The sequence below is a fragment of the Olivibacter sp. 47 genome (genome assembly GCF_030372825.1).
GTDB lineage: Bacteria > Bacteroidota > Bacteroidia > Sphingobacteriales > Sphingobacteriaceae > Olivibacter > Olivibacter oleidegradans.
In genome coordinates, this window is sequence record NZ_JAUCNR010000001.1 from 3031195 (window position 1) to 3088865 (window position 57671).

The 57671-nt window shown below is 40.5% G+C and carries 48 protein-coding genes, 1 tRNA gene and 2 pseudogenes (2 of these 51 only partly in view); 31 read left to right on the plus strand and 20 right to left on the minus strand.

Annotation, left to right across the window (positions count from 1 at the left end):
• Window positions 1-282, plus strand: the 3' portion of a protein-coding gene (gene dinB / locus QT327_RS13140) for a DNA polymerase IV (protein ID WP_130857741.1). It extends 876 nt beyond the left edge of the window; the window shows 282 of its 1158 coding nt (coding positions 877-1158); its start codon lies beyond the left edge, outside the window; its stop codon occupies window positions 280-282.
• 1 nt (window position 283) lies between these two features.
• A complete protein-coding gene (gene dnaE / locus QT327_RS13145; protein WP_289553051.1) occupies window positions 284-3226 on the plus strand; it encodes a DNA polymerase III subunit alpha in 2943 nt (980 codons plus the stop codon).
• Window positions 3227-3456: 230 nt separating this feature from the next.
• Here the strand turns inward: dnaE and QT327_RS13150 are convergent, their stop codons facing one another.
• Window positions 3457-4845 (minus strand): exonuclease domain-containing protein, encoded by a 1389-nt coding sequence (locus tag QT327_RS13150; protein ID WP_130857739.1) that lies wholly within the window; start codon window positions 4843-4845, stop codon window positions 3457-3459.
• A 260-nt stretch (window positions 4846-5105) separates the two neighbouring features.
• Here QT327_RS13150 and QT327_RS13155 point away from each other — a divergent pair, with 260 nt between their 5' ends.
• The 3 genes from QT327_RS13155 (at window position 5106) to QT327_RS13165 (ending at window position 10158) form a co-directional block, all read left to right on the plus strand.
• Window positions 5106-8282: a SusC/RagA family TonB-linked outer membrane protein gene (locus QT327_RS13155; protein WP_130857738.1), complete on the plus strand. Its 3177-nt coding sequence runs from the start codon at window positions 5106-5108 to the stop codon at window positions 8280-8282.
• Between the two features lie 12 nt (window positions 8283-8294).
• Window positions 8295-9842, plus strand: a complete 1548-nt coding sequence (locus tag QT327_RS13160; protein WP_289553052.1) for a SusD/RagB family nutrient-binding outer membrane lipoprotein — start codon at window positions 8295-8297, stop codon at window positions 9840-9842.
• 181 nt (window positions 9843-10023) lie between these two features.
• On the plus strand, window positions 10024-10158 hold the full coding sequence (locus tag QT327_RS13165) for a hypothetical protein (protein WP_256377680.1): 135 nt from the start codon (window positions 10024-10026) through the stop codon (window positions 10156-10158).
• A 9-nt stretch (window positions 10159-10167) separates the two neighbouring features.
• Here QT327_RS13165 and QT327_RS28235 read toward each other — a convergent pair.
• Window positions 10168-10290, minus strand: a pseudogene (locus QT327_RS28235) (helix-turn-helix domain-containing protein); the annotation flags it as partial.
• A gap of 330 nt (window positions 10291-10620) precedes the next feature.
• Between QT327_RS28235 and QT327_RS13175 the strand changes: the two are divergent.
• Window positions 10621-10995, plus strand: a complete 375-nt coding sequence (locus tag QT327_RS13175) for a hypothetical protein (RefSeq protein ID WP_130857736.1) — start codon at window positions 10621-10623, stop codon at window positions 10993-10995.
• A gap of 89 nt (window positions 10996-11084) precedes the next feature.
• On the opposite strand, the pseudogene QT327_RS13180 reads toward QT327_RS13175, so the two are convergent.
• Window positions 11085-12346 (minus strand): annotated as a pseudogene (locus QT327_RS13180) (alkaline phosphatase family protein).
• Between the two features lie 89 nt (window positions 12347-12435).
• Window positions 12436-12879 carry a hypothetical protein gene (locus tag QT327_RS13185; protein ID WP_130857734.1) on the minus strand — a complete coding sequence of 148 codons (444 nt, stop codon included), beginning with the start codon at window positions 12877-12879 and terminating at the stop codon, window positions 12436-12438.
• Between the two features lie 778 nt (window positions 12880-13657).
• Between QT327_RS13185 and QT327_RS13190 the strand changes: the two genes are divergently transcribed.
• Window positions 13658-14275 (plus strand): hypothetical protein, encoded by a 618-nt coding sequence (locus QT327_RS13190; RefSeq protein ID WP_130857733.1) that lies wholly within the window; start codon window positions 13658-13660, stop codon window positions 14273-14275.
• Window positions 14276-14595: 320 nt separating this feature from the next.
• Here QT327_RS13190 and QT327_RS13195 read toward each other — a convergent pair whose 3' ends face one another.
• Window positions 14596-17226, minus strand: coding sequence for a TonB-dependent receptor (locus QT327_RS13195; RefSeq protein ID WP_130857732.1), 2631 nt, complete (start codon window positions 17224-17226; stop codon window positions 14596-14598).
• A 621-nt stretch (window positions 17227-17847) separates the two neighbouring features.
• Here QT327_RS13195 and lpdA point away from each other — a divergent pair.
• The 5 genes from lpdA (at window position 17848) to coaA (ending at window position 23217) form a co-directional block, all read left to right on the plus strand.
• Window positions 17848-19236 carry a dihydrolipoyl dehydrogenase gene (gene lpdA, locus QT327_RS13200; RefSeq protein ID WP_149105704.1) on the plus strand — a complete coding sequence of 463 codons (1389 nt, stop codon included), beginning with the start codon at window positions 17848-17850 and terminating at the stop codon, window positions 19234-19236.
• Window positions 19237-19332: 96 nt separating this feature from the next.
• Entirely contained in the window at window positions 19333-20397 is a 1065-nt protein-coding gene (locus tag QT327_RS13205; RefSeq protein WP_013666697.1) for a patatin-like phospholipase family protein, read from the plus strand.
• 92 nt (window positions 20398-20489) lie between these two features.
• Window positions 20490-21722 (plus strand): spore maturation protein, encoded by a 1233-nt coding sequence (locus QT327_RS13210; protein WP_130857730.1) that lies wholly within the window; start codon window positions 20490-20492, stop codon window positions 21720-21722.
• Window positions 21723-21849: 127 nt separating this feature from the next.
• Entirely contained in the window at window positions 21850-22257 is a 408-nt protein-coding gene (locus tag QT327_RS13215; RefSeq protein WP_013666699.1) for an OsmC family protein, read from the plus strand.
• 129 nt (window positions 22258-22386) lie between these two features.
• Window positions 22387-23217, plus strand: coding sequence for a type I pantothenate kinase (gene coaA / locus QT327_RS13220; protein ID WP_289553053.1), 831 nt, complete (start codon window positions 22387-22389; stop codon window positions 23215-23217).
• Window positions 23218-23526: 309 nt separating this feature from the next.
• On the opposite strand, the gene QT327_RS13225 is transcribed toward coaA, so the two are convergent.
• Together QT327_RS13225 and QT327_RS13230 are read right to left on the minus strand one after the other, a co-directional pair.
• Window positions 23527-24408 carry a mechanosensitive ion channel family protein gene (locus QT327_RS13225; protein ID WP_013666701.1) on the minus strand — a complete coding sequence of 294 codons (882 nt, stop codon included), beginning with the start codon at window positions 24406-24408 and terminating at the stop codon, window positions 23527-23529.
• A gap of 4 nt (window positions 24409-24412) precedes the next feature.
• The gene (locus QT327_RS13230) at window positions 24413-25276 is read right to left on the minus strand and encodes a helix-turn-helix domain-containing protein (RefSeq protein ID WP_013666702.1); all 864 of its coding nucleotides are present in this window, start codon (window positions 25274-25276) and stop codon (window positions 24413-24415) included.
• A gap of 270 nt (window positions 25277-25546) precedes the next feature.
• On the opposite strand from QT327_RS13230, the gene QT327_RS13235 reads away from it, so the two are divergent.
• Entirely contained in the window at window positions 25547-27649 is a 2103-nt protein-coding gene (locus QT327_RS13235) for a heavy metal translocating P-type ATPase (RefSeq protein WP_130857728.1), read from the plus strand.
• Window positions 27650-27697: 48 nt separating this feature from the next.
• Here the strand turns inward: QT327_RS13235 and QT327_RS13240 are convergent, their stop codons facing one another.
• The 3 genes from QT327_RS13240 to QT327_RS13250 all read right to left on the minus strand — a co-directional run bounded on the left by QT327_RS13240 (window position 27698) and on the right by QT327_RS13250 (window position 28890).
• Window positions 27698-27925 (minus strand): hypothetical protein, encoded by a 228-nt coding sequence (locus QT327_RS13240; protein ID WP_013666704.1) that lies wholly within the window; start codon window positions 27923-27925, stop codon window positions 27698-27700.
• Between the two features lie 79 nt (window positions 27926-28004).
• Window positions 28005-28403 (minus strand): fructosamine kinase family protein, encoded by a 399-nt coding sequence (locus QT327_RS13245; RefSeq protein WP_354004818.1) that lies wholly within the window; start codon window positions 28401-28403, stop codon window positions 28005-28007.
• Window positions 28390-28890, minus strand: coding sequence for a fructosamine kinase family protein (locus tag QT327_RS13250; RefSeq protein WP_289553056.1), 501 nt, complete (start codon window positions 28888-28890; stop codon window positions 28390-28392). Before QT327_RS13250 ends, QT327_RS13245 begins: the two co-directional genes overlap by 14 nt.
• 276 nt (window positions 28891-29166) lie before the next feature.
• On the opposite strand from QT327_RS13250, the gene QT327_RS13255 reads away from it, so the two are divergent.
• The 4 genes from QT327_RS13255 (at window position 29167) to QT327_RS13270 (ending at window position 32938) form a co-directional block, all read left to right on the plus strand.
• The gene (locus tag QT327_RS13255) at window positions 29167-29337 is read left to right on the plus strand and encodes a hypothetical protein (RefSeq protein ID WP_289553057.1); all 171 of its coding nucleotides are present in this window, start codon (window positions 29167-29169) and stop codon (window positions 29335-29337) included.
• A gap of 211 nt (window positions 29338-29548) precedes the next feature.
• Entirely contained in the window at window positions 29549-31336 is a 1788-nt protein-coding gene (gene lepA, locus QT327_RS13260; protein WP_013666706.1) for a translation elongation factor 4, read from the plus strand.
• Window positions 31337-31432: 96 nt separating this feature from the next.
• A complete protein-coding gene (locus tag QT327_RS13265) occupies window positions 31433-32317 on the plus strand; it encodes a bifunctional 5,10-methylenetetrahydrofolate dehydrogenase/5,10-methenyltetrahydrofolate cyclohydrolase (protein WP_130857726.1) in 885 nt (294 codons plus the stop codon).
• Window positions 32318-32545: 228 nt separating this feature from the next.
• Entirely contained in the window at window positions 32546-32938 is a 393-nt protein-coding gene (locus QT327_RS13270; RefSeq protein WP_130857725.1) for a hypothetical protein, read from the plus strand.
• Window positions 32939-32998: 60 nt separating this feature from the next.
• On the opposite strand, the gene QT327_RS13275 is transcribed toward QT327_RS13270, so the two are convergent.
• The 4 genes from QT327_RS13275 to QT327_RS13290 all read right to left on the minus strand — a co-directional run bounded on the left by QT327_RS13275 (window position 32999) and on the right by QT327_RS13290 (window position 37408).
• Window positions 32999-33919, minus strand: a complete 921-nt coding sequence (locus tag QT327_RS13275) for a hydroxypyruvate isomerase family protein (protein WP_013666709.1) — start codon at window positions 33917-33919, stop codon at window positions 32999-33001.
• 111 nt (window positions 33920-34030) lie between these two features.
• Window positions 34031-35080 (minus strand): FAD:protein FMN transferase, encoded by a 1050-nt coding sequence (locus tag QT327_RS13280; protein WP_130857724.1) that lies wholly within the window; start codon window positions 35078-35080, stop codon window positions 34031-34033.
• A 12-nt stretch (window positions 35081-35092) separates the two neighbouring features.
• A complete protein-coding gene (locus QT327_RS13285; protein WP_013666711.1) occupies window positions 35093-36415 on the minus strand; it encodes a Gfo/Idh/MocA family protein in 1323 nt (440 codons plus the stop codon).
• Between the two features lie 36 nt (window positions 36416-36451).
• Window positions 36452-37408 carry a formylglycine-generating enzyme family protein gene (locus tag QT327_RS13290; protein WP_013666712.1) on the minus strand — a complete coding sequence of 319 codons (957 nt, stop codon included), beginning with the start codon at window positions 37406-37408 and terminating at the stop codon, window positions 36452-36454.
• A 203-nt stretch (window positions 37409-37611) separates the two neighbouring features.
• Here QT327_RS13290 and QT327_RS13295 point away from each other — a divergent pair, with 203 nt between their 5' ends.
• Both QT327_RS13295 and QT327_RS13300 read left to right on the plus strand, forming a co-directional pair.
• Window positions 37612-37965: a DUF488 domain-containing protein gene (locus QT327_RS13295; protein WP_130857723.1), complete on the plus strand. Its 354-nt coding sequence runs from the start codon at window positions 37612-37614 to the stop codon at window positions 37963-37965.
• A gap of 69 nt (window positions 37966-38034) precedes the next feature.
• Window positions 38035-38107 (plus strand) — tRNA-Arg (locus tag QT327_RS13300).
• Between the two features lie 299 nt (window positions 38108-38406).
• Here the strand turns inward: QT327_RS13300 and QT327_RS13305 are convergent.
• Both QT327_RS13305 and QT327_RS13310 read right to left on the minus strand, forming a co-directional pair.
• Window positions 38407-39495, minus strand: a complete 1089-nt coding sequence (locus QT327_RS13305) for an alginate lyase family protein (RefSeq protein ID WP_289553060.1) — start codon at window positions 39493-39495, stop codon at window positions 38407-38409.
• 311 nt (window positions 39496-39806) lie between these two features.
• Window positions 39807-40022 carry a DUF6965 family protein gene (locus QT327_RS13310; RefSeq protein ID WP_013666768.1) on the minus strand — a complete coding sequence of 72 codons (216 nt, stop codon included), beginning with the start codon at window positions 40020-40022 and terminating at the stop codon, window positions 39807-39809.
• A gap of 229 nt (window positions 40023-40251) precedes the next feature.
• On the opposite strand from QT327_RS13310, the gene trpS reads away from it, so the two are divergent.
• From trpS to kdsB, 3 genes are all read left to right on the plus strand, one after another.
• On the plus strand, window positions 40252-41247 hold the full coding sequence (trpS, locus tag QT327_RS13315) for a tryptophan--tRNA ligase (protein WP_013666769.1): 996 nt from the start codon (window positions 40252-40254) through the stop codon (window positions 41245-41247).
• Between the two features lie 71 nt (window positions 41248-41318).
• Window positions 41319-41933 (plus strand): deoxynucleoside kinase, encoded by a 615-nt coding sequence (locus tag QT327_RS13320; protein WP_013666770.1) that lies wholly within the window; start codon window positions 41319-41321, stop codon window positions 41931-41933.
• A gap of 93 nt (window positions 41934-42026) precedes the next feature.
• The gene (gene kdsB, locus QT327_RS13325; protein WP_013666771.1) at window positions 42027-42761 is read left to right on the plus strand and encodes a 3-deoxy-manno-octulosonate cytidylyltransferase; all 735 of its coding nucleotides are present in this window, start codon (window positions 42027-42029) and stop codon (window positions 42759-42761) included.
• Between the two features lie 104 nt (window positions 42762-42865).
• Here the strand turns inward: kdsB and QT327_RS13330 are convergent, their stop codons facing one another.
• From QT327_RS13330 to QT327_RS13345, 4 genes are all read right to left on the minus strand, one after another.
• Window positions 42866-43411 carry a cob(I)yrinic acid a,c-diamide adenosyltransferase gene (locus QT327_RS13330; protein ID WP_041388404.1) on the minus strand — a complete coding sequence of 182 codons (546 nt, stop codon included), beginning with the start codon at window positions 43409-43411 and terminating at the stop codon, window positions 42866-42868.
• Between the two features lie 111 nt (window positions 43412-43522).
• The gene (locus tag QT327_RS13335) at window positions 43523-44278 is read right to left on the minus strand and encodes an ABC transporter ATP-binding protein (RefSeq protein WP_013666773.1); all 756 of its coding nucleotides are present in this window, start codon (window positions 44276-44278) and stop codon (window positions 43523-43525) included.
• Between the two features lie 50 nt (window positions 44279-44328).
• On the minus strand, window positions 44329-45066 hold the full coding sequence (locus QT327_RS13340) for a lysophospholipid acyltransferase family protein (RefSeq protein ID WP_013666774.1): 738 nt from the start codon (window positions 45064-45066) through the stop codon (window positions 44329-44331).
• Between the two features lie 21 nt (window positions 45067-45087).
• On the minus strand, window positions 45088-46350 hold the full coding sequence (locus QT327_RS13345; protein ID WP_013666775.1) for a DEAD/DEAH box helicase: 1263 nt from the start codon (window positions 46348-46350) through the stop codon (window positions 45088-45090).
• 432 nt (window positions 46351-46782) lie between these two features.
• On the opposite strand from QT327_RS13345, the gene pyrG reads away from it, so the two are divergent.
• The 9 genes from pyrG to ccoN all read left to right on the plus strand — a co-directional run.
• Window positions 46783-48393 carry a CTP synthase gene (gene pyrG, locus QT327_RS13350; protein WP_013666776.1) on the plus strand — a complete coding sequence of 537 codons (1611 nt, stop codon included), beginning with the start codon at window positions 46783-46785 and terminating at the stop codon, window positions 48391-48393.
• A 65-nt stretch (window positions 48394-48458) separates the two neighbouring features.
• Entirely contained in the window at window positions 48459-50288 is a 1830-nt protein-coding gene (gene yidC / locus QT327_RS13355) for a membrane protein insertase YidC (RefSeq protein ID WP_130857721.1), read from the plus strand.
• 92 nt (window positions 50289-50380) lie between these two features.
• The gene (locus QT327_RS13360) at window positions 50381-51568 is read left to right on the plus strand and encodes a PAS domain-containing sensor histidine kinase (protein ID WP_130857720.1); all 1188 of its coding nucleotides are present in this window, start codon (window positions 50381-50383) and stop codon (window positions 51566-51568) included.
• Between the two features lie 48 nt (window positions 51569-51616).
• On the plus strand, window positions 51617-52660 hold the full coding sequence (locus tag QT327_RS13365; RefSeq protein WP_149105705.1) for a response regulator: 1044 nt from the start codon (window positions 51617-51619) through the stop codon (window positions 52658-52660).
• A gap of 137 nt (window positions 52661-52797) precedes the next feature.
• Window positions 52798-53229: a Rossmann-fold NAD(P)-binding domain-containing protein gene (locus QT327_RS13370; RefSeq protein ID WP_130857718.1), complete on the plus strand. Its 432-nt coding sequence runs from the start codon at window positions 52798-52800 to the stop codon at window positions 53227-53229.
• 9 nt (window positions 53230-53238) lie between these two features.
• A complete protein-coding gene (gene hemN, locus QT327_RS13375) occupies window positions 53239-54588 on the plus strand; it encodes an oxygen-independent coproporphyrinogen III oxidase (protein ID WP_130857717.1) in 1350 nt (449 codons plus the stop codon).
• Between the two features lie 3 nt (window positions 54589-54591).
• Window positions 54592-56988 (plus strand): heavy metal translocating P-type ATPase, encoded by a 2397-nt coding sequence (locus QT327_RS13380; protein ID WP_289553061.1) that lies wholly within the window; start codon window positions 54592-54594, stop codon window positions 56986-56988.
• Window positions 56988-57185 (plus strand): cbb3-type cytochrome oxidase assembly protein CcoS, encoded by a 198-nt coding sequence (ccoS, locus tag QT327_RS13385; RefSeq protein WP_013666783.1) that lies wholly within the window; start codon window positions 56988-56990, stop codon window positions 57183-57185. Before QT327_RS13380 ends, ccoS begins: the two co-directional genes overlap by 1 nt.
• Before the next feature lie 83 nt (window positions 57186-57268).
• A protein-coding gene (gene ccoN, locus QT327_RS13390) for a cytochrome-c oxidase, cbb3-type subunit I (RefSeq protein ID WP_130857715.1) crosses the window boundary here: on the plus strand, window positions 57269-57671 show its 5' end (the start). It continues 1709 nt past the right edge of the window; only the first 403 of its 2112 coding nucleotides appear in the window; the start codon lies at window positions 57269-57271; its stop codon lies off the right edge, out of view.

Consider the following 57671-nt stretch of genomic DNA (forward strand, 5'->3'; position numbering starts at 1 on the left):
AATTTCGAAACGGTTACAAAGCAGGCAAAAATTGCGTATACCTCGTTGGATCATATATTGATATCGAAAGCCAAAGAACTTTTTGAAGCCGTATACAATCGCCGTATGTTACTTCGATTGATCGGCGTCAAATTATCCCATTTGGTAGGTGGGCACGAGCAGATTCAGCTTTATTCAGCCTCCGAAAAGCATTATAGTTTGTATCAGGTGATGGACAAGGTACGCAATCGGTACGGTGAAGAGGCTATCGGCTTAGCTTCTTCTTTACAGTTGGATTGGTAGTATGTATTTGAATGTTCATAGCTCTTACAGTTTGCGTTACGGTACAATTGATTTAGATGTACTTATTGAAGAGGCGCGTAAGCTCGGCATTTCTGAGATAGTCTTAACCGATATCAATAACTCTTCAGCGAGTATGGACTTTATCCTGAAGGCACGAGTTGCAGGAATACGTGCCTTGGTGGGAATAGAATTCAGAAAGGAGGATCGGTTACTGTACATAGGCATCGCCCGGAACAGGAAGGGTATGAAAGAGCTGAACGATTTTTTAACCTATCACCAGCTCTGCGATTTGGTATTGCCGGAGCGAGCGCCTGTATTCGAACAGGCCTATGTGATTTATCCCTTCAAGGCAGTGTCCTTTATGCTGGCGGAACACGAATATGTGGGTGTACGACCGCAAGATATTAACCAGCTTTTCCGATTGGATATGGCCCTTATTCAACGGAAACTAGTGGCGCTTTATTCGGTTACATTTCAGGATAAAAAACATTACCGGCTCCATCAGTATTTAAGAGCGATTGATCAGAATACATTATTGACTAAGGTGAACGAAATCGCCATTTGTCAAGAGACGGAGTCTTTACGCCCCTTAGAAGAGTTACAGCGATTATACAGCGGTTATGAATATCTTTTGGACAATGCCCATCAACTTTTAGCAAACTGCTCTACCGATGACTACCACTTTGGTCGATTAAACAAACAAACATTTACCGATAGCAAAGCCAATGATGCTATTTTGCTGGAGAAACTGACCTTAGCAGGTATGCATGATCGTTATGGCTCCGGAAATATGCAGGCAAAGCAAAAAATTGAAGCCGAGCTTGCAGTGGTTAAACAGATGGATTTCTGTGCCTACTTTCTCATCACCTGGGACGTTATCAATTATTCCAGAAGTCGTGGTTTTTATCACGTAGGACGCGGATCCGGGGCAAATAGCACGGTGGCTTATTGTTTAGGTATCACCGATGTTGATCCCATTGCCCTGGATCTATATTTTGAGCGCTTCTTAAATTCAAAACGAAGCAGTCCGCCCGATTTCGATATCGATTATAGCTGGCATCAACGGGAAGAAATACAAGCATATCTGTTAAAGCGTTACGGTATTGCTTATACCGGGCTGCTGGGCACCATCAGCACCTTCAAAGGACGCTCCGTCATACGGGAAATTGGTAAAGTACTTGGGTTGCCAAAGAGCGAAATCGATAGCTTTACCGATCCTACACAAGATGCAGTCAATCAAGACAACCCGACCTTCCGGAAAATCATGGCGGTTTACGAGCTAATGGATGGGATGCCAAATCAACGATCCATCCATGCCGGAGGGGTATTGGTAAGTGAAGAGCCGATCACCTTTTATACGGCTTTGGACTTGCCGCCTAAGGCCATGCCGACAGTACAATGGGACATGTATGCAGCCGAAGCCATCGGTTTAGATAAATTCGATATCTTGAGTCAACGCGGCATTGGCCATATCAAGGAAGCTGTTGAACTGATCCGACAAAACAAGGGGAAATCCGTTGATATTCACGCTGTCAAGTCTTTTCTGATCGATGAGCAGATCAATCGGCGTTTAGGCGCGAGCGATAGTATTGGCTGTTTTTATATTGAATCACCAGCGATGCGCCAGCTTTTACAAAAGCTCCAATGTCGGGATTACCTGACTTTAGTCGCTGCCAGCTCGATCATCAGGCCCGGCGTGGCCTCGTCCGGTATGATGCGAAACTATATTTATTATTTTCATCATCCGGATGAAGTAATCTATTTACACCCTGTTATGAAAGAACAGCTAAAAGAAACCTATGGCGTGATGGTGTACCAGGAAGACGTTATTAAGGTATGCTATCATTACGCCGGATTGGATTTAGCCGACGCCGATGTGCTCAGACGGGCGATGAGTGGTAAATATAGGAGTCGAGATGCCTTTCAAAAATTAATAGATAAATTTTTTCTCAGTGCCAAGACTATCGGTCGAGACGAAGCAACCACTGAAGAAGTGTGGCGCCAAATTTCCAGCTTTGCCGGCTACAGTTTTTCCAAGGCCCATTCCGCTAGCTTCGCCATAGAGAGCTATCAAAGTTTATACCTTAAGACCTACTTTCCTCAGGAGTTCATGGTTGCGGTATTGAATAATTATGGGGGGTTCTATGCGCGCTGGTTATATGTGCACGAGCTAAAAAAAACCGGTGCAACCGTTCATTTGCCCTGTGTTAATAACAGCGAAGAAAAAGTGACCATTAACGGACGCGACGTTTATTTGGGTTTAATAGGTATACAGGGACTTAATGAAGATTTCATAAAATTGATTCCCTGCGAACGGGTAACAAACGGGCCTTTTCAAGATTTAACCGACTTTATTAGGCGAACCGATATTGGTTTAGAGCAACTTGCTATACTGATTAAAGTTGGCGCGTTACGTTTTACCGGGCGCACGAAAAAAGAGTTGCTATGGGATAGTCATTTATACATGGGCGGATCAGTCAAACCAAAAAGGGATAAGGAGTTGTTTGCCATCGTTAATAAGCAATACACAATGCCGGTACTTCCGGATGAACGTTTGGAAGATGCCTACCAAGAGCTTGATTTACTAGGCTATCCCTTGACGCTTACGATGTTTGATATGCTTAAAACCAGCTATCGAGGCGACGTAATGGCAAAGGATTTGCTGACACATGTCGGCCAAACGGTCAAAATGGTCGGTTTATATGTGTGTGAAAAAACGGTACGCATGAAGAACCAAAAGAAAATGTGGTTTGGTACATTTTTAGATGTCCATGGAAACTTTTTCGATACCACCCATTTTCCAGGTCGTACGCCCATTTATCCTTTTAGAGGGCATGGTTGTTATCTCCTATTAGGTAAAGTGGTGGAAGACTTTGGCGTGCCAAGCATTGAGGTGGAGAAATTTGCCAAACTGCCCATTCAGGATAATCCTATTTTGGGGTGAAGTTGAGGGGGTAGTTAAGTTGTTGAGTAGTTAAGTTGTTGAGTGGTTAAGTTGTTGAGTAGTTGATTTGTTGAGTGGTTAAGCCGTTAAGTTGTTGAGTAGTTAAGTCGTCGAGTAGTTGATTTGTTGAGTGGTTAAGTTGTTGAGTGGTTAAGCCGTTGAATTTCTACCGACTATTTCAACTATTTCCCTACTCAACTATTTCCCTACCCGACTACTCAACTAATTCTCTACTCAACTACTTCCCCTTCCATTAATCGATGGATTAGCTTGGGATGTTGATTGGCATAGCTCATGATGAGGTGCATCATATAATCGTTGGATGGATAGCGGGTTAAGGTGTCTTTTATCTCTTCAGGATGGTTGATATCACTTTCATAAGCAATGTATCCGATGCCAAAGAGCTTGCCTTTTTCTACCCAAATACAACTTTGTTCGTCTTCTGTGCGACCTTTATCAAGAATTATGAAGGAGGGTAGCATTTTCGCTAAATTATCTAAAGCGGTATACATGCGCTCGTTATAATTATCCTTATTCTCCTCTCCTATGCAGGCTCCCAAACAGCCACCATTTCTGTGGTTCAAACAAGCACCTTGCACCTTTTGTATTCCATTCAATTTGGGGCAGAGCCGATGCTCCTGGATCAGTCTGTTAACGAGGTTGTAAGCTTCAATCACATTTCCAAAACTGCAAATAGCCTGTTGAAAGCGTTGATGCTTATCAATAGCCACACGTATGTAGCCTTTTTGATCCTCATAGCTATATAGCCCATACTTGGGTTCAAAGCGTTTAAGGGCCCGGTTGTTTTCAGGCCATAATCTTTTGATTTCGACTGCCTCGAGCAAAAAAGCTATCAATTCTGTTCCGCAGCTAACAAAGTCAATATCATAAATGCTTCGCATGAAATTCTGACGCTGCGGGTTAGGATTTTGGCCTGAAAAATGAGCAGATACTCGTTTTTTGATGTTTTTTGCTTTTCCAACATATACCACTTTTCCCTTTTGGTTTTTAAAGTAATAGACGCCGGGTGTTTGAGGTAAGCGTTCAAAATTTTCCTTGGGTAAGTTAGGTGGCAAGGCCTGTTCCTTCGACGCTTTTTTAAGCATAGCCTGTATAGCGTCCGGGCCTTTCTCGAGCAATAGGGAGAACAAAATCCCGGTGGCAGTAGCGTCTCCACCTGCGCGGTGACGATTGGTTATGGAGATATTCAATTGCTGACAAAGTTTGCCAAGACTATAAGACGCGAATCCCGGTAATACTTTGCGACTTAACCGGACCGTGCACAATTTTGGGGCATTCCAACTATAGCCACAAAAGGCCAGGTGATGCTTTATAAAGGAGTAATCAAAGTTTACATTGTGTGCAACAAATATCCGGCCTTCCAGTAGTTGGTAGACAGTGGCGGCTATTTCTGCGAAGGTGGGTGCATCTGCAACCATTTCATTACTGATGCCTGTTAATGCCGTAATATGAAGTGGAATATGCGCTTGCGGATTGACCAGTGTTTCATATCTATGGCATATACCGGCACCATCATGGATGCAAATGGCGATTTCGGTAATCCCATGACCGGCCGCATGTCCCCCGGTAGTTTCAATGTCAACAATAGCATATTCCATGAAAAGCAAATATACTAAAAAAATTAGTACACAAAAAAAGAAAAAATTTGTGTATCAAAACATTTTTGTCTAGGTTTGTCTATTAGATTACTATACTTTATTATTTTGAATAATATGGATCAACACTTACAAAAATCGAAATTAATTGCATCGTTTATTTCTTCCTTATTAAAAAACAGCATGCGAATGCATGTGCAAGTCATCTGCTGCTAATTAGGCGGTACTCACCCTATATTAATCAAATTAACTGACAATTTCTTATGAATTTACAATTACTGCGGTACGTAGGCATACTGCTCATACTGTTGCCTACATTAAATTTTGCCCGGCAACGTACGCTTACAGGAACGGTGCTGGACGAAAACACACAGCCCATTGCAGGTGCATCCGTGCTGGTTAAGAATACCACGCAAGGAACCCAAACAAAGAGTGATGGAACATTCTCTCTTGAAGTAGCTGACAACAGCGTTTTGGTGATCTCTTACGTCGGTTATCAACCAAAAGAAGTGGTGGTTGGTGACGAGCAAAAGATCCAAGTGAGTTTAGTGCCTGATAACCAGCTTTCTGAGGTGGTGGTTACTGCCCTAGGTATTAAACGGGAGAAGAAAGCATTGGGATATGTCGTGCAAGATGTGAGCGGCGATGTGCTCAACACCCGACCCACCAATGCACTGAGCGCCATTTCCGGTAAAGTGGCAGGTTTACAGATTATACCCTCCGGCGGCAATATGGGAGGATCAACGCGTGTTTTGCTTCGTGGTATAAAATCCATTACCGGTAATAATCAACCGCTTTACGTTATTGATGGAACCCCTATTGACAATGCCGATTTAAATACCGCTTCCACCATTGGGGGAAGTGCCGGTAAGGACGTAGGGAATATGATACAAGATTTAAATCCGGATGATATTGAAAATATTTCGGTATTGAAAGGTCCTTCCGCAGCGCTTTACGGAAGTCGTGCAGCCAATGGCGTTATTTTGATTACAACGAAAAAGGGAAATAATAAGGAAAAGACTGAGATTAGCCTGAATACAGGAATTGAATTGGAACAAATAGTACGTTTGCCAAAAAGACAAAAACTATACGGACAAGGTTATAGTACCGAGTTTCCGCAGGCTACGATTAATGGCACAACGTATAATATTGTTGATTATGCTGCCGACGAAAGCTGGGGCCCTCGTTTGGATGGCACACCCGTTTTGCATTGGTATAATTTAGACCCCGGATACCCCGAATATTTGAATCCTGAGCCTTGGCTGTATCCCGAGCACGATGTCAATTACTTTTTTCGCACGGGTATTGCCAATACCAATAATCTGGCGATCGCAGGAAGCAGTGGGAAAACAAGCTATCGGCTATCGTATACCAATAAGAATGTCCGCGGAACTGTTCCAAATGCCAGCTTAGGACGTAATACATTGAGTTTTTCAGGGTCTACAGGACTGGGAAAGGTAACGATTTCCAGTAATCTTAACTACGTTAAAAATAACTCAACGGGTAGACCTTGGACCGGTGCTTCCAATCGGAATATTATGTTAGAGGCTTTTCAATGGGGAGGTGTGCAAGTCGACTATAAGAAGCTGAGCGATTATAAACGACCCGATGGAACCCCTAGACCGTGGAATCGAACCGGCTATCGCGATACACCGGGCGATCGTGCTACGCGTTTTATTGATAATCCCTATTGGTCGGCTTATGAGAGTTACCTGGAAGAGAGCCGCGACAGGTTATATGGTAATGTCGGGGTGTCGGCTCCTATCAATTCGTGGCTTAATTTGAGTGGTAAAGTTTACGCAGATATTTATCAATATCAATATCAAGATCGTATCGCAGTGTATTCCCGCTCACAGTCTATGTATCAGGAATATAGTAATAATTTCCATGAATTCAACTATGAATTTCTGGCAACCGCCAATAAACAATGGACCGACTTCTCGCTATCCGGTTTGGTTGGTGGTAACATTCGGGATGCGAATCGTCGCGTCAGTGATCTCCAAACGGGTGGACCCTTAGTAGTTCCGAATTACTATGACTTGCGGAATTCAAGTGGTATCTTAGCCAATAATGGACATGGTTTATTTAGAGAACAAGTGTATTCGATCTTTGGCAGTTTTTCTGCCGGTTGGAAAAATATGCTCTATTTAGACGGTACCTTACGGAATGATTGGTGGTCTACCCTACCTACTAACAATAATTCTTTTTACTATCCATCGCTCACAAGCAGTTTTGTTTTCAGTGAATTGGAAGGAATAAGAAACATTCCTTGGATTGACTACGCCAAATTCAGATTGGGCTGGGCGGAAGTCGGTAACGGTGCAGCACCCTATAGCTTAGCACAATTATATAGTTCGTTACCTGCATTTAATGGCCAACCGTCTTATACGCAGCCTGATATCATGAACAATCCCAATTTGAAACCCGAACTGACTAGTACTTGGGAAACGGGATTCGAGTTTCAATTGTTTAAAAATAGATTAGGCTTAGACGTTACCTATTACAATAACCGTAGTAGAAACCAGACAATTGCAGTTCCGACTTCCGATGCTTTTGGATATCAACAGAAATTCTTAAATGCAGGTCTAATAACCAATAAAGGATTTGAAGTAATCCTAACCGGAGCACCGATAAAAAATGATCGTTTCGAATGGAATAGTTCAGTCAACTGGTCGTTAAACCGTAATAAAATCGCCCGTTTATATGAGGGCATCAGTACGCTCGAGCTAAACAATACACTGGTGTCATTAGTAGCACAAGAAGGAGAATCCTATGGACAAATCAGAGGTTATGACTTTGTTTATGCTCCTGACGGGCAACGCGTGGTGCAGGAGGACGGTACTTACTTACGTACTTCGCAAATGACAGATTTAGGAACTGTGCTACCTGACTATTTAGTAGGCTTTCAAAACAGCTTTAAGTATAAAAACTTTACACTTGGATTTTTAATCGACGCACGTGTTGGAGGGCATTTCTTCTCGCAAACCTATAAAGTAGGTATGTACGCAGGAATCCTGGACCGTACTGCTGCCAATAATATCCGAGAAACGGGTATCGTAGTAGATGGTGTAAAAGCGGATGTACAGTTTAATCCGGACGGAAGTTATAACGTAACGAATACAAGGCCAAATGATACGCGGATTAGTGCACAAACCTGGGCACGTAATGAATATAACGGGCCCACCACCTTTAGTGTTTTTGACGCCACATTCGTGAAGTTACGGGAGATTACACTCGGGTATAATTTTCAGCTGAAACCGGACGGAGTAATCAAAACGTTGGGTATCAACGCTTATGGCCGTAACCTTTGGAATATTTATACTAAAAGTAAATACATTGATCCTGAATTTACCAATAGCGGAGGTAATATACAGGGGATTGAAGGAGGAAATCTACCAATACCTGCCACCTACGGTTTAAATGTGAACGTTAAATTTTAATTTGAGAAGACAATGAATCTTTATAAAAATATCTTATTTCTCCTTCCCCTAGCGTTTTCAGGCGCTTTGATCTCCTGCTCTGACGAGAAGCTGGCGGAGATCAACGAAGATCCCAATCGCCCGGGAAATGTTCCTACACCAACGATTCTGTTGACGGCGGAGAAACAAATAATGGACAATATCAGAAACGAAAATTTTTCGTTACGTGGAACGATGCTTTTCGCCCAATATTATAGTCAGAATATCTACACCGATCAGTCGCGTTATGATATTCCACGTTCTTATTCCGACGTCTTTTGGGCTAACTCTTATAAGGCACTGAATAACTTGAACCAAATTATCAAGATAAATACCGATGAGCTGACAAAATCGGTGGCAAGTGCCGGAACAGCTGGTAGTAATGCGAATCAAATTGCGATTGCACGTATATTGAAAGCTTTCACCTTCCATTCCCTGACGGATGTTTTTGGCGATGTGCCCTATGAATCCTATGGAAATAAAGACCCTGAATTTGAAGCGCTGCAACAAAATCCCGACAATTATACGCCGGTGTACGCGTCACAGGAAAAAATATATGTTGATATCCTAAATGAATTAAAGGCGGCAGGCGATACCCTGTTGAAGTATAAAGGGCAAAATACTTTCGGCAGCTCGGATATTATATACGCAGGCAGTAATGAAAAATGGGCTAAATTTGCGCAATCACTTCGGTTACGCTTGTCTACGCGTATCCGTGTGAAACTTCCGGCTGTTTCAGAAGAACATTTTTCGGATGCCTTGGCAAAAGGTGTATTTACGTCCAATGCAGATAATGCCGCTTTTAAATATTCCAGTGGTGCACCAAATGAAGCCCCCCTCTATCGAGCGACCGTTACCGCGAATAGAAAAGATTTTGCGGTTTCGCATGTTTTGGTAAATGTATTAAAAGGAGAATTAGGACCTTTTAAGACGGCCGACCCGCGTCTACCGCGTTACGCTTTACCTAATGAGCGCCAAATTTACATAGGTCAGCCTTACGGATTACCTTTGGAAGCAGGAGGTATTAATGGGCCTACTGCCATTAGCTTACCAGGAGCCATTGTGAATGCGCCCGACTTTGCGGAAGTCTTACAGGAGTATGCCGAGGTGGCTTTTTTAATTGCCGAATACAATAACTGGGATGATGCAAGCTACCGAAAAGGTGTAGAAGCTTCTTTAACTAAATGGGGTATTGATGGTGCGACTGCGAAATCATATGCTGATGCCTTGCCGGCGGCGAACAAAGAAAATGTCTTAACGCAAAAATACCTGGCTTTGTACACTCAAGGCTTGGAGGCTTGGTCAGAAATCCGTCGTACCGGTTATCCTATATTTTTAGTGAAACCTGGAGATGTTGTTTGGAGTAGGCAAACGGAGAACGGAATCGTCAACTATACGTTCCAGCCTATTTTCGGAAACGGCATTCCGAAACGCTTATATTATCCGAATAAAGAGCAAAACGTTAATCGTGAACATTATCAACAAGCCTTGGCACGTCAAGGCGATGACGTGATTACAACAGCGCTTTGGTGGAATAAGTAATCAATCTTAGTGCATGAACCGTATAGTAGTGTTACTAACTACTATACGGTTTCTTTTATCTTCCTTCCTCTCCCACCCACTTGGTCTTTGGTCGCTACTTATTCGCTACTTTACCGCTAAAAGTCCACTAAATGGTGGATAAATGCGGATATAACGTGAAGATACCGTGAATATACAGTGTATGGACCCCGAAGGAGGGTCGAGCGAAGTGCCTCTTTTTATGGGATCAGGACTGGTGTTTGAGTTTAAGATTCCCACACAGCTCTTCAAACATTTCACCCGGTTTAACGCCTATGGCCAAGGCGATAAGATATAATTCCTCGATTCGAACATGCGATTTTGGATTAATGGAAAGCTGGCTCAACCGATAAGTACTCAAACCCGTCTTTCTGGAAACTTCCGCTTTGTTAATTGATCGCTTTGCCAAATATAAACCCAGTGCTGTCAAGTTCTATGTTCTCCTTTATTTTCCATAAAATTAGTTTAAGAACGTTTAGCTAGTTAAAGTATTTGTAAATGGATGTATTTTACCTATTTTTGTAGAGAAAAAACAAATATTTTGAGCTGGTTAAATGGTTGAGTAGGGTCTTAAGTGATGAGTGTTGCCTGCCTGCCGGTAGGCAGGAATGATGAACGATGAATTTTTGCGTAGCGAGAAAGTTTAAAGTGTAGAATAAAGCCTACAGCTTACAGCCTATAGCCTAACATGGACATAAGACAGGAAGAAAGCCCGCAACTCACAACTCGCAGCTCACAACTAAAAATAAAACCTAAACATATGGAATTACATGAAAAACTAAGATTTCTACGTTACGCCAATGATTACAGTATGGCCTATGTGGCTTACAAGTTGAAGCTTACTAAAGAAGAGTATGAGCAGCTGGAGTCGGGTGAAAAAAAACTAACAATAGAACAAGCTAAATTGGTTGGTATACTTTATTCGATGACCAGTGATGAGCTAATGGGGCCGCACCTCGATCTGGATGAAGAAGTAAGCTGGCAGAATTTGGTGACTGATGATAACGTGAGGCAAGGACATTCACCCACTTTAGAGGAACTTAAAAATGAGTTGATTAATATTAAGGAGCTACTTCAGGTTTTAGTAGAGAAATTGACAGAAAATGATAGTAGTACCTACTATAAAGATCGATGATATTACTAATAAAATAAAGTTCACCGCTTCCTGCCTACCGCAGGCAGGCAAAATTTACAGGAATGGTAATGCGTCCGGTGCTGGCTGTATCACTTCAAGACTTCTTTAGCTACTTTATCATTTCCATCGATACGATGTTTGTATTTCAAACCTAATATCTTCGCCAATAGTGGATAGATATGAATATTCTCAAAGGCACCGATCGTTAAACCTTCTTTAAAGGCGGGTCCCCAAGCGATGAAAGTAGCTCGCATTTCCGGTGTTTCATAGGGGTCAAATCCATGTGCTCCGGGATGTGGTTTCTTATTGGAAAAATAATAAGGTGCTTTCGCAACCAATACGATATCGCCTATTCGGTGATATTTGTCCTCTTTTTTTCCGTAATGATAATTGCTTGGTACTTGATCACTTAGATAGGCATCAAACTTATCAGACTTTTGAATGGATTGGTAAATCGACTGAAGGTTCTTTTTGTCTTTCACATGTATATTTACAAGTGTGCCATTTGAAGCAATGATCACTTGCGTTGTATCGACTTTAAAAGGTAATGGCAAGGGTTCGTCTCGATTGATGGCCTTCATACCATGATCAGAAACGAAAATAAAACTGACAGGAAGTCCCGTTTGTTGTACGGCGATGTTGAGGGCATTAACGGCAGAATCAATGAAGTGCACCGCTTTTTTCGTCTCGGTTGCATCGGGGCCATAGAGGTGTCCTGCATGATCGACTTCGGGGAAGTAAAAATTAATGAGGTGCGGACGTTTTTCCATGGTAATGATAGCCAGTTCACAACAGTCTGTATGCGTTTTGCTATTGGAATCTTTTCATTGTAAGCATAATAATAAGACGGCAACATTCCACCAATAGCTGCTTCCGATCCCGGCCAATAAAAGCTAGCACTCAGTAAACCCTGTTGCTCGGCAAGTGTCCAAATGGGGATACCGCCATACCAAGCCGGATTCTTGACGGCCTTCGCATTTGACATGCTATATCTTGCTTGCATTTTCGGGTCGTAGATATTATTTCCAACCAAGCCATGATGCGATGGGTACATGCCCGTTACGATTGTATAGTGGTTGGGAAAGGTAATGGAAGGAAATGACGGAATCAGTGCTTTGGCACTTACGCCACTTGACGATAGTTGTTGTAAATGAGTTGCCTGGAATTTTTCTGCGTAATCATACCGAAAACCATCGGCAGAGATCAGGATTACATAGGGTTTGTCTTGTTGCTTGGCTACATTTTGACGATTTGGAACTGATTTTTGCGTGGTGTCTTGGGCATGCGTAGGTGACACCAAAAAAACAGCTAATGCGACACCTAGCAAATAAGAAAAAACTCTTGTTACCATGACGCGATTATAGGTATTTTACTTGACTTAAATGTTAGCTGAAGGTTATTTTTAGCTCTAAGGTGTTAGGTGTAGGTATTAGCTATCAGCTATCGGTCGTCGGCTGTCAGCTTAGGTGTGTTTGTTGAGTAGAAAGCGGGTTTCTGACGGTCATATAAAGAAATTCGTTCGCCGACAAGGGAAAAGTCAGAAACTTGACTATCAATATAGCGTAGCCTGTTACCGACGTAGATTATTGTGTTATCAAAATGTTTTATTGACCTGTCGAAATGATTGATTGTGCTATCGAAGTTGAGTATAATGGTATCGAAATACGGCATTTCGGTAGCGGAATACGTAATCGTGCTATCGAAATGATTGATTCCGCTACCAAAGTTGAGCATCAAGGTATCGGAGTACGGCGTTTCGGTAGCAGAATACGTCATCGTGTTATCAAAATAATTGATTCTGCTATCAGTGTTGAGCATTACGATATTGAAATACAGTGTTTTGCTAATGAAATAACCCATTGTAATACCGAAAATAGCAATCATTTTTAGATGCCTTCAGGGAAATTGCTTTTAAAAGATAACGTTTATTTTAACTAATTTTTTCATTTAATATAATGTTCTTTATCCTTGATGATAAAGAACCAAACAACCGAGAAGCTAGCTTCGAGCTCATGAATACCTTTTAAAACAAACACAAATGAATAATCAAGGCTCTGTAGGCTACCTTGCACCTGATTGCAAAGCATTCATGGCGCGTATTGGAGCCGTTTCACTTCCTCAATCCGCTTAGATATTGCGACATGAACGATAATGCACATACTTTGCTGCTCGTTGCATCGGTATCCTCCAAGGCCGTTTTTCCCAACACACTGGCTATATACAAAGCTAAAGCTAGTACGTCCGGTTAAAAGCAAAAGCCTATCGTTCTACTAAAATGCCTCCTCCAAAATTTACAGTCAGCACTGGGAGGCACTACCGCTCCTGTAAATTTTGCCTGCCTGCGGTAGGCAGGAAGCGGCGATTTTATTCACTACTTCATTATTTTCAAAGGTGTTCATGGACTTCCTACGGTCGGCTCTTGGCTTCTTTTCTTTCGCGGACCTTCCCGTTAGGGAAAGCTTGAATGCCTTAAAAAACGAAAACTTAATGAAAAGAAAGAAGTCAAAATAAACGTTCTTATAATATATACATCTTCATCTATTAGGTTAAAGGTGAATTCCTTGCAGATTCCTTTGTTAAGTTAAGAGCTGATTTCTGAAAGTTGTTGTAGCTCTTTTTTTAGCTAAACACGTTACGATATAATAGATATAAACACCTTATTATGGAAAGAAAAATGTACCTTTTTGTTTTTTTTCTGTCTCTCTTTTGCATCGCTTGTGATAAGAGTGATATGGACTATGAAAATGACTATGAGCAGAGTTATAAAGCTTGGTTGGATTTTAAAGAATCGAGTAATAATTCTTATAGATATGTGGTAAGTGGAGCTACATGGGCAGGTGCGGCATGGGAAACAACTATTACCGTAAACAATGGAGAAGTAACGGGGCGAGATTTTCGTTATACTGTTTTTAATGATATCCGAATGCCAGCAGACGGTTGGAATTTAGAAACTGCTCAGCTAATGCTTGATAGTTTATCAAAGAGGTATCAGGGAAACACCGAACATTTACCCAGTGCAGACAGTATGCTGAAAATGCTAACATGGTCCGAGAATCAGGCTAACTTAAACAATCACGCAAATACGGGCGGTGCACTAACTTGCACCTTGGACCAAATATATGAAAAGGCAAAGAGTGATTGGTTGAAGAAACGGAATAATGCTCAAACCTTCTTTGAAGCAAAGAATAATGGTATCATTTCCTCTTGTGGATTTGTGGAGGACAATTGCGCGGACGATTGTTTTAGGGGGATTACGATAACTTTGGTTGAAGGGATTTAATTCTGCCCCAAAATAATTTTCGGTATCAATGAGGTAACGAGAACCAACATCTATTCTAGAAAAGTGGACCTTTATAAATAGATTGATTATCTCTTTCTTGGATTTTGTGTACTCGTCTTATGAGATCGGCCTAAGGGTATACTATCTTTTCACAGTTTGAATCACAATCATTGATATCGTAATCCTAAATTCCAGTCATTCTCGTATGATTTTGCGAAGCTAGTTTACGTGGCTCAATAACAACTAGATATTTGTCTATAAAACGAAAAGCCGTCTCAAGATTCTGAGACGGCTTTATGTGAAGAAAAAGTATGTTCAATTTAGAAACTAAATTTCATACCAAAGTTCCAAGTAGTACCGTTTCCAAAGAAAACGTTATTGCTTGTATTGATTCCTTTATACGTCTCGGTTCCTTCTTCGACTGGTCTTGCTGAAGTCATTTCTGAAAGATAAACTCTGTCAAATATGTTATTTACGTTTAGACGTAAGTTTAAAGCAGTTTTGTTAAAGCTTATACGATAATTTAAGCCTGCATCTACAAGGTCATAATTTGGAAGTTTGATGTTATCTTTAGTAACCACATCGGCATATAAATTTGAATAGTTCCTATAGTCGGCATCAACTGATAAACTGCTTGTTATACGATACGCGACGCCTAATCCGAAGGTTGTCTGTGCAGCATCGCCAACTTTTCCACCCTTTACATCAGTTACTTCTTCAGATAAAAGATTTAAACTTTCATCGTATGTCCTTTGTAATGCATTGTCATCATATTTCCAGTCACCAATGGACGCAAACCCTCTTAGGTCAAGTTTTGGCAACGGTTTTGCAACGAAGTCCAATTCAAGGCCTTGATGCAATTGGCTTAATCCAGAGTTGTTTGTGTAGATCAACTGCCCATCATCATTTGTATCTGAAGTAGTTGTAACTCTATCTTTCCATGATGTTCTGTAGGCGTTCAAATTTGCACTAAAGAATGTGCTGATGAATTTGTAACCGAACTCAACGCCGAATATCTTCTCGTTGCTAGTCAGTGGATTTACATCATTACCGAAGTTCAAATAAATGTTATCGTGGTACGGTTGTCTTGAATAATACCCTGTGTTTCCAAATATGACATGATTTTCCGTAATATTATAACTAAGCCCCCCTTTAATATTGTAACCGATATTGTTTACTTTTTCTGACTTTTCATTTTCTTTCGTGTATTGAAATCTATCCCATCTCACGTGAGACTGATTAGACAATGCGCCTTGTAGGAAAGCTGAAAAGTCTTCGTTTGAATACTCGATCTGACCGAATAAGCCACCGTAAGTTATTCGCTCATCATAATCGTAATCAACCTTTTGATTATTGTCTACACTGTTTGTTAGTGCTTTCCAGGGATTAATACTGAATGTTTCAGTTACGTTATAACCGTTAGGGTATTGCATATTGTCATTGATATGCCAACCAGTCAAACCCATCAGGTTGGTTAGCATTCGATAATGAGTACCTTTATAGGTTCTTACATCAAGACCAAGATTATAAGTTAGATTTTCGTTTATCTGCCTGTTGAAATTAGAAACCAAACCATACCAAGCGTGATTATTTACGGAAGCCCGAATAGCATAGGCGCCATTATTGAAATCACCGATCCCTCCTTCAATAGCTTCGTTATTTGTTTTTATAGCATTGAAATCGATATGGCCACTTGGTGTATATTTTTTAGCACTGCTGCTTCCCCAGTTACCTGTGCCGCCACCGCGTCCCCAGGATGCATAAGCCACAGTTGATAAAGTCGATTTTTCGTCGATATTGAAATCCCAGTTCAAGTTAACTACGGGTTTATGATAATAATTAGTTCTTTCACTAAGATAATCTCCACCTAGGAAGCCATAGTTTGTATTGTATCTTTTTCCATTTTGAAGATAACTCGATATACTTTTGGTGAAATTTTGATCGTGTTTCTGAGGGGCTCCGAAAATCAAGAAGTTAAAGGCATGTTTTTCGTTAGGTTTGTAGCCCAGCGAGAAAAAATAATTCTGTCCATTTCCTCTCGTTCCTTTGTTATAACCGTCTCCTGCCCAGTTTGTCAACATAATACTTGCTGCCCACCCATTTTCTGATAAACCGGTGTTATAGGCAAGAGTTGTCTTTTGGTAATTGTTATTGCCAATCAGTGCTTGAGCAAAACCACCTCGGGTTAGGTCTGTAGACTTTGTAACGATGTTAACTGTTCCTCCGACGGATGAAATGGCTAATTTGGAGGAACCTAATCCTCGCTGTATCTGTAATGCATTTGCCACATCAGCAAGGCCTGACCAGTTAGACCAATACATGTTACCGTCTTCCATTCCGTTTATGGGCTGACCATTTAAAAGAAACGCGGTATTCGTTTGATCAAATCCACGAACAATGATTCTAGAATCGCCATAACCTCCTGCTTGACCTGCCACGTAAACTGAAGGAGTATTTTTCAGGAGTTCTGGGAATTCTTGATTTCCTGCTTTCTGCTGGATTTCTGTAGTGCTTATAGTAGATACTGCAATTGGTGTTTTTCTATCCTTTGCCAAATCTATTAAACCACTTCCTATCTGTACAATCACTTCGTCAAGAGATTGTGCGCTTTGTTTTAGTGATATAGTACCAATGTCAGTAGTCCCAGATGAAAAGTTGACTTTTTCCACGTCGTAACCTACATAGCTAATTACAATCTCACCCGATTCCCTAGTTGTACTTAACGAGAACTTTCCATCAACGTCCGTAGAAGTTGATCGTGACGTTCCGGTAATTGATATCGTTGCCCCGGCTATTGGGTTTGTTCCGTCGGTTACAATCCCTTGGATAGCTTGCTGCGCAAAAGAAAATTTGGTATTAATTAGCAAGAACAATGCTAATAATAGCGTAGCCTTACTGAAAAGGTATTGGCTACGTCTTAATGATTTGAAAGAAAGTAAAAACTTCTTCATGTGCGTTGAATTGATTGAATAATTTGTTTTTCGGTACAAAATTAAATAGCTCGCGAGGAATAATTAGCAGGTTTTGTGTTAATTTAATATTAAGTTAATGTTACTTGATGCTTGGGTGTGAATAATTTACAGATCGATCTTGCGGTATCCAATTGTTTTTGTAACTGTTTAGAAATCTATAAAGTCTTTTCTGATTTTTAATTGTTTATTGGTTAAAATTGTTTCGAATTTTCGAATGTGGATTGTGGATAACTTTTTTCAAAATCACAATCATGCCCCCTGTGGTACATGCTTTAGGTAATGGTAAATGTAACAAGAGCTGTTGTCTGCTGTCGGAAATAAGCTATCAGCCTGATTAGACTGCCTGCCGGTAAGTATATACTGTTGCTGTTGTTACTAGTAAATCCCCTACCCAACCACTTAACTATTTGCCCACTCAACTACTCTACTACTTCAACTATTTCCCTAAGGTAAAAAAATGCCGACACAGCCCGGAAATCTTCTAATTCTAAGAATTTTTATTAGGTTTGCGGAAGTAATACTTGTTTGACAAACACGTTCTTGGCTTGTTCAATGGGTATAAGCTAATTGTACTATCGAAACGAATTAATTTTTATAAGAATGAATTACGACATCATTGTAATTGGAAGTGGCCCGGGAGGCTATGTTGCAGCCATCAGAGCTTCACAATTAGGTTTCAAAACGGCTATTGTTGAACGCGAATCTCTTGGCGGTATCTGCCTTAACTGGGGTTGTATCCCAACGAAAGCTTTACTTAAAAGTGCGCAAGTTTTTGAGTATCTGAATCACGCGGCTGACTACGGTATCAAAGTAGAGGGCGGTGAGGCTGATTTTGGCGCGATTATTAAAAGAAGTCGCGGCGTGGCCGATGGTATGAGTAAGGGTATCCAATTCTTGATGAAAAAGAATAAAATTGATGTAATCATGGGTACCGCTAAGATAAAAAAAGGCGGTAAGATTGAGGTAAAGGGTGGTGATGGTTCTACTAAAGAGTACACGGCCAAACATACAATACTGGCAACGGGCGCCCGTTCGCGTGAGCTTCCGAATCTTAAGCAGGATGGAAAAAAAATCATCGGCTATCGTCAAGCCATGAACTTGGATAAACAGCCTAATTCATTAGTGGTCGTAGGATCTGGTGCTATCGGTGTAGAGTTTGCTTATTTTTACAATGCGATCGGAACGAAAGTAACGATTGTTGAATATTTAGATCGTATTGTACCAGTTGAGGATGAAGAAATCTCTAAACAGTTGGAACGTAGCTTGAAAAAAAGTGGCATCAATATCTTAACCGGTGCTGAAGTAACGGCGGTGGATACCAGCGCTTCGCCTAGCAAGGTGAAAATCAAAACGGCAAAAGGTGAAGAAGTGATCGAAGCGGAGGTTGTGTTGTCTGCCGTAGGTATTACTCCGAACATCGAAAACCTTGGTTTAGAAGAAGTCGGTGTAAAAACTGATAAAGGCCGGGTTGTTGTAGATGATTTCTACAAAACTAATGTAGAAGGTGTATATGCTATTGGTGATATTGTTAAAGGACAAGCCTTAGCACACGTTGCTTCTGCCGAAGGGATTACCTGCGTAGAAAAGATCAAAGGTTTACATGTTGAACCAATTGATTATAATAATATTCCTGGATGTACTTATTGCTCGCCTGAAATTGCCTCTGTTGGTTATACAGAAAAAGCCGCTAAGGAAGCCGGATACGAAATTAAAGTGGGCAAGTTTCCTTTTTCAGCTTCAGGTAAGGCAAGTGCCGCGGGTGCTAAGGATGGCTTTGTAAAGGTTATTTTTGATGCGAAGTACGGCGAGTTCTTAGGAGCACATATGATCGGATCCAATGTGACGGAAATGATTGCCGAGGTAGTGGCCGCCCGCAAACTGGAAACTACCGGACATGAAATTATTAAAACCATACACCCACACCCTACGATGAGTGAAGCTGTTATGGAGGCTACAGCGGATGCTTATGGTGAGGTAATCCATTTGTAGGAGGTTGAGTAGTGAAATAGATAAATAGTTGAGTAGGATAAATTCCTACTTAACTACTTAACGACTCAACTACTTGACTAACTGATATCAACCTTTATGAAGAAAATCTTATCTATTGATGGTGGTGGGATTCGAGGGATCATTCCGGGAATGATCTTGGTTGCTTTGGAAGAAAAACTGAAGCAAAAGACGAACAATCCCTCAGCAGCTATCGTAGATTTTTTTGATTTTTTTGCCGGTACGAGTACCGGAGGTATTTTGGTTTGCCTACTGCTCTGCCCTGATCAATCAGACCCCAAACGACCTCGTTTTTCTGCCAAAGAAGCTTTGGAAATGTATCTAAAATATGGTCACGATATTTTTAGAATGAGTTTTTTCAAGCGCATTACCTCAAGCTTGGGTTTAACCAGTGAGCGTTATAATAGTGCTACATTGGAAAGTGTGCTGCAGAAATATTTTGGAAAGACGCAGTTAAGTGAACTCATCAAACCTTGTATCATCTCTGCTTATAACATAGAGCTTAGGAAGACACATTTTTTTAGGCAGCAGACAGCTATTGAACGGGGTGACGTGCGTGACTTTTATCTCAAAGATGTTTGTCGGGCTACCTCTGCCGCACCGACTTATTTTAGTGTCGCCGAAATTTACTCGTTATCAGGAACACGGTACCCTTTATTAGATGGCGGTGTTTTTGCAACAAATCCTGCTTTAAGTGGTTTAGTTGAAGTAACTCGGGCATTTAATCAAACGAAAATCAATGATATTCATATTTTTTCTTTGGGAACGGGGCGATCGAGAAAATCGTATAACTTAGAGCATTTTAAAAAAAGTCGGGCTATTTCCATGGTACCGGCTCTAATTGACATCATGATGAGCGGTGTGGCCGAAAGCAGCGACTTTTTCCTTCACCAGCTGTTCCGGTCGTCAAACAAGGAAAAAGATTATCTGCGGATCGAACCGGAAAATCTCAACAGCATTCAGGAGAGTTTAGATGCTGCAGAGGAATCGAATATGAAACGTTTAATTGCTTTGGGAGACCGTACGGTGAGTGAGAATCATTTAATACTGGATGAAATGGCTGACTTCTTAATCGAAGAACAAAAGAAGAATGGTTCCCATGAAAAGCCTTGGAGTTTTTTGAACAGAAATTTATGGTCTTGAGGGATATGAAATATAGGCTTTAGGCTTATGCAACTAATAACTAATAGCTGACAACTAATAGCTGACAACTAATAACTAACAACTAGCTAATAATGGCTTTAAATTACGTTTGGATAGCCTTCTTCTTAATTGCTTTTGTTGTCGCGCTTTTTAAGCTGATTTTTCTTGGAGACCAGGAGATTTTTCAGGCGATTGTAAATGGAACTTTCGATACGGCAAAGACAGGCGCCGAGATTTCCCTGGGCCTGATCGGTTTAATGTCTTTTTGGCTAGGCATCATGAAAATTGGCGAAAAGGGCGGCATGATTAACATTTTTGCTCGTTTAGTAGGGCCTTTTTTTAATAAACTTTTTCCGGAGATTCCTAAAAATCACCCGGCGTTGGGTTCGGTTTTGATGAATTTCTCGGCTAATATGTTGGGCCTTGATAATGCGGCGACACCGGTAGGTCTAAAGGCTATGAAAGAACTACAGGAACTGAACCCAAATAAAGATACGGCAAGCAATGCGCAAATCATGTTTTTAGTATTGAATGCGTCAAGTTTGACACTCTTGCCAATTACCATCATGGCTTACCGGAAGGAAGCAGGAGCTATAGATCCGTCCGATGTGTTCATTCCCATCCTGCTGGCAACCTTCTTTTCTACTTTGGTCGGTTTGGTAGTGACCGCTATTTATCAGCGTATTAACCTGTTCAATAAAGTTATCATAGCTTATGTGGGCGGTCTGACAATCTTGATCGGCGGACTCTTGTACTACTTTTCCACGCTGAGCCAGGAAGAAATCAATGCTATATCGCAGGTTGCAAGCAATGTCATTCTCTTCACGGTAATTATTTCATTCATTGCCCTAGCCTTCTACCGCAAAGTGAATGTTTTTGAATCATTTATTGAGGGGGCTAAAGAGGGTTTTGAAGTTGCTGTAAAAATTATCCCCTATTTAGTAGGGATTTTGGTAGCTGTAGGAGTTTTTCGAGCATCCGGTGCGATGGACTACCTGGTTCAGGGCGTCAGTGCAATTGTTAGCTGGGCGGGTTTGGATACGCGCTTTGTGGAGGCGCTTCCTGTCGCTTTTATGAAACCGATGAGCGGAAGCGGTGCGCGTGGATTGATGATTGATTTAATGCATGCCAAAGGTGCCGATGATTTTGCGTCGCGCGTGGCTTGTGTCATTCAAGGAAGTACGGAAACAACTTTTTATGTGTTAGCAGTATACTTCGGATCAGTGGCCATTAAAAGAACGCGACATGCTTTACCTGCTGCTCTCTTAGCCGAACTCGCAGGGATAATTGCAGCCATTATTATCGCTTACATCTTTTTTGGATAGTAAAAAGTAAAAAGTAAAAAGTAAAAAGTAAAAAGTAAAAAGTAAAAAGTAAAAAGTAAAAAGTAAATTTTCACTAACAACTAACAACGAATAACTAACAACTAACAACGAATAACTAACAACTAGCATGGCGGAAGTAAATGTAACAGTTACCATCGGAAAGGAACGGTATAAAACAGAAGTCAGCAATGGACGAAATATCGTAATAGCGGATGAACCGGAGTCTATGGGAGGTACTGATCAGGGATTAGGACCGAAGGAATTGTTACTTTCGAGTTTAGGTTCTTGTACGGCTATTACATTAAGGATGTATGCCGATCGAAAGCAATGGGATTTGCAGGAAGTTATCATAACGGTAAAAATGGAGGTAGTACCAAGCAGTCATCAGCAAACGACTTACATAAAAAATCATATTAAATTGGTTGGCAATTTGGATGATGACCAACGGCAACGGCTGCTTCAGATTGCGGAGCTCTGCCCGGTACATAAAATATTATCAAATCCAATCGTAGTTGACAGTAATTTGGTTCCCTAATAGTTACGTGGTTAAGTGGGGGAATAGTTAAGTAGTTAAATGGATTGTATTGGAGCCCCTGGCGGGGACGAATTTTGATTTTTGGCTTTTGAATTATTACGTTTGCGCGTGCAAGCTTAAACTTGGAATATGACTGATATGGCAATGAAGGAACAGTATTCTCCGTACGTGAGCATTACGCGAGACGAATGGAAATTACTGAACGGATCACTGAATTTCTCTCTTTCAAATGAGGATATTGGAAGGTTACATGCGCTGAATGAGCCATTAAATATGGAAGAGATTCAGGAAGTTTATTTCCCGCTTTGTCATCTCCTGAATATCCATATTGACCACGCACATAAGCTTTACGACGCTGAAAATGCTTACTTGAACAGCGGACGCAAACGCTCGCCCTTTATTATTGGTATAGCAGGCAGCGTGGCGGCGGGTAAGAGCACCACCGCACGCGTATTACAAAAGGTCTTGTCTTTATGGCCCGATAAGCCAAATGTCGCTTTAGTAACCACTGATGGCTTTTTATATCCCAATAGTGTGTTGGAACAACGCGGAATAATGAATCGAAAAGGCTTTCCGGAAAGTTATGATACGAAGAAGTTAATCAATTTTCTGGCGGATGTGAAGGCGGGCAAGGAAAGCCTTCAAGTGCCTATTTATTCGCATCTTGAATATGATGTGATGCCGGATCAAATGCAGGAGATTTATAATCCCGATATTGTCATTGTGGAGGGGATCAATGTCTTACAAGTAAATTTGAGCGAAAAACACAAAGGACCGCAGGTTTTCGTGTCTGATTTTTTTGATTACTCCATTTACGTGCATGCTAACGAAAAAAACTTACTCGAATGGTATGTGTCTCGATTCAGACAATTGCAAACAACTGCTTTCCGGAATCCTAATTCCTATTTTCATAGATACGCCAGTCTTTCCGAAGAAGAAGCTATCGCGCGAGCAAATTAGCATTTGGGATCTCATCAATAAACCAAACCTTATTAAAAACATACTGCCGACGCGCTTTCGCGCTAATCTTATATTGGAAAAGGGAAGCAATCATTTCGTAACAGGCGTCAAATTACGGAAGGTGTAGTTGTCGGTTGCGAGCATGAATGATGAGTGATAATGATGAGTGATGAGTAAAGAGTGAATCGGCAGACAAGCTTCAGAGCATTATCACATTGGTTAATTATTGATCTCAGCTTTACATTAGGCTTTAACCTATAAGCAGTATGCTTAAGCTCGTACAAACCGATCATCACATTGGCTCATTGGCTAATTCCCAATTTTTAGTACTTCATTTAGCACAATGTTTTTGATAAACTGCGATTGCGTTTTTCCCAAATTGGTTAAGGTGAACTGTACCTTATACTTGACAACATCCTTTTGTACAGCCAATACCTTTAATTTCATACTATTTTCGAGTACTTCATTGCTGTGTTTGTTAAGCAGATCATTAAGACGCTTTTTGAGGTCCTCCCGGTCCATGGTATGGTTAATGGCTAATTCAAATTCGACGCTCACCTTGCGGGAGTTCTGAAAAGACTGGTTGACAATGTTTGTCGTAAAAACAAAGTTATTAGGAACCATGACAATATCATCATCATCATTATTGATAACAATATTAACCAGGGTGATGTCAATAATTTGCCCTTGGTACTCGCCGATCTTAACATAATCACCCAATGTCAATTGATCAGAAAACATGATAATTAAACCACTGATCATATTCGTGATGTAATCCTTAAAAATAAGGGCTATAGCCGCTGCAACGATGGTGATACTGGTTAGGAAATCTCTGGGGTTGATTCCAAAGGCCAACATCAGACTAAAAATAATGACGACGGCGTTGAGCACCGAGGCAATGCGGTTAATACCTAATACGAAGCTACCGCGCGAACTGGTATGAAAGTAAAGAGAGCGTCGTTTATACCAAGACAAGAGGATGATTCGGACAGTTGAAATGATGATATTACTGGATAGAAAGACATTCAAAGCATACACCAATCGTTGTAAAACCCTCTTGTCGTTATAGTAGGACTCATACTCTATTAAAGTGTATGTTATCGGAATGAATACAAGGATTTTGATTACCAGTATGAGCAAGTCTTTTTTCAGATGAATGCTACGTTGTATATATTCTTGTTGACTATTCATATTTTCAATGATGTATCTTTTTTTGCAGATCGCGTTGAAAACTAGCTGGCAGCTTGCCGGTATGTTTTTTAAAAAATCGAGTGAAGTAAGCAGGATCTTCAAAGCCGATTTTCCAGCCCACTTCGCGAATCGGGAGCTGCGTCCAAAACAGAAGGCGTTTCGCCTCCAGCACACGCCGTTCATCAATGACCGTTTTAGCGTTTGTCCCTGTCATTTCTTTAACTACATCATTCAAATGGCCTGCCGAGATAAACAATTTAGATGCATAATCAGCAACTTTCGTATGGCTAAGAAAGTCTTTTTCCACTAAAGCTATAAATTGACGCATTAAGGTACTATAGCGCTTCCGACCGGTGATATGGGTATGCGGACTGACATAGCTTTCTGTTTTTTCCAACAGCGCCAGTAAAAGTTGAGCTACAACCGCTCTATTCTGTTTAAAGAGTGTATATTCTTCCTCGATTAATGCAACAAAAGCCAAAATTCGTTCAAGTTCATGTTTCTTTAAGGATAACAGATTACTGCTAAACTGCTGTTCCCAGTGATTGTCTGCCGAATAAGAAAATAGAAAGTCGCCTTTAAAGGTAACCAAGTACATTTCCGCATTACCCGGGTCAACTTCATAATGAACCTGCCCGGGGCGCATAAATAATAGCGCAGCATCTTTCGCTTCATATTCTTTGAAATCGATAAATTGACGCGTCGTTCCTTGACAAAGAATGATCAAGGTATAATGATCGTGCCGATGCGGAGCCGTGGTTTTTTCATAGCGGTCGTGACCATAGCTTAATCTTTTGATATCGAATTCGTCCGAATATCCTTCACCGGTACTCGGTACATTATATATCGGAATGTTCTGCTTTACCATTTTTAAGCTAGTTTTACAGTGCAAAGTTATTAAAATCCATGAAAAGTACCATTAATACCTTGTTTTGTTATGAAGGAGCTACCGCTCTAAACTTACATTTGTACAACAAAGAAGAAGTTACCCAAAGGTATCACTTGTTTGTTCTCTCGATCTGCGGCAGATAGGAAGAGATCGGTAAATGCTAATTGCTTGTTTATGGCGGATATACCCGATCTCTCAATCTCACTACGTTAGGTTTGAGTTGGCATTAAGAAACATTAAGACAAAAAGATGCAAGGAGAAAATCAATTAGTCGAATTACACGTAACCGGCATGCATTGTAATAATTGTGCGCTCTCCGTACATAAAATGTTGGAGAAAAAAGGTTACCAAAACGTTTTCGTGAGTTTTGCAAATGAGGAAGTAAAATTTACAGCCGATAAGGGACTGAACGTAAATAATGTAATACAAGATATTGAAGGTTTAGGTTTCAAGGTGCAGCAGGAAGAACAGGGCTTTGTGAAAGAAGGTTTTTTAGGAAAAATAGAACATAAATTTATTTTTAGTCTATTGTTTACTTTGCCGCTTTTCCTGCACATGTTTTTACCTTTTCATTGGCTGCATAACCCCTATGTTCAATTGAGTTTATGTCTTCCTGTATTTGTTTTAGGATGTGCTTATTTTGGAAAAAGTGCTATTAATTCAATCAAGGCAGGTGTGCCCAATATGGATGTCCTGATATTTGTTGGCTCTACGTCGGCATTTATCTACAGTATAATAGGTACTTTGTTGGGCTTAGGGCCTAATTATATGTTCTACGAAACAACAGCTACCATTATTACGCTTGTACTTTTAGGAAATGTATTTGAAAAGCGATCGGTAACACAAACGACTTCGGCCGTCAAAGATCTGATGAAAATCCAGGTCGACAGCGCCGTCCGTATTGTAAACGGTCAAGCCGAACGCGTCGATATAAATCAATTAAAAATTGGTGATACCTTATTAGTCAATGAAGGCGACAAGATACCGACCGATGGTGATATTGTATGGGGAGACGCATCTGTGAACGAGTCGATGTTAACTGGCGAAAGCATTCCGGTTGAAAAGGGAAAATATGATGCGGTTATTGGTGGAACCATACTTGAACGAGGTAGCATTCGAATGCTGGTGACGAAAGTGGGTAACAAAACGGTGTTGGCACAAATCATTGATTTAATGAAAAGAGCACAGGCCGCAAAGCCACCCATACAACGCTTAGGTGATAAGGTGGCGGCGATTTTTGTACCGGTGGTAATTGGCATCGCATTATTAACGTTTGTCCTTGCATATTTTGCCTTTGATATAGGTTTCCGTCAAGCCCTATTAAATGCCATTGCTGTGATGGTAATCTCCTGTCCTTGTGCCATGGGGTTAGCCACACCAACCGCAGTGATGGTTGGCCTGGGAAGAAGTGCTAAACAAGGTGTGCTTATAAAGGGCGGTGATACGGTAGAAGAAATGACCAATTTAAAATATATGGTGTTCGACAAGACGGGGACATTAAGCACCGGCAAGTTCAAGATAAGGGACATAAAAAGCGAGCTGAGTGATATAGAGACCGCGACGCTGATCCATGGTTTAGAAAGCTATTCGAACCATCCGATCGCCAAGTCACTTGTTAATGCATTTGCCAACCGGGAAAAGAGAAAGATCGTTTTTACGCAGGTAAAGGAAGAAAAAGGATTAGGGATAAAAGCGATGGATAGTGAAGGGCACCGCTATCAAATTGGCTCAAAACAGCTTGTAGAAGATAGCAAGGAACTTGGCAACTATGATGTATTTTTATTGAGGGATGACGAGCTGGTTGTCAGAATCGCAATCGACGATGAAATTAAAGCAGGAGCAAAAGAGCTTGTACAGACTTTGAAGGGACAGCAGATAATACCGGTCATTTTAAGTGGTGACAGAAAAGAGAAATGCGACGCACTTGCGGCGTCGATAGGAATTACAGAAGTTTATGCCGAAAAGTTACCCCATGAAAAATTAGAATTGATTGAGTCATTAAAGCAAGGAGGTAAAGTAGCAATGGTTGGAGATGGTATTAACGATGGTCCGGCGCTTACAACAGCCGATGTAGGCGTCTCTTTAGGCGATGCAAGTCAGGTCGCCATCCAATCTGCCAAAGTAGTATTGTTGAACAACGATTTGCAATCGATCACGACTTTACTTAAGATAGGTAAGCATACGTTGCTTACGATCAAACAGAACCTTTTCTGGGCATTTTTTTATAATATTTTTGCAATCCCTTTGGCCGCATTTGGTTTTTTAAGTCCGATGTTAGCAGCACTAGCCATGGCTTGCTCGGATGTAGTGGTAATTGGTAATTCCATCCGATTGAAGTTTAAAAAGCTATAAGCGAATGCCAAATAAAAATGCCCCAGTGTTTCCACTGAGGCATTTTTATTAATTAAACATTCCTTTTACTTTATCGATGATACTATCCCCTCCCCCTTCACTATTTCCCAATAAGGATTGCATGTCGAAGTTGCCATTTAATAGGCCTTCAGCTTTGCCTTTTAATGCATCAGGTAAATTGTTGTTTACATAATCGAGCACAACTGAAGTTGCTTTTTGCGCTAATTCGGGGGAAAGACCTACTTTCTGAATCAGCTCGTTTACTAATTTTTCCATGCCTTTTGTTTTAATGTTGTCAATATTGATTTTGAAACATTTGAGGAGCTTATTTGTTTGCTCTCATTACATTATTTGGCTAGCTATATTTATCGATTATATGCGCTACCTGTTTCAGGTAACTTCCTCCGAAGACATTGGCATGGAACAATAGAATATAGAGATTCCATAAATCGATTCGTTTCTTCCAATCCTTCTCCAAGGGAAAAACTTCTTGATAAGCGTCATAGAAAACTTGATCGAATCCACCAAAAAGTTGCGTTAATGCAAGGTCCATTTCGCGATGTCCGTAATAAACTGCCGGATCGATCAGGAAAGGTACCCCTGCTTGATTGACCATATAATTTCCATTCCAAAGGTCTCCGTGTAATAAAGCGGGCGGTTCAGTGGGGAAAAGAGAAGGCAGTCGCTGGAAGAGTTGTTCGAATTTATGATGTAATATTTTGTCTATCAGCCCCTTTGACTCACTTCGTTCCAGTTGTTTTTTTTAAACGCTCTTCAATGAAAAAATCTGACCAGGATATATGCGGTCGATTATATTGAGGTAATGAACCTAGGTAATTGTCGTATTCTAAACCAAAATAATCGTGGCTGTTTTTATGGACAAAAGCGAGCATGCGGCCTAGATTCGCTTGTGCGTTCTTACTATTATCGCCTTTTTCTATCCATGGCATAAGCAAAAAAGCATCCCTATTGAATTGCCCTGCTATCAGCAGCTCCGGTACTACGGCTCCGCCCACACGTTTTAGCAGCTTTAAGCCTTCCCGCTCCAATACAAATATATTCGGCAGGGTATCGGCATCATTGATTTTAATAAAAAAAGATTCCCGGTGCCCCTGGATTTGATAGCTTCGATGGATATCACCTCCGGATACCGGTAACATATGGAGGATTTGAAAGCTAGTGCCGATCAACTTACTTATGACTTCCTCTAAGTTTTTTATAAAATCAACCGATAAAAACATTTTTTGAACTTGTTGAATAAACCTATGGATAAATGTATGTAAAAAGGAGAAAATAAGGTAGGGGTTTTAAATTTTATGTGATTTTGATAGTTTTAAAAGAACCTTTTCTTTGTCACTTTTATTCGTTATTGTTTGTTTTAAAAGGTACTCATGCTACTTCGTGGTTTCCGCAAAAAGTGACGCAGAATCTCGTCGCTTGGAAATTTGCTACAAACAGTGTGCATCAAGGTGCAGACCGCAAATTTCCTAGGCGACATTTTCCAAAGCCAACGAATCATGCGTTTAACCAGACGTATCATTTCTTCAGCCCTAAATATAGCCCTGTGCGTGGGGAAAATCGGCCTTGGAGGATACCGAAGCAACGAGCAGCAAAGCATGTGCACCATCGTTCATGTCGCAATATCCAAGCGGATTGAGGAAGTGAAACGGCTCCAATACGCGCCATGAATGCTTTGCAATCAGGTGCAAGGTAGCCTACAGAGCCTTGATTGTTTGGTTCTTTATCATCAAGGATAAAGAACATTATATTAAATGAAAAATTATTTAAAATAAACGTTCTTTTTTGTAAGACACGGTTTTGCCGGAGAAAAAGTAAAAGAGATGGTAAATATTCTGGTTAATAATTTATCTTTGCCGTTTAATACGCATTATTGCCTACATGAAGCACATTCGCAATTTTTGTATCATTGCACATATCGATCACGGGAAGAGCACCTTGGCAGATCGTTTATTGGAGTACACCAATACCATCACACAGAGAGAGGCGCAGGCGCAGCTCTTGGACGATATGGATTTGGAACGTGAGCGTGGAATTACGATTAAGAGCCATGCCATCCAAATGAATTATAATTATGATGGACAGGACTATGTTCTTAACCTGATTGATACACCCGGGCACGTCGATTTTTCTTACGAAGTGTCCCGTTCGATTGCCGCCTGTGAAGGAGCTTTGCTGATTGTGGACGCTTCCCAAGGGATTCAGGCACAAACGATCTCCAACCTGTATTTGGCTTTGGAACACGATTTGGAAATCATTCCCATTCTGAATAAGATGGATTTACCGGGAGCAATGCCCGAGGAGGTAAAGGATCAGATTGTGGATTTGATCGGTGGAAAACGCGAAGATATTATTCCTGCGTCGGGAAAGACAGGGATGGGTGTTTCAGACATCCTTCGGGCAATTGTTGAGCGCGTACCGGCACCCGTAGGTGATCCGGATGGCCCCCTCCAAGCCTTAATTTTTGACTCCGTCTTTAACTCCTTTCGCGGAATTATGGCTTATTTTAAGGTAGAAAATGGGGAAATTAGAAAGAATGATAAGGTCAAATTTATCGCAACAGGTAAAGAATATACGGCCGATGAAATAGGAACGCTGAAACTCAACCAGGTGCCGAAAGACGTTATTCGTACGGGAGATGTAGGATATATTATCTCCGGTATAAAAGAGGCACGTGAAGTTAAAGTGGGTGATACAATTACCCATGTAAACCGTCCGAGCAAAGAGGCAATCAAAGGATTCGAAGAGGTTAAGCCCATGGTTTTTGCCGGAATTTATCCGGTAGATACGGAAGATTTCGAAGAGTTAAGAGAGAGCATGCACCGATTGCAGCTGAATGACGCTTCTCTCGTATTTGAACCCGAATCATCAGCTGCCCTTGGTTTCGGTTTCCGATGCGGTTTCTTGGGAATGCTCCATATGGAAATTATTCAGGAACGTTTGGAACGGGAGTTTGATATGACTGTTATCACAACGGTTCCAAACGTTTCCTACATTGCTCATACGACCAAAGATGGTGAGATAAAGGTAAACAACCCCTCTGATTTGCCTGATCCCAGTAAATTAGAATTTGTAGAAGAACCTTTTATCAAAGCTAATATCATTACCAAGTCGGAGTTTGTCGGACCTGTTATGTCACTCTGTATCCAAAAAAGAGGAGTTATTATTAACCAGAGTTATTTAACTGCCGATCGTGTAGAATTGGTATTTGAAATGCCAATGGGTGAGATTGTATTTGATTTCTACGATAAACTGAAAACCATTTCGAAAGGGTATGCCTCATTTGACTACCATCAAATTGGCTATAGGCAATCGGATTTGGTTAAATTAGACATTCGATTAAACGGAGAACCGGTAGATGCGCTCTCTTCGCTTATTCACCGAAGCAATGCCTACGAGTTCGGAAAAAAGATTTGTGAGAAATTGAAAGAGCTTTTACCAAGGCAGCAATTTGAGATTGCCATCCAAGCGTCTATAGGAGCTAAGGTTATCGCGCGGGAGAATGTACGTGCCTTGCGAAAAGATGTAACGGCTAAATGTTACGGAGGGGATATTTCACGTAAGCGCAAGCTGTTGGAAAAGCAGAAAAAAGGTAAGAAAAGAATGCGCCAGGTTGGAAATGTGGAAATTCCTCAATCGGCCTTTATGGCGGTGTTGAAATTAGATTAATCTTTGGTTATTTGTTGTTCGTTATGAGTTATTAGCTGTGTAATTAACTGCATTATAACCAATAACGAATAACCGATAACTTATAACTAATAAGAAATGCAATTACTAGACGGTAAACTTGTATCTGAGAAGATTAAACAGGATATTGCTCGGGAAGCGGCAGAGTTTTTGACTTCAAACGGTCGGAAACCGCATTTGGTGGCGATTTTAGTAGGCCATGACGGTGGTAGTGAAACTTACGTAGCCAGTAAGATGAGAAATTGCCAGCAAGTTGGTTTCGAATCCACTAATATTCGCTATGAAGATGATATTACACAAGAGGAACTCATTAAGAAAATAAAAGAGCTCAACCAAGATGATGCGGTTGATGGTATTATTGTGCAACTTCCTTTACCGAAGCATATTGATCCGGAAGTGGTGACCGAAGCTATCGATCACCGTAAGGATGTGGATGGCTTCCATCCAGTTAATTTAGGAAGGATGCAGCGGAACCTTCCCTGTTTCATTCCTGCTACTCCCTACGGCATTATGCTTATGTTAGACCATTACGGCATTCAAACTGCGGGTATGCATGCGGTAGTTGTAGGAAGAAGCAATATTGTTGGGAGTCCGATGAGCATTCTATTGGCACGTAACGCACAGCCCGGCAATTGTACCGTGACATTGACACATAGCCGTACTAAGAATTTAAAAGAAGAAATTTTACGTGCTGACTTAATTGTCGCCGCTATCGGTAAAAAGAATTTTGTTACAGCAGATATGGTGAAAGAAGGTGCTATCATCATTGATGTGGGAATCAATCGGGAAATAAGCACGTTGACAAAATCCGGCTATAAACTGTTTGGAGATGTCGATTTTGAGCGGGTATCGTCTAAGGCTTCTTATATCACACCCGTACCCGGAGGTGTTGGCTTAATGACGATTATTGGATTGTTGAAAAATACACTTGCAGCAGCTAAGAAAGAGGTTTATCGTTATTAGTTGTTCGTATTAGCTATTAGTTATTAGTTGTTGGTTATTAGTGATCGGTTGATCGTCGTTACGAAAAAAACTGTAGAAAAAATAGGACCATTTAACAACTCGACTATTTGACAACCAACCATAACAACTCGACTATTTGACAACTAATATTAGTAGTAACGGGTTCTACAAACAATCTGGCATTTTTATTGTTATGTCTGAAAATGTAAACAAAAACAATTTATTCAAATGAAAAAATTAAGTTTATTAGCTGTCTTGGCGTTGGCATTTACATTCGCGGCCTGCAATAATTCCTCCAATAGTGGTGAAGGTACTTCGGATACGATTGTTGCCGATACAACTACACTTGGCGAGCACATAGATCAGGGCATTGACAGTATGAAAGAAGCTGGAGAAGAAGCAAAAAGCGATATTAATGCTGCTGCAGATGAGGCAAAGGCGGATGCTAAGACGACCGGAGAAAATATTAAAAACGACCTGAACGCTGCGAAGGAAGATGTAGGTGACGCTGCTAAAGCTGCCGGAACGGATATTAAGAATGCAGCAAACAAAGTAGCCGACAAGACGAAGGAAGGTTATAATAATATCAAAGAAAGCTTGAAAAAAGATAGTACAAAGTAATAATCGGTATTTTACATTTATAACCAATCTATGGGGCACTGATTCAGTGCCCCATTTTATTTACATAAACGCGTCAACTTCGCGATAGGCTTCAATTAACCGTTGTTCGCCGTCCTTGCCGCTGCCGGAGACACCATGTTCCATTCCGACAACACCTTTATAACCCTTCTCGTAAAGGTATTTGAATATGTTTTTATAGTTGATTTCGCCCGTGGTTGGCTCTTTTCTGCCGGGGTTATCTCCCGTTTGTATATAAGCAATTTCGCTCCAGGTGCGTTCCATGTTCGCTATTAAATCGCCTTCATTCCGTTGCATGTGATATATATCATACAGTATTTTACAAGATGGGCTATTTACCGCACGACAAATAAGATAGGTTTGGTTGGAAGTACGCAAAAATAAGTCGGGTGTATCGCTCAAGGGTTCCAGCACCATGACGATGCCATGCGGTTCAAGTATTTCTGCGCCCTTCCGTAGCGCGTCGATAACGTGTGCTGTTTGCATATCCAGTGATAGATTTCTTGCAAAATCGCCCGGCACAACAGTAGTAAACTTGCCGCCGCATCTTTTTGATATCTCCACCGCTTCATGACAACCCTTTAAGAAGATGTCGATGTGGTCTTTTTTTCCTGCAGCCAAGGTGTTTGCACCGTTTCCGCCCTTATTTAAGACGAATACTCCCATTGCCATGCCCAACTTTGCTAATAAATTACCTATTTTTTCCTGTTCCTGCGGCGATCTACCCGACATACCATTGTCTTCAATACCCCGAAAGCCTTGATCGTACATAAACTGAATCTGATCTAAAAAATTATTGCCTGCCAGATTCTTAAACATACCATCGTGTGGTCCATAATTTAGATTGAAGGTTTTTGCGGCTTTGTTAACCGTTTGCGTGGACGCGTTGCTTGTTAGCGAACTACCGGCAACCAGTGCGCCTGTAGCCATTAATCCTTTCTGTAAAAATTCGCTTCTTTTCATCTTTTTTGTATCAAGTATCGGGTATCAGGTATCAAGCATGATGTCCTTCTCCCTTGTTTTGTTCTTAGATCTTTTTCCTATGTCTATAGTTAATCCTGTGTCTTATGTCTTCTATCTATATCCTTTATCTTCCTCTACCAAAAATTGCTTAAATCCATTGGTCATGGTGTCCCGCACATTTCCTTGCTGATCATGATAAATAATATACGCCTCAAGTGAAGGGCGTTTTGTTACAAAATTAAGAGCATCTGTTAAACTCATCGCCATTACCGCATTATCATAGCCATCAGCGGTTATTGCATCCTCTGCATAAAGCGTAACACTTATTAGTTCGTTATCCAGTGGAAAGCCCGTACGCGGATCAATAAGATGCGAAATTTTTTTGGATCCGTTTTGTTTGAACTTTCGATAGTTCCCCGAGGTGGTGATGGCGCCTTGACTTAGTGCTACGACATGTCGAATAATCGGTTCATCGTTATTTTCGGCAGGACCTTCGATGCCAATTTTCATAGCACTACCATCTTTCTTTTTGCCATGAATACGCAGTTCTCCCCCTATTTCGACAATAAATGATTTTATTCCTTTTTCTACCAGATAATTTGCCACTTTGTCGACACTATATCCTTGGGCAATGCCATTCACATCTATCTTAACACAGGGCCTTGCCTTATGGAGGAAATTTCCTTTCAATTTTAATTTAGTATAACCAATGCACTTTTTAATAGCGGCAATTTCCAAGCTATCGGGGTAATGCGTTATTGCCTCATGGCCAAAACCCCAGGCTTCTACTAGCGGGCCTACGGTAACGTCAAATAAACCCTCGGTTTCCTGAGCTATTTGTAGTGATTTTTCGATAACCTTGCGAAAATCAGCGTCAATGGATATCCCTTTTTCACTGTTGTTAAATTGGCTAATCAGCGAGTAAGGTTTGTAGATCGACATGGAGCTATCAATGCCTGCCAGTAGGCTATCAATACTTTCTTTTCGAATACTAGGTAAAGGACTGTAGTACGTGATTTGATAGCTAGTACCTTGAGCATAGCCCGTTATCCGATGTTTATCTTCTTCGAGGGAAGGTTCGGAGAAAGAGCAAAACAAGCATAGCATAAACAGGGAAAAAGAAAGCTTTTGCCAAGTATTAGTCGTGCTTGTTTTGCTCATAAGATGCCTATGTTATGCTTTTTCCCAGTGAAATAACCCCGGTTGAGCTACAGGATAAAGGCCATTTTCATCTGGTAATATTTTTGGCTTAGCATCCCAAGCTAGCGTTTCGGGCATGAGGGAATTGTTGGCGTTTAATGCATCGTCCCATTTTATTACTTGACCGGAATAAGTAGCATAACGCCCAATAATGCCGGTAAGGGTGCTTTTAGCGCCATATTCCGCATCCCAATGCTTATACTCCCCTTTACTGATCGTTTCGAACAACTCATCGTGTTCTGTTTGATAGGGATTTGCCTGGCCTTTTGTTGGGTGATTAAACAATAAGTTGCCTTGATGATCCCACAGTTTACCTGTGTTTCCCGCTGATAAATAGGCCTTTCCTTTCGTACCAAAGAAAGTTTCATCTACTCGGTTCTGCGTTCCTTCGAAATGCCGGCATTGACTGTAAATAACCGAACCATCAGCATAAGTAAGTTCAATCGAATGATTATCATAAATTTCACCGTATTCTTTTCCGGTACGCCAAGCCCGGCTTCCTGTACCCTGAATAGATACAGGATAAGAACCTTTAACCCAGTTCGCAATATCGATATTGTGAACATGCTGTTCTACTATATGATCGCCGCAGAGCCAGTTAAAATAAAACCAGTTACGCATTTGATATTCCATTTCAGTTTGTTCCGGCTTGCGCGGTCGTACCCACACCCCTCCACTATTCCAGTAAACCTGGCCGCCTACAATGTCGCCTATTTCACCGGCATGTATACGTTTAATTGCCTCTCTATAATTTTTTTGATAGCGGCGTTGTAGACCGACAACGACATTTAGTTTTTTCTTCTTTGCTTCTTCAGCAGCTGCCAGTACTTTCCTCACACCAGGTGCGTCGACGGCTACCGGTTTTTCCATAAATACGTGTTTTCCCTGTCTGATGGCTTCTTCGAAATGAGTCGGCCTAAAGCCAGGTGAAGTAGCAAGGATAACAACATCCGCCAAGGCAATGGCCTTAGCATATGCATCAAAACCGACGAATTTATGATCTTCCGGTACATTGACCTTTTCTTTGAACTTTTCTGAAAGATCTTTGAAACTGTTATCCAGTTGATCCCTAAATGCATCGGCCATAGCGACAAGTTGAATGTTGAATTTGGTTGAAAGTGCCTGAGAGGCTGCTCCTGTGCCTCGTCCTCCACATCCAACCAACGCAATCTTAATGGTATCATTTACGGAAGAATGTCCCATGAAGGGAATGCTACTTAACATCGTGCTGCCGGCAATGACTGCGGAGGTTTTTAAGAAATCCCGGCGCTGTTGATGAAGATTTAATTTATTCATTTCGGTTTATTGTTTGTTATTATATCTGTTAATTGATTATTTATCTGGTATAGGCGCTTGGTTGTAGTAAGCTTCAATTTCGGCTTTAGCAGGCTGGACAGCGGGTCGTACCAAGCGAAAACCGACAAAAGGTGCTTCCGGAAACCACCAATTGCTTTTTGGTATCTGTGGATCCAATTGTTTCCAGGCCGGATCGGAAGCAAAGCGAGCTGCCGAGCGCAATGCAGCCGCTTCGTCGTCGTAGGCGCCGCCACGTACGCTGTGGGGATATAACTTAGTTGGTTTATTTACCGGGTTTTTAGCCGGTGACGACGCATAGAACTGCTCATCATATTGATCGTAGGTCCATTCCGATACATTGCCATGCATATCATATAATCCCCATGCATTTGGCTTCTTCTCTCCTACCTTATGTGTCGTTCCATTGCTGTTGTCCGTAAACCATGCATATTCGCTCAGCTTGCTCGCGTCATCTCCAAAAGTATAGCTTCCTGTACTACCGGCCCTGCAAGCATACTCCCACTCTGCTTCAGTAGGTAGTCGATAGAATACCCCGGTTCGTTCATAGAGCCATTTACAAAATTGTATGGCATTATAGTGGGTCATGGCGATTGCCGGATGTCCCTCTTTACCCATGCCAAAAGTCATGTCTAAGTAAGGTTTTGTAGGACGGGTAACGGCATCTACATTGGCCGGAACTTTTCCATCTATGCTTTGGGTCACTTCGTAATCCTTATAAAGGAAAGGTTCGAAAAGATCCCAAGTAACCTCGTAAACACCTATCCAAAAGGCATCTAAGGATACTTCGTGAACAGGCTTTTCATCAGGATTTCCATTTTCGCTTCCCATTTTAAAATCTCCTTTCGGAATGGCCTTCATCGGAAAGCTAAGTTTGGTTCCGTTGATGGCTTGCGTATAGTCTGCTACTTCTTGGGCGGAAAGAGTGAAACTTGTGAATGTTAGAATGGATAAAATGGCAAGTTTTCTATTCATTTGTTGTTTTAATTGGCTCTGCTTAATTAGTTTTGCATTGATTAGTCCACTAAATAAGTCATATTTTGGAAGATATACAAGAGTTATATGAAATAATTGTGTATGCTGAACACTTTCGGTTACATGCAATCGGTTGTGTAGGTTAGGTTCAACACAATGCGACCGAATAACTGTTAATAAGTTGATTCGAAAATATAAAGGATATGCCCAGCTTTAAAATAAAACGCATTTATGATGAACCCGATAAATCGGATGGTTATCGGATTTTGGTTGATCGGCTATGGCCACGAGGTATTAAAAAAGAACGTGCGCAAATTGATGAATGGTTGAAAAATTTAGCACCTTCAACGGACTTGAGGAAACGTTATCATCAAGATGCGGAAAGTTGGGATGAATTTAAAAGAGATTATTATCGAGAGATCAGTGGCAATAGTGAATCAAAAGAAATCATTAACGAGTTAAAGAAGCATGAAGTGATTACCTTGCTTTATGCTGCTCATAATAAAGAACATAACAATGCAAAAGCCTTAAAGGAATATTTAGAGGCCTATTTTTGAAAAAATATTTGTCTAAAATGTGTAGGAAATAAAAGATTTTATTAGCTTTGCATCGCTTTTAGGGAGCATGCCTCGGTAGCTCAGTTGGATAGAGCAACGGTTTTCTAAACCGTGGGTCAGGGGTTCGAATCCTTCCGGGGTACATAAGGTCTCAGTGAAAACTGAGACTTTTGTCATTTAAAAGGGATGCGAACAGAAGGGTCGGTCGGGTTCGAACACTTTCTCGGCGGGTCGAGTGCGGGCCAACAGGGACGCCGACAATCCCTTCCGGGGTACATAAGGTCTCAGTGAAAACTGAGACTTTTTTCATTTAGCAGGGATGCGGACAGAAAGATTATAGACTACACACCGCCTGAAGTTGGAGATTTTCGTCTATGTGTTATTTCCTGAAAACTAAAAGATTTGCCCGATTTTCTTTCGCTACCCCCTCACTTAATTTCCTTAATAAATGCAGCAGCGATGCATCTTTATACACGTGATAATAAGATAATAGCGCGCTGTATAGATCATAAGGATAATAGACGGAAAAATGACCGCCATCATCAACAGGCTAATAGCTTTATCGGTAATTTGTTTAAACGGCCATATCGAACCAGGCTCGACAAAGCCTGCAAGGTATTTAATGGATTCTAATATATTTTTAGAATTTCCATTGTCCGTATTGTAATGCCATAAGTCAATGCCAACTTTACTACCGACCTTTGCCAAGGTTATCAACGCATGCACATTATACAAACTGTAATCGTAGGATTTAGTGCGGTTCAGTTCGTATATCTGCCGACCCATTGAATCGATCTGGGTGTCAAAAAACTTTTTGCTATCGCTAACTATTTTTGTCGCTAGTTGGTTATCGCCGGTATATAAAGCATAATAAGCCGTTTGGGCAGCATACCAAGTTCCGTGATTGTTTTTCTTCTTCCTTTCCTCTTTTCCAATTTCACTGGTTAACAGCCAATTCAAAAAGGTATTGAACCATACTTTCAGTTCCCTTCTTTCTGCTTCTTGGAACACATCAGCTCCTTGAAGCATCTCTTGAGCATCAATCACCAGTATGAACCATCTCGAATCAATAATGCCTGTGGGCGTGCCCACTTCTACACCTGGTTTACACTGACCAAAATTCAAGTTGGGATTCATTTTGGTTTTAGGATTTAAGAACCACGTCCTAATCAATTCAGCGGATTTTTGTGCATATCTTTTATCTTTTGTAAAATGATAAGCAAGTGCCAATGTATGAACTGAGACCGACATTTTGCGAAGCAATGGTTTATCAGACACTTTTTCGGTTTCGGGGTTTGTCTCTCCATCTTTGGTGATATACGATAAACTATCTTTAGCGTTCGGATTAGGCCAACTGTACGGCGACCAACTGTAATAATCATGTATATCTTTGCTGGCTGGCATGGGTGGATTATCTGTCACCGACAAGGCCTGAACTTTTAGCGTCAGATCCGCATCCGCTATAAGCCGCTTTAAAGAGGCCACCTTCGATTGTTCAAGTGCCTCGTCTGCTATTTTTTTAATATTCATAACCTCCTGGCTAAAAGCAGGGATATGGCAGAGGATGCAAAGAGTGTATATTAGTAATTTTCTAAGTAGATACATTGCGCTCTTTAAAGGTAATTCCTATTTCTTCTTCCACCATAGGGAGATGGCATACAGCAAACAGTGTTGTCAAATTTGAATAATTGACCAAGGAGCTTTACCCTTGGTCATCTTATGGATGTAGTTCACCGTATGATTTCTTGTCAGAATAAAACGAAAGAAGGTAATTATTGCTAATATATATAATCTTTTATTGCCCTCCAAAGAAGTAATAATCGGCCAAAAGGCCGATAGTGCTAATTATCGGCTTTTTGGCCGATTATATGATTGTAAAATTCCAACAAGTGCCAGTAATCAGGACAGTTTTGGTAATTGCCCTTGTAAACACTAATAGCAGTATAGCAAGCTTCTAAAAATTTTTTTGTATTAATAACCTTCGCCCACGGTTTCCATTCTACTTCAAAGGGTGGCGGATTGCTGTCAAAATATTCTTTAAGCTCTTGCGGTGTCATAAGGGATCTTCAAAAAACAGCCAAAAGTAGTAAAAATATTCACCTTCTCTCCTTTTACGAAGAAATCGAAGAAAATTAAATGGATTTTCCTGTATAACGAGTTCCCTTTAAACGGTATTAGTCCCCGTTAATTTGCAATGAAAACTTCGATTTCGACAAGTCCGATCTCAATGGATGGTTTTACTTTTATAGATAAAATATAGGAAGAATTCTTTATTTTCGCCCCTATATGGAAACAGTTGTCAGTGGAATCCGGAGCACCGGAAAATTACACTTAGGAAATTACTATGGCGCAATTAAGAACTTTATCAAAATGCAGGAAGAATACAACTGCTTTTTCTTTATTGCTGATTTACACTCATTAACAACCCATCCTACTCCCGATAACTTACATGGCAATGTGAAACAGGTTGTTGTAGAATATTTGGCAGCGGGTATCGATCCTGAGAAGGCCACCATTTATGTTCAGTCGGACGTACCGGAAGTTATTGAATTATATCTCTATTTAAATATGAACGCGTACTTGGGTGAATTGGAACGAGCTACCTCTTTCAAGGATAAAGTGCGCGCCAATCCGGATAACGTTAATGCGGGATTACTCACCTATCCTGTCTTGATGGCGGCCGACATTCTATTGCATAAAGCCACCAAGGTACCGGTTGGAAAGGATCAGGAACAGCATTTGGAAATGACGCGTACCTTTGGGAATCGTTTTAACAGAATGTACAAGCATGATTATTTTCCGGAGGCTTTTGCTTTTAGCTATAGTCATAATTTGGTGAAAATACCCGGTTTGGATGGTAAAGGAAAAATGGGTAAATCAGAAGGAGATGCTAATTGCATCTATTTATCAGATAAGCCGGAGGCGATTCGTAAGAAAGTCATGCGTGCCGTCACCGATAGCGGTCCAACGGAGGAAAATCAAGTAAAGCCCGTAGAAATACAGAATTTATTTGACTTAATGAAAGTTGTTTCATCTGCTGATACAGTTGCGCATTTTGACGACCTCTATAACAAATGCCAGATACGATACGGAGATTTTAAGAAACAGTTGGCAGAAGACATGGTAATAGCTACGGAACCCATGCGCTCACGAATTGAAGAGATAGAAGCTGATACAGCGTATATTCGAAGAGTTGTCGCTATGGGTGCGGAAAAAGCGAGGGAAAGTGCTAAAAGAACCATCAAGGATGTAAGGGAAATCATTGGATTTAAAGAGTTTTAAGAAGACAAGAGCATAAAGAGGTTGGTAGATAAAGCAACGAATAACAAATAACTTGTAACGAATAACAAAAAATGCATATAGCGATTGTAGGAAATATAGGCGCAGGCAAAACAACTTTGACCGGTTTGTTAGCTAAACACTTGGGTTGGGAGCCGCAATTTGAAGAGGTCGAAGACAACCCTTATCTAGAGGATTTTTATAGTGACATGAAACGCTGGTCTTTTAATCTTCAAATCTTTTTTCTCAATAGTCGCTTTCGCCATATTGTTGAACTGCAAAAAAGAAACGCTAACATTATTCAAGACCGTACTATTTATGAAGATGCTTATATTTTTGCCGAGAACTTGCATGACATGGGATTAATGACCACGCGCGATTTTCAAAACTATAGTAATATATTCGAGAGTATCGTTTCTTTTATTAAGGCTCCTGATTTATTGATTTACCTAAAGGCTTCAGTCCCCACCTTAGTTGATAATATACAGCTTAGGGGTCGTGACTATGAAGCAGGCATTCGCTTGGATTACCTTTCTAAGCTGAATGACAAATACCAAAAATGGATCAGTGGTTATAAGGAAGGCAAGCTGCTTATTCTGGATAAGGATAAGTTGGATTTTGCGAATAATCCGGAGGATCTTGGTTTTGTTATCCAGGAAATTGAAAAGAATCTCAATGGATTGTTCTAACAGATGCAAGATATAAAGACATAAGATGCAAGACAATGAATGTTTGTGCATCGAGTCTGGTTACTTTTATCTTACTACTTGATACTATAGAAAATGAACATTATAGGTATTATTCCCGCGCGTTATGCGTCGACACGGTTTCCAGGCAAGCCATTAATAGATATTAACGGAAAAAGTATGATCCGGCGGGTCTATGAACAGGCGCTTAAGGCTTCTTCCCTCAAACGTGTGGTGGTAGCAACGGATGACGAGCGGATCGCTCATCATGTGCAAAACTTCGGCGGTAATGTAATCTTAACGGCAAGTTCGCACCAAAGCGGAACGGATCGTTGTGCAGAAGTGATTGCTAAAGAGAATTCTTTCGATATTGCTATTAATATACAGGGAGACGAGCCTTATATAGATCCCGCCCAAATCGATTTGCTGGCGAGCTGTTTTGAAGATAAGGAGACGCAGATTGCGACACTTGTGAAGGAAATAAGAGACCATGAGGAGCTGTTTAATAATAACAGCCCTAAAGTGTTGCTAAATATGGATCGAGAAGCGATCTATTTTAGTCGCGCGACCTTACCCTTTTTAAGAGGAGTTCCGACAGAAAAATGGCTTGATCATCATAAATTCTATAAGCATATTGGTATTTATGGATACCGTTGCGAAATATTAAAGCTTTTAACGGCACTTCCGATTTCGAGTCTGGAAAAGGCGGAATCCTTGGAGCAGTTACGCTGGATAGAAAATGGTTATCGTATTAAAACAGCGGAAACGCTGGTCGAAACAGTAGCTATTGACGAACCGAAGGATCTGCATAAAGTTAAACAATTAAAATAACGAAGGAATCCAGTGTATTAAACTATAAATAACGATCTACTACCCTAACCCGTAACCTTGGCTGTAATAGGAAATCTAAATCCGAATCAGATCAATTTAAAGTGCTAACGAGGATTCCAGATTACTTCTTGCGTATTGCTGTCTTTGGCAATTTTCCTTGCTAAAACAAAAAGATAGTCGCTTAGACGATTAAGATAGATAATAATACTTCCCGATACTTCAGATGAAGCGGCTAAATGAACAACAATACGTTCTGCTCTCCGGCAAATACAGCGCGCAACGTGTACATGTGAGACGACGGTATTGCCTCCGGGAAGTATAAAGTTCTTTAATGGTTTAAGTTCATGGTCCATGCGGTCAATCGCCCTTTCCAAAAATTTAACATCATCATTCGCAATATTGTATAGTTTCATTTTTGATTTTTCAGGATCCGCAGCGAGTAAAGCTCCAATTGCAAAAAGCAAGTACTGTATTTCTAATAGTTCATCTTTCAAGTCGTTACTTATTTCATAGCTCCGAATTAGGCCAATGTAAGCGTTCAGTTCGTCTATCGTACCATAACATTCCACTCTCAAGTGATGTTTTGGTACCCTGGTACCTCCTATCAGGGAGGTCAATCCAGTATCTCCGGTTTTTGTGTATATTTTCACTTTACGTTGGTTAAGTTCATTGTTTTGATGATCATACATTGCGCGTGCCTGAAAACTCCAAGTAGACTTACTTAGAGGAGACGGGCGTATTAAAATAAGCAATGCAATCGGTTAGATTCCTTCGAAATCAGAGCCCTTTTCCTTTAGTGCTGCTAAGCGAGGAGATACGTTCTTAATTTCGGGATTTGGATAATCATCTTCTATCAGACCATCTCTCATACGGACAATACGATGGGCGTGTTGCGCGATATCTTCCTCGTGGGTTACCAAGACAATGGTATTACCTTTAGAGTGAATTTCTTCCAATAAGCCCATAATTTCAACGGAAGTCTTTGTGTCGAGATTTCCAGTCGGTTCGTCTGCGAGAATAATGGAAGGATCATTTATCAAAGCACGGGCAATCGCTACACGTTGCCTTTGTCCGCCCGACAATTCGTTAGGTTTATGATCCACACGGTTTCCCAAATTTACACTTTCTAACGCTTTCTGAGCTTTTTCAATTCTTTCTGTTTTACTTAGGCCAGCGTATATTAAAGGAAGTGCAACATTGTCCAATGAGGTAGAACGGGGCAGCAGATTGAACGTCTGAAAAACAAATCCAATTTCTTTATTGCGTACTTCTGCCAGTTCATCGTCTGTCATATCACTTACTTTTATACCATTTAAGACATATTCGCCCCTTGTGGGCGTGTCCAAGCAGCCTAAGATATTCATCAAAGTAGATTTGCCTGAGCCTGAAGGGCCCATGAGCGCAACAAATTCGCCCTTATTAATTTGAAGGGTTACGGATTTTAGTGCGTGAATGGTCTCGGCTCCAATGACATATTTTCTTCCTATTTCTTTGATATCTATGAGCGGTGATGACATAAATTGTTAATGATATATAGATGAGACTTCGAAAGCATTCTTTTGTTACACTAAATATCGGAATTTAAGTGGGCCTTAAATAAGGCGTGTGTATGATCTCTAAGTGCGTCAGTATCATCAACGCCAAAATCCTGCGTTTCTATTGGTTTCAGTACTTCTATCAAACAACGACCGGGCCGGCTACCCGTAGCTCCTTCATCCCATAGAAGTTTCCATAGATTATGAATAACTATTGGAAGTACAGCAACTTGATTTTCGATGGCCAACCTAAAAGGCCCGTTTTTAAATGGCTGTAAGACGGGGGGATAGGTGTCGTCTATTTTCCCTTCGGGAAAAATGATAATGCTTTTACCTTCTGCTAATTTTTGTTGAGCTGCTTTAAAAGCTCTGTAGGAAGATATCTTACTATTTCTATCAACCGGAATATCAATCGTCTTGAAAAACATACGAGTGATCGGGTTCTCTAGCAGTTCTGCCTTTCCCATAAATAGAATATCCTGCTTGCAGAGGATTGCTAACGCCGAAATATCCAGAATGGAAGTATGATTTGAACAAATAATATATGGGCGGCTCCAATCCATATTTTCGGATATTTTGATCCTAAAATAGAATCCGCTTAGAAACGTACTTAGCCAGGCGATTTGTTTACGAATACGGCCTATCAAGGAGAAATTTTTTTGCTGATTTTTTGCCGCTGCCCATAAAACCGGATAAAACAGCACAAAAAAAAAGACAACCCAAAAAATATAAATTCCTAAATGTATTTTTTTTAATAACCTTTTAAACATAAACCGTATAAGGCCAAGATTTTAAGATGCTTTAGAATCTTCATTATCGCCTCCGACTGCTGTACGCTTATTTCGAAATTTATCGTTTCTCTTTTTGAAATTTGATCGTTTCTTTTTCCTTTTTTTGTTCTGGATAGGAATAATCTGTGGTCCTTCTCCGATAAATTCAGGAAGCTGAACTTCTTCGATTGTCCTGTCCATCATTTTTTCAATAGACAATAACTTTCTGAAGTCTCTGTTATTAACAAAAGTAATAGCCGTTCCTGTTCGCTCTGCTCTGGCCGTTCGACCTATGCGATGAATATAGTCTTCCGGATCACCCGGCACATCGTAATTAACGACCAAATCGATTCCCTCGATATCAATTCCTCGTGAAAGCACATCGGTGCCCACCAATATATTTAATTTTCGGTTTTTAAAATCAAGTAAAATTTGTTCGCGTTCGTCTTGCTGCAAGTCTGAGTGAAAAGACCGGACCTTCAGGTCATTTTTAAATAACTCTTTTTCTAGAAGCTTTACATTTTCTTTCGTGCTACAGAAAATAATAATACTATAAAAACTATCGGTAGATAAAATATGCTTTAGAAGCGTTACTTTCTGTTCATCGAAGGTTCTGTAATATTGTTGTTTTATTTTTTCGGCAGGTTGAGAAATGGCTATATTAACTTGTTGCGGATTTTTCAGTAAGGCCTTTGCGAATAAGCGTATCTTCTGTGGCATGGTTGCTGAAAATAGCAACGTTTGTCTTTGTTCCGGCAGTTGCCTCACAATCCTTAATATGTCGTCCTTGAAACCCATGTCCAGCATACGATCCGCTTCGTCCAAAATCAAGAAGTCTATTTTTTCCAACCGAACAGTGCTCGATGACATATGAGCTATAAGTCGCCCGGGGGTAGCAATAACGATATCTACCCCTTCTTTTAATGAGCGCCGTTGCTGTTCATAACCAACACCATCTCCTCCACCGTATACGGCAATTGATGTTATTCCCGTAAAATAAGCCAGGCCTTGAATCTGCTGATCAATTTGTAAAGCCAACTCACGCGTCGGCGCTAAAATGAGCGCACTTATTGATGGCCGATCGTCATTTTTGCAAATGGCATCCATTAAAGGTAATAAATAAGACGCCGTTTTTCCGGTGCCGGTTTGTGCGCAGGCTATAAGATCATGTTTCTCCGCGATGACAGGTATTGCTTGCTGTTGGATGGGGGTGGGTATCTTGAAACCCATACTCATGAGCCCCTCTAAAAGCCTGTCATCAAAATTAAATTCACTAAAATCCAAAATGTATCGTTTTGATTATGACCGTAAAAATAGTAAATTATTTTGATAAGCTATTGGCTTTAGGTATTAGGCCATAGGTTATAAGCTATAAGCTTTAAGCTTGTGCCACCGCAACTGCCACTTTTTAGCTATCGGCAACCAGCTTTATATTAAGCCTCAAGTTATAAGCAGTAAGCTTAAACGTATACAAGCCCATCGTCCCATCGGCTAATCATCCCATTGGCTAATTATCACATCGGCTATTCATCCCATCGGCTAATTAACGACTCCCTTACTTAACCATTCAACAACTCAACTACTTACGATATTTGCTAAGAATTAATCAATATATGACAAAAAAGACCAAAAAAAATTCTACTTTTGTACCCCGTACAAGAACATGCTGTAATTGCATTACATAAATAAACAGCAATAATTTCCATTTTTTATATCATGACCAAATACATCTTTGTTACGGGCGGTGTTACTTCATCTTTAGGTAAAGGTATTATTTCAGCTTCATTAGCAAAACTACTTCAAGCGAGAGGATACCGGGTTACTATTCAAAAATTTGATCCATACATTAATATTGATCCAGGTACCTTGAATCCCTATGAACACGGCGAGTGTTATGTGACTGAAGACGGTGCGGAGACCGACCTTGACCTAGGGCACTATGAGCGATTTTTGAATACACCGACATCACAAGCTAACAATGTGACAACCGGTCGTATTTACCAGCATGTGATTGAACGGGAGCGTGCGGGCGACTATCTTGGTAAAACGGTTCAAGTGGTACCTCATATCACCGATGAAATTAAACGTCGGATGCGTCTGCTGGGCGAGACAGGAGAATACGATATTGTTATCACCGAATTAGGAGGCACCGTAGGAGATATTGAATCGTTGCCATTTATAGAAGCGGTAAGGCAATTGCGTTGGGAACTAGGCAACAATGACTCGCTGGTAATCCATTTGACTCTTGTGCCTTATCTTGCTGCTGCGGGCGAACTCAAAACAAAACCAACCCAACACTCGGTTAAGATGCTATTGGAGTATGGTATACAGCCTGATATTTTGGTGTGTAGAACCGAGCATCGTATAGGTCATGATATCCGGAAAAAAATTGCCTTGTTCTGCAATGTAAACATTAATGCTGTTATTGAATCGGCTGACGCCTCATCGATTTATGATGTTCCGCTTTTAATGTTGAAAGAGCAGCTTGATAAAACCGTACTGGCGAAACTTAAGCTTTCCAATAAAAATGAACCTGATTTAGAGAACTGGAAGGCCTTTCTGGGAAGAGTGAAAAACCCAACCGCAGAGGTTAAAATAGGTTTGGTGGGTAAATATGTGGAGCTTCCGGATGCATACAAATCAATCAATGAATCCTTTATCCACGCAGGCGCTCAGAACGAATGTAAGGTAACGGTAAGAAGCATAGCTGCAGAGAGTGTTAATAACGACAATGTTGAAGAGAAATTAAAGGGCTTAGATGGCGTATTGGTGGCTCCCGGCTTTGGAGAGCGTGGCTTGGAAGGCAAAATTGCTGCTATCAAATATGTGCGGGAAAATAATATTCCGTTTTTTGGTATTTGCTTGGGCATGCAGGTAGCGGTGATCGAGTTTGCAAGAAATGTATTAGGATTGAAAGATGCCAATAGTTATGAGATGGATAAAAAAACCAAACATCCGGTTATTAACTTAATGGAAGATCAAAAAAATATAAAAAACATGGGAGGAACTATGCGTCTTGGGGCCTATCCCTGTGAGCTAAAAAAAGGTACCAAAGCGTCTGCCATTTATGGGAAGCAGCGTATCAGTGAGCGACATAGACATCGTTATGAATTTAACAATGACTATCTAAAACAGTATGAAAAAGCGGGCATGATTGCATCGGGTATCAATCCGGATAATAATTTGGTGGAAATCATCGAACTGAAAGACCATCCATTTTTTGTGGGTGGACAATTTCATCCGGAATTAAAGTCTACAGTAGCAAATCCTCACCCACTTTTTGTTAACTTTGTGGCCGCTTCTTTAATAAAAGCGGGGAAACGGTAACAATTTGAAATAAATATAGTCAATTTCAATAAATATATTTTAGACTGATTCAGTAATATTAAAAGATGGATAGAAATACCTTTACTGGCCTGTTCCTGATTATGATCATCTTGGCAGGTTCGGTATTTTTTATGAAACCCTCGGAAGAGGAGATTAAAAAGGAACAACAGCTACAGGATTCCATAGCGCAGGCCAAAAGTCCTGAAACAAAAAAAACGACGGATAGTCTTTTTGCAGCACAACAAGGTTTAGAGGCCTCTACAGTAGATTCGACGCAAATGTCGGGTCCTTTTGGTGGCGCGAAAGTAGGAAACGAAGAACTTATTTCACTTGAAAATGAATTTATCAAAGCAACAATCAGTACAAAGGGTGGCCGCGTTAAATCTGTTGAAGTAAAAGGAGAAAAAGATTACCTTGGAAAACCTTTGGTATTATTTGGAGGTGACAAAAATCGCTTTGGTTTACAGTTTTCAACGGCCGGTGTCAACATTAATACGAATGACCTTTATTTTATTCCGCAGGCTAAAGAGCCCATTGTGGTAGAGAATACGGATTCGGCTTCTTTGGTTATGCGACTGTCTTATGCTGAGAATAAATATATCGACTATGTCTATAGCCTGAAAGGTAACAGCCATCAGTTAGGATTTACCATTGTAACCAAAGGTATGCAAGATGTGGTGGCTCCTACCGAGACTAAATTAGTACTGAATTGGCAAGCCGATCTTCCGCAGAAAGAAAAAGATATGAAGGATGAGCGGAATCGTTCGACCGCTTACTTTAAGGAATTTGACGGCGATGTTAATGAATTAAGTACCACCAAGGATGAAACAAAGGATGTAGGAAAAACTGATTGGATATCCTTTAAGCAGCATTACTTTTCTAATGTCTTGATCGCAAAGAATAGCTTTAATGGAGGTACGCTTAAGGTAAGCACTGTTAATAGTGACGAAATTGTAAAATCGTTTGCTGCTAATATGAGCCTTGATTTTAACAGACAGGACGTTAATACGTATCCAATGTCTTTTTACTTTGGACCTAATAAGTTCAGCATATTAAAGGATCAAGGACACGATTTGGAAAAGCAGATCAATATGGGTTGGGGACCAATGAAATGGATCAACCGCTTTATTACGCTACCAGTGTTTAACCTATTGGAAGGCTTTAATTGGAACTATGGTCTCATTATTTTGGTGTTGACGGTATTATTAAAGATTGTACTTTCTCCGCTTACCTATAAGTCCTATGTTTCGATGGCTAAAATGCGGGTACTGAAGCCTGAAATGGATGAGATTAAAGCAAAGGTAGGTGAAGATAACCAAACATTATTACAGCAGGAATATCTTAAACTCTACAAACAAGCCGGTGTGAATCCGATGGGAGGCTGTATTCCGATGCTTTTACAAATGCCTTTCATGATCGCCTTCTTCTTTTTCTTTCCTAATCTTTTTGAACTGAGGGGGGAAAGTTTTTTATGGATGAAAGATCTGTCAACCTACGATTCAATAGTTAATTTTCCGATGATCCCGATCATCAATATAAATCACATTAGTTTAATGTGTATATTGATGACTTGTGCCACGCTACTATCCACCTGGTATAACAATATGGTGTCCGGAGCAACAGGACAAATGAAATATATCGGTTATTTTATGCCATTAATATTTTTCTTTGTATTGAATAGTTATCCTGCGGGTCTTAATTATTACTACTTCTTATCGACCTGTTTAACGTTTGTAATACAGTTCTTCATTAGACAATCAATTAATGATGAGAAGATACACGCGATGATACAAGCCAATAAAAAGAAACCTGAGGCAAGTAAAAAATCAACCTTCCAAAAAAGAATGGAAGAGTATATGCGTCAGCAACAACAAGCGGGCAAAAATAAAAAATAAAATTTTGCACTTGAAAGAAATCGGAAGGCGCGTTTCAACGCGCCTTTTTTGTTACGGTAAAAGTGTTTATATTGGGTGCTTAAGGTGCTTATATGGAAACAGGGAAATTACTTGAGGCGATTATTCGCAATGCGATTGATGGTATTATTACAATTGACAACAAAGGGATTGTAGAGTCAATCAATCCGGCTGCTATGGCCTTATTCGGTTACTCCGATAACAGCGAAATCATTGGTAATAATATCTCGATGTTAATGCCCGAACCCGACCGCAGTCGGCACGATTCATATATCCACAATTACCTGACGACCGGTGTAAAACATATTATAGGAATAGGTCGTGAAGTAAGAGGAAAACGTCGAGATGGGACGACCTTTCCGTTTCGTTTAGCAGTAAGTGAAGTGAATTATAAAGATCGGAAAATCTTTACGGGTTTTATTCATGATCTTTCTAAGCAAAAAGAGGCTGAAGAGAAATTGAAAGAATATACCGCGGAACTAGAGATGAAGGTTACAGAACGAACCAAGGATCTTATTAAACTGATTGGTGAGTTAGAGGAAGCTAAAGCGGATGTTAGCCTATCTTTAGAAAAGGAAAAGGATCTTAACCAAATGAAATCCCGATTTGTTTCTATGGCTTCTCATGAATTTAGAACTCCCCTTAGCTCCGTACAACTTTCAGCATCTTTAATTGAAAAGTATCTGGACAAACATGATTTTGATAATATTACCAAGCATACGAACAAAATTAAAGGGTCCGTTCAATTGCTTACGAATATTCTCAACGATTTTCTATCCTTGGAACGTCTGGAAGCAGGAAAAGTCACTGCTGTTGAGGAAGAAGTCAATTTAATCAGATTAGCAGAAGATATTATTGAAGAAATGCAGCTTTTGGCAAAGCAGAATCAACATATTGTTTACCAGCATACCGGCGAGATTGGCAAATTTCGGATCGACCCAAATCTTCTTAAGAATAGCATTCTTAATCTCATTTCAAACGCTATTAAATATTCGGGTGAAAACACGTTTATTGAGTTTAATAGCGAAATAAACGGAGATTCCTGTATTATTACGATCAAAGATAATGGGATAGGAATTCCATTTGATGAACAAAAAAACCTGTTTGAACCCTTTTTTAGAGCGAATAACACAGGAAATATTCCAGGGACGGGGCTTGGATTGAATATCGTAAAGCGATACGTACATTTAATGAAAGGTGAAGTAATGTGTAAGAGCGAAGTTAATAAAGGAACGACTTTTACATTGATCTTTAAAAATTAATTAGTTAATGGTTTCATGTCTTTGGTAAGCAGATAAAAAATAGTTTTCATGAAAAACGTATTGATCATTGAAGATAACGATGATATTAGAGAAAGCACAGTGGAGATTTTGGAACTGGCCGGGTATCGGGTGTTTAGTGCTACAGAAGGCAGATCAGGTGTTGAACTGGCGCTAAAAAATAAACCTGATATTATACTTTGCGATATTATGATGCCTAACCTGGATGGTTACGGTGTTTTGTTCCTGTTAGGAAAGCATCAGGAAACTGCAAGCATTCCCTTTATTTTCCTTACAGCAAAGGCAGAGCGTGCCGATATGCGAAAAGCAATGGAAATGGGGGCCGATGATTACCTGACGAAACCTTTTGATGATGTAGAATTGCTTAATGCGATCGAAACGAGACTTAGAAAGAAGGAGATTACTGATAAAAGGAAGCCCTTGCATATAGCAAGTGAAGAAGATCAAAATCATCTCCTCAACGATTTGCATCTTAAAGGAAGGGCAAAAAATTATAAAAAAAAGCAGAGCATTTATGAGGAAGGGGATAAACCACTTTATATCTACAAGGTTAAATCCGGAAAAGTTAGGAGCTATCTCTTTTATCATGATGGACGCGAATTATCTACTAATATCTTTACAACGGGGGATTACTTTGGTTATGAGGCACTTTTGGCACACGAAAAATATTCTGATAATACCCAAACGATTGAGGAAACGGAACTATGTTTGATTAATAAGGATGTATTTTTTGAGCTGCTATACCAAAATCCGGCCATTGCTCAGAAATTTATTGGTTTACTTTCTGAAAACATACGGGAAAAGGAGGAGCAATTATTACGGTTGGCCTATCACACCGTACGAAAAAGGGTTGCCGATGCCTTGGTGGTTGTATCGAAAAAATTTTTAGGAGACCAAAATGCCGACGAATGTGTGATCCGTATTTCCAGGGATGATCTGGCAGCCCTCGCGGGAACAGCTAATGAAACGATTAGCCGGACCTTAGCGGATTTTAAAGAGGAAAAATTACTTTCAAAAGAGGGGAATGCAATTCGTATTCATTCCATTTCTAAGCTGAGTACCATTAAACAATAATTATTGAAGTGTGTTTATCCTGTCATACAAAAAGTAATGAATATTACTTTTTTGTATGACAGGATTCATCGTGTTCGTGCTCGATTCAATTTAGCTTTGTTTAGGCGCTATAAAAATAGCGATAACGAATCAGCACTATGAAAGCCACCGCTTACAGTATAAATGTCGATGAAAAAGAACACCTTGTTCGATCAAATGCCAAAACGCATGATTTAACGCTTATTTCGAATGCGTTGAATGCTTCCACTCTACCTTATTGCGCAGGAAAGACTGTTATTATTATTTCCGGAACAGATGTTTTGGACAAGTCCTTACTTATTTCTCTCAAACAAATGGGCGTAAAGAATGTGATCACCCGATCGAAATCAACTGCCCATATCGACTTAGCAAGTGCTGCGGAACTAGGTATTAAAGTAGCCAATAATCCCAGCAACGATCAGTCGATTGAAAATACAGCCAAACAGACCATTCACAATTTAGATTTATGGGAGGCTGGCCGCTGTGTCGGCCGTGCCTGTTGCTGTCATGACTGCATTAGTACGAATAAACATAATACAGAAGAAATCTAGCAAAGTAGTATGGAAAAGCAATTGATCAACTGCGCGAAAAAATATAATATAGCTGCACCGCGTTATACGAGTTATCCGACTGTCCCATATTGGGTAACTACTGATTGGACAGTTGACCAGTGGGTATCAGCTATGCGAGTTGCCGCTAATGTGGCCGGTGAAATCAGTTTGTATATACATCTACCCTACTGTGAGCGATTATGTACCTATTGTGGTTGTAATACACGGATTACAAAAAATCATAGCGTTGAGAGACCTTATATCGATTCGGTACTTCAAGAATGGCAACTGTATTTGGCACAAATGAGCGTAAAACCAAAAATTGTAGATCTTCATTTAGGAGGTGGAACCCCAACTTTTTTTAGTCCGGAGAACTTAAGCTATCTCATCAAAGAAATTATCCAGTATGCGCATGTTGATGAACATGCAGCTTTTTCTTTTGAAGCCCACCCTGCAAATACAACACGTGAACACCTGGATGCATTGTTTGCGCTGGGGTTTCGACGTTTAAGTTTAGGAATTCAGGATTTTGACGCCGAAGTGCAACGTATAATCAATAGAAAACAAAGCCCTGCGGACGTTATTCGTGTTACGCAAGAAGCAAGACGAATCGGTTATACATCGATCAATTTTGATCTTATTTATGGCTTACCAAAGCAATCTTTGTTGCGGATTAAAGACACCATTCAAATGACTATCGCTATGCATCCGGATCGAATCGCTTTTTATAGTTATGCGCATGTTCCATGGATGAAACCAGGGCAGCGCCTATATACGGAAGATGATCTGCCATCGGATGAAGCAAAATTGGAACTCTATTATGTTGGAAAGGAGATGATTGTAAATGCGGGCTACATAGATATTGGCATGGATCACTTTGCTTTTCCGACCGATAGTTTAGCACTTGCAGCTAGAGTAGGTAAACTTCATCGCAACTTTATGGGGTATACCGATATCAGGCCTTCCCTCCTATTGGGACTGGGTGTTTCGGCGATCAGTGATGTAGGAACAGCCTACGCCCAAAATGTAAAAACAGTAGAAGAATACCGAGGCATGGTCGAAAAAGGACAGTTTCCGCTTCAAAAAGGCCATTTACAAACGGAGCACGATCTTTCCGTAAAAAAACAGATACTTCGCCTAATGTGTGAAGGTAGGCTTCCTTTGTCTGACGTACAAGGTTCACCGGGAGTTCTAAAAAGGCTAAAACCGCTTATTGCAGATGGTTTAGTTTTACTTGGAGCAAAAGAACTGATTGTAACAGATCTTGGTAAGTCATTCCTACGCGTTATTTGTATGGCTTTTGACGAATATCATCATGCTGAAACGGCAAATAAACCATTATTTAGTAAAGCTGTATAAGATATGACCCCGCTTAAGGACATACAAAAGGAACAGCATTGTTTCCATTGTGGTGACGTAGTTGTAAAAGCGAATTATGAGGTTGACGGCCATGATTTCTGTTGCTTAGGTTGCAAAAGCGTTTATCAGGTATTAAACCAGCATAAACTTACGCATTATTACAAGTACAATACACATCCAGGCATCTCCGTCCGTAAAGATAAGAGCCAGTACTTTTATTTGGCAGATGAAAGCATCGCAAATAGCTTGTTGGACTATAAAGATGATCATATAGCCGTCGTTACTTTTTATGTCCCTACTATACATTGTAGTTCTTGCATATGGTTATTGGAAAAACTTCATAAGCTTCATCGAGGTATAACCAACACACGTGCCGATTTTCTACGGAAAGAGGTACGTATTACATTTTGCCACGACATCATAAAACTAAAGCAACTAGTTGAACTACTCACAGAAATCGGTTATGCACCGATCATTACCCTGAAAGACACATCGTCGAAAAGGAAGAAAAAAGACAGCAATAGACTGGTGAGAAAAATAGCTGTTGCGGGTTTTTGTTTTGGCAATTCAATGATGATCAGTTTTCCGGAGTATTTTGGACTAGGGACTTTTGAGAGAAACTATGCCCAGCTATTTGGTGTTGTCAATTTGCTTTTTACCTTGCCCATTATGCTCTATAGCGGGCAAGATTATTTCGTTTCTAGTATTAAAAGTATCCGGCAAGGGCGTCTAAACTTAGATATTCCGCTCACTTTAGGTATAATCGTTCTTTTTCTTCGCTCTGTGTGGGAGATTTTAACTGGCTCGGGAGCTGGGTTTTCCGATACACTTTGTGGCTTACTATTCTTTTTACTGATTGGGCGATGGGTACAACAAAAGACGTATCATCATCTTTCATTTGAAAGAGACTACCGATCTTACTTTCCGGTAGCGGTTACCAAAATTGATGCAGGCGAAGAAAAAACAGTGGCATTGTCCGCGTTACAGGTTGGTGATCGTATTTTGATCAGAAACAATGAAATTATTCCGGCAGATGCGATTTTGTTAAAAGGAGCTGCCTGTATTGATTTCAGTTTTGTCACTGGTGAATCAAACCCTGTTGATAAAATACTTGGCGAAATTATTTATGCAGGTGGCAAACAAACCGAACAAGCAATTGAATTGGAGGTGGTGAAACCCGTGTCACAAAGTTATTTAACAAGCCTTTGGAATGATCAGAAAAATAAGAAAGGGCAAGTTTCCTTTCAATCGTTCAGCAATAAAATCAGTCGTTATTTTACACCCATTCTCTTATTGATTGCTTTTATAAGCTTATTTTTTTGGTTTTACATAGGCGAACCCGGGCGAGCATGGTCGGCCTTTACGGCCGTTCTCATTATCGGTTGTCCCTGTGCACTGGCTTTAAGCTCACCGTTTACGCTATCAGCGGTACTTAGCGTTTTTGATCGGAATGGTCTATTTATGAAGGATACCTTGGCTATTGAAAAAATGGCGGGGATCGACACGCTGGTGTTTGACAAAACAGGGACCATCAGTACGCTTCATCAGGAGGAACTCCCATTCAAAGGTAGCTTGCCAGCTACGGAAGCATCCATGGTGTTTTCTGTATGTCGAAATTCCAACCATCCACTCAGTCGTAAAATAGTTCAATCATTACAGGGTACTTGCGAAATGTTGCCGATAAGCTCTTATGCTGAAATACCGGGAAAGGGAATACGGGCGATCATAAAAAATAAGGAAGTTTTAATCGGAAGTTATTCTTTTGTTGTTGGTACCGATGAGCAGTTCTATAAAGGGCCTGGCACCTATGTACGAATTGGTGGACATGTAAGAGGTGTTTTCTCCATGGAGCAAAAATGGCGAGATGGACTGGAATCGCTTATCAAAGCACTCAGCAGTTCGTACGAACTACATTTGTTATCAGGGGATGTTGATCGAGATTCAAGCGCCTTATCGTCTATTTTTCCTCAGCGAGATTATTTGAATTTTAATCAGCTACCGGCCGACAAGTTGCATTACATAAGCGGCTTACAGCAAAATGGAAAAAAAGTTGCGATGATCGGTGATGGTTTAAATGATGCAGGAGCCCTCAAGTGTGCTGATTTAGGACTAGCGGTGAGTGATGATGTTAATAATTTTTCACCGGCTTGTGATGCCATTATGAGCGGAACATCTTTTAGTAAGTTCTGTCGGTTTCTCGGATTTTCAAAAAAAGCAATGCATATTATTTACTGTAGTTTTGCTATTTCCCTTCTATACAATATAGTGGGTATGTATTTCGCGACACAAGGCAATCTATCGCCCTTGTTAGCTGCGATTTTAATGCCTTTAAGCACCATCACCATTATTAGTTTCACCAGTTTGACAACCAGGCTTTATGCTCGTAAATATACTTTGTAATGAGCGCAATATTCTTTTTGATAGCTTGTAGTGTGTTCATCGCGTTATTCTTTTTAGGCGCTTTTTTTTGGGCGAATAAGAATGGACAACACGATGATACCTACACCCCGGCCATACGTATTCTTTTCGAAGATGATGTTATTTTCGATGGGCAAGAAAACGAAAAAGGGGTAGATGAGAGCGAATTAAATAAGTGATAACAATCACCTTTTAGTCCGATCAATATCACTCGTCGGCTATTTGGACCATCGTACTTTTACCTCCGTAAAAATACTAAACTATGCAGCTTGAAACATTCAATTACGATAACAAAATTGTAAGAAATTTTGGTATAGCCACTATTTTCTGGGGAATTGTAGGCATGTCTGTCGGACTTCTCGTAGCAGTACAATTAGTCTGGCCTTTCATGAATTTTAATACACCCTTTACAACCTTCGGAAGAATACGACCTCTACATACCAATGCCGTTATTTTCGCCTTTGTCGGTAACGGAATTTTCATGGGCGTCTACTACTCCCTACAGCGCCTTCTCAAGGCCCGTATGTATAGCGATTTATTGAGCCGTATTCACTTTTGGGGCTGGCAATTGATTATTCTCGCAGCCGCGATCACTTTACCGCTCGGTTTCACCACTTCACACGAATATGCTGAGCTTGAATGGCCAATTGACATTGCGATAACGC

Bases quoted from the DNA above. Each gene is read 5' to 3' on its own strand.
- kdsB (WP_013666771.1), top strand. From the start codon at position 42,027: ATGAACATTATAGGTATTATTCCCGCGCGTTATGCGTCGACACGGTTT.
- dnaE (WP_289553051.1), top strand. From the start codon at position 284: ATGTATTTGAATGTTCATAGCTCTTACAGTTTGCGTTACGGTACAATT.
- QT327_RS13250 (WP_289553056.1), bottom strand. From the start codon at position 28,890: ATGTTTTTATCGGTTGATTTTATAAAAAACTTAGAGGAAGTCATAAGT.
- QT327_RS13215 (WP_013666699.1), top strand. From the start codon at position 21,850: ATGGCGGAAGTAAATGTAACAGTTACCATCGGAAAGGAACGGTATAAA.
- QT327_RS13265 (WP_130857726.1), top strand. From the start codon at position 31,433: ATGCAATTACTAGACGGTAAACTTGTATCTGAGAAGATTAAACAGGAT.
- lpdA (WP_149105704.1), top strand. From the start codon at position 17,848: ATGAATTACGACATCATTGTAATTGGAAGTGGCCCGGGAGGCTATGTT.
- QT327_RS13335 (WP_013666773.1), bottom strand. From the start codon at position 44,278: ATGTCATCACCGCTCATAGATATCAAAGAAATAGGAAGAAAATATGTC.
- QT327_RS13195 (WP_130857732.1), bottom strand. From the start codon at position 17,226: ATGAAGAAGTTTTTACTTTCTTTCAAATCATTAAGACGTAGCCAATAC.
- QT327_RS13155 (WP_130857738.1), top strand. From the start codon at position 5,106: ATGAATTTACAATTACTGCGGTACGTAGGCATACTGCTCATACTGTTG.
- QT327_RS13150 (WP_130857739.1), bottom strand. From the start codon at position 4,845: ATGGAATATGCTATTGTTGACATTGAAACTACCGGGGGACATGCGGCC.
- QT327_RS13305 (WP_289553060.1), bottom strand. From the start codon at position 39,495: ATGAATATTAAAAAAATAGCAGACGAGGCACTTGAACAATCGAAGGTG.
- QT327_RS13285 (WP_013666711.1), bottom strand. From the start codon at position 36,415: ATGAATAAATTAAATCTTCATCAACAGCGCCGGGATTTCTTAAAAACC.
- pyrG (WP_013666776.1), top strand. From the start codon at position 46,783: ATGACCAAATACATCTTTGTTACGGGCGGTGTTACTTCATCTTTAGGT.
- QT327_RS13240 (WP_013666704.1), bottom strand. From the start codon at position 27,925: ATGGAAAAATTAGTAAACGAGCTGATTCAGAAAGTAGGTCTTTCCCCC.
- coaA (WP_289553053.1), top strand. From the start codon at position 22,387: ATGACTGATATGGCAATGAAGGAACAGTATTCTCCGTACGTGAGCATT.
- QT327_RS13370 (WP_130857718.1), top strand. From the start codon at position 52,798: ATGAAAGCCACCGCTTACAGTATAAATGTCGATGAAAAAGAACACCTT.
- QT327_RS13190 (WP_130857733.1), top strand. From the start codon at position 13,658: ATGGAAAGAAAAATGTACCTTTTTGTTTTTTTTCTGTCTCTCTTTTGC.
- QT327_RS13290 (WP_013666712.1), bottom strand. From the start codon at position 37,408: ATGAATAGAAAACTTGCCATTTTATCCATTCTAACATTCACAAGTTTC.
- hemN (WP_130857717.1), top strand. From the start codon at position 53,239: ATGGAAAAGCAATTGATCAACTGCGCGAAAAAATATAATATAGCTGCA.
- QT327_RS13235 (WP_130857728.1), top strand. From the start codon at position 25,547: ATGCAAGGAGAAAATCAATTAGTCGAATTACACGTAACCGGCATGCAT.
- QT327_RS13225 (WP_013666701.1), bottom strand. From the start codon at position 24,408: ATGAATAGTCAACAAGAATATATACAACGTAGCATTCATCTGAAAAAA.
- QT327_RS13230 (WP_013666702.1), bottom strand. From the start codon at position 25,276: ATGGTAAAGCAGAACATTCCGATATATAATGTACCGAGTACCGGTGAA.
- QT327_RS13270 (WP_130857725.1), top strand. From the start codon at position 32,546: ATGAAAAAATTAAGTTTATTAGCTGTCTTGGCGTTGGCATTTACATTC.
- QT327_RS13340 (WP_013666774.1), bottom strand. From the start codon at position 45,066: ATGTTTAAAAGGTTATTAAAAAAAATACATTTAGGAATTTATATTTTT.
- QT327_RS13255 (WP_289553057.1), top strand. From the start codon at position 29,167: ATGCGTTTAACCAGACGTATCATTTCTTCAGCCCTAAATATAGCCCTG.
- yidC (WP_130857721.1), top strand. From the start codon at position 48,459: ATGGATAGAAATACCTTTACTGGCCTGTTCCTGATTATGATCATCTTG.
- QT327_RS13160 (WP_289553052.1), top strand. From the start codon at position 8,295: ATGAATCTTTATAAAAATATCTTATTTCTCCTTCCCCTAGCGTTTTCA.
- QT327_RS13380 (WP_289553061.1), top strand. From the start codon at position 54,592: ATGACCCCGCTTAAGGACATACAAAAGGAACAGCATTGTTTCCATTGT.
- QT327_RS13165 (WP_256377680.1), top strand. From the start codon at position 10,024: ATGGACCCCGAAGGAGGGTCGAGCGAAGTGCCTCTTTTTATGGGATCA.
- QT327_RS13205 (WP_013666697.1), top strand. From the start codon at position 19,333: ATGAAGAAAATCTTATCTATTGATGGTGGTGGGATTCGAGGGATCATT.
- QT327_RS13210 (WP_130857730.1), top strand. From the start codon at position 20,490: ATGGCTTTAAATTACGTTTGGATAGCCTTCTTCTTAATTGCTTTTGTT.
- QT327_RS13275 (WP_013666709.1), bottom strand. From the start codon at position 33,919: ATGAAAAGAAGCGAATTTTTACAGAAAGGATTAATGGCTACAGGCGCA.
- QT327_RS13360 (WP_130857720.1), top strand. From the start codon at position 50,381: ATGGAAACAGGGAAATTACTTGAGGCGATTATTCGCAATGCGATTGAT.
- trpS (WP_013666769.1), top strand. From the start codon at position 40,252: ATGGAAACAGTTGTCAGTGGAATCCGGAGCACCGGAAAATTACACTTA.
- lepA (WP_013666706.1), top strand. From the start codon at position 29,549: ATGAAGCACATTCGCAATTTTTGTATCATTGCACATATCGATCACGGG.
- QT327_RS13295 (WP_130857723.1), top strand. From the start codon at position 37,612: ATGCCCAGCTTTAAAATAAAACGCATTTATGATGAACCCGATAAATCG.
- QT327_RS13320 (WP_013666770.1), top strand. From the start codon at position 41,319: ATGCATATAGCGATTGTAGGAAATATAGGCGCAGGCAAAACAACTTTG.
- QT327_RS13280 (WP_130857724.1), bottom strand. From the start codon at position 35,080: ATGAGCAAAACAAGCACGACTAATACTTGGCAAAAGCTTTCTTTTTCC.
- QT327_RS13310 (WP_013666768.1), bottom strand. From the start codon at position 40,022: ATGACACCGCAAGAGCTTAAAGAATATTTTGACAGCAATCCGCCACCC.
- ccoS (WP_013666783.1), top strand. From the start codon at position 56,988: ATGAGCGCAATATTCTTTTTGATAGCTTGTAGTGTGTTCATCGCGTTA.
- QT327_RS13365 (WP_149105705.1), top strand. From the start codon at position 51,617: ATGAAAAACGTATTGATCATTGAAGATAACGATGATATTAGAGAAAGC.
- QT327_RS13185 (WP_130857734.1), bottom strand. From the start codon at position 12,879: ATGATTGCTATTTTCGGTATTACAATGGGTTATTTCATTAGCAAAACA.
- QT327_RS13175 (WP_130857736.1), top strand. From the start codon at position 10,621: ATGGAATTACATGAAAAACTAAGATTTCTACGTTACGCCAATGATTAC.